The organism is Bradyrhizobium sp. DOA1 (assembly GCF_001593325.1).
Lineage (GTDB): Bacteria > Pseudomonadota > Alphaproteobacteria > Rhizobiales > Xanthobacteraceae > Bradyrhizobium.
On the sequence record NZ_JXJM01000001.1, the window covers coordinates 3,468,554 to 3,513,356 of the forward strand.

Genomic DNA, 44,803 nt, shown 5'->3' on the forward strand with positions numbered 1-44,803 from the left:
TGGATATCCTGGCTAAGCTCGATCGAAAGGCATAGCGCCGCATCGGCGAAGCGCCCAGCGTAAACCCGGGATTAATCCGGCGCGCCTACTTTTCCGAGAAATATCTTTCTCCTCCCGCGCCAATTGCCGGATAGATCATGAAAATCGGTACGCTCCTGACCACCGCCATCGTCTCGCTGTCGACCGTGGGCGGCGGCGTCGCCGTCTATGTCGCCGTGACGAAATACCAGACGATGGAACGGATCAGTGAGGCGCAAGGCCGCCTGGCGATCGTCCGCGCCGCCAGCGACATCCCGCGCTACCTCAACCCCGAGCGTGGCTTCGCCACCAACATCCTCTACGGGCCTGCCACCGTCGATCCTGCGCAGCTTTCCGAGCACGACAAGCTGCGCAAGCAGACCGATGCCGCCCGCGACAGGATGAATGCACTACGCAAGGAGCTGCCCGGCGCGTTCGATGACGGTAATGCCATCGGGATCGAGATCGACGCCATCAATTCGAAATTCACGGCTCTGCGCGAAGCCATCGACAAGGCCATTGCGGGACCCGCGGAGGCGCGCAAGGACGCGGCCAGGAAGGTCGTCGCCGACAACGCTCTGCTCAACGCCGGCGTCACCGCTTTGCTCAATGAGCAGGTGCGCCGCATGGCGATCCTCAATGGCGATGCCTTCCGTCAGGCCAACTATGCCAACATCGCCATGACGCTGCGCGACATCGGCGGCCTCAATGCCAGCGTCCACAAGAACCTTGTTGGCGGCAAGAAGGTCGCAACCGACGCCGAGAAGGCCGACGTCGCCCGCATGCAGGGCCGAAGCGACCAGATCGTGATGGCGCTGATGGAGCTGCGCGGCCACCCGGCAACCCCGGCCAATGTCGGCGCCGCGCTGGAGACGATGAATTCGCGTTACGTCGAGGAATTCGGCCGCGAGCTCAAGATGGTCAAGGAGGGCGCGGTCAGCGGCAAGTACGAGCACGACGTCGACACCTATTATGCGGCCTCGCAAAAGGGCCTCGGCTCCATCATCGGCGTTCGCGATGCGCTCTATGACAATGCCGAGCACATCCTTGCCGGCGCTTCCTCGGCCGCACGCACCAGCTTTGCCATCGCGCTCGCCGGCCTTCTCGCCGTGCTGGTCGCCAGCGCCGGCCTGATCGTGATGGTCCGCCGCCGTGTCTGCGCGCCGATCGTCGGCTTGACCAGTCGGATGTCGGGCCTTGCCGATGGTGACCTTGCCGCAGAGATTCCCGGTGCCGAGCGCTCCGACGAGATCGGCGCGATGGCCGCCGCCGTTCAGGTGTTCAAGGACAACATGATCCGGGCCGACCGGCTCGCCGCGGAAAAGCAGGCCGAGAACGACGGCAAGATGCGCCGCGCCCAGGCGCTCGACGACCTCACGCGCGCCTTCGAAGCCAAGGTCACCGAGCTCGTCGGCGGCCTGTCCCGCGCTTCCTCCACGATGGAAGGCACGGCGCAGTCGATGACGTCGACCGCGGCCCAGACCAACAGCCAGGCCGCAGTCGTCGCCGCCGCCTCCGAACAGACCTCGACCAACGTGCAGACCGTCGCCAGCGCCACCGAGGAGCTGACCTCATCGATCGCCGAGATCGGCCGTCAGGTCGCGCAATCGACCGAGATTGCGGCTCGCGCCGTCGACAATGCCCGCCGCACCGGCGATACCGCCCGCACGCTCGCCGAGGGTGCCCAGAAGATCGGCGACGTCGTGACACTGATCCAGAGCATCGCCGAGCAGACCAACCTCTTGGCGCTGAACGCCACCATCGAGGCCGCCCGCGCCGGCGAAGCCGGCCGCGGCTTTGCCGTGGTTGCTTCCGAAGTGAAGTCGTTGGCCGGCCAGACCGCCAAGGCCACCACCGAGATCTCCGAGCAGATCACCGCGATTCAGACTGCGAGTGACGAGACCGTGGCCGCGATCCGCAACGTTGCCGAGGTCATCGGCGAGATCGACCAGATCGGCACCGCGATTGCCGCCGCGATCGAGGAACAGGGCTCGGCGACCAAAGAGATCGCCCGCAGCGTCCAGGAGGCCGCCCGCGGCACCCAGGAGGTCAACAGCAATATCTCCGGCGTGCAGCGCGCCGCCGACGACACGGGCGCTGCCGCCAGGGAGGTGCTGGGCGCCGCCCAGCAGCTCTCCACCCAGTCGCGCGATCTCGCCGGACAGGTCGACCGCTTCCTCGGCGAGGTCAGGGCCGCCTAAAGCGAGTCAATAAGGCGGCGCCTTGCGTGCGCGCTGGGCCTTGGCCGCCTCGATCCACCAATTGAGATCGTCGGCGAAGCGCGGGAACGCGCGCTCCAGCGCCTTGCCGCCATCGCCGATCGGCTCGCCGGCTTCAGACAGCGTCTGCGCGATCGGGCCGACGCCGATGGTGCTCGACACCACCACCATGCCCATCTCCGACAGCGTCCCGTGCCAGGCGGTCGCCGCGCGCGCGCCCGAGAGCCGGCCGGCCGAGTAGCTGACGATCGCGGCCGGGCGCCAGAACCATTCTTCGAGGAAATGGTCGGTGAGATTCTTCAGGCCGGGCTGCATGCCCCAATTGTATTCGCCGGTGACGAACACGAAACCGTCGGCTCCGCGGATCTGTCCGGCCAGCTTCTCCAGCGCCTCCGGCGCCGAGCCCTTGAGATACTCCTTGTACATGCGGTCGAGCATCGGCAGGCCGACCGCCTTGGCGTCGATGAACTCGACGTCCTCGCCGCGGCTGCGCAGACCATTGATAACGAAATTCGCAAGGCGGATGCCCATGCGGTCGGAACGGTAAGAACCGTAAAGGACGAGAATGCGGTTGCTCATGGCCGGACGGTAGCACAAAACCGGCGAGAAGCCCTACGCGATATGTCACTGTCGTCCGCGACTGCGGTCCAGCGTCTGCGAAGGCGTCTCGCCGAACTGGTCGCGGTAGCTTCTGGAGAAGTCGCTGAGATGCCAAAAGCCATAGGCCAGCGCGACCGTCTTGACTCTGTCAGCCCCGGCAAGGAGCTGCCGCCGCACCAGCCACAGCCGGCGCAGGCGCAAATAGCGGTGCAGGCTCATGCCACGATAGCGGCGGACGACGTCGTGCATGGTGCGCACGGACAGCCCGAGCTTGCGCGCGATCTCGTCGCTGTAGATCGGCTGTGACAGGTCGTCGGTGAGTAGCGCATTGATATCTCGAAATACCCTGAAACTCCGTCCGTCATTGGGACGCAGGGTCCAGCGGGACGAAACGGCGCTTTCGAAGGCGTCGTCAACGGCTCCGAGCAGCGACTCCTTCATGGCCGCGCCCCTTAACGGAAGCTCCGAGGCCGCGATGGGATTGGCCGCCTCGGACAGCACCTCACGAACCACGCTGCGCAGCCGGTGCAAGCCAGCCGCGGAGATCTCGAAAATCTTGAAGCTTGTGTGCGTGGGAGGCCAGCCGCGATCCCTCACCTCCGGCCGGAAGATCACTGAGGCGATTTGCCGCTGCACTTCCTCAATGGTGGTATAGGCCGCCCCCCCGCTGCCAATGACCACCACCGGTCGCGCACGTTGCGAGCCATTGAAGCGAATAGGAACATTGAGGTCGTCCATCGTGATGCCGATCGCGGTGCAATCCCCGACGAGCTGTGCATCGACGACCCGAGGAAATGCGCGCGTCAAATTCACGTCGCAGCCGGGCAACGACAGGATCGTCTGTTCAGCCGAAATCTTCCGTACGAAAGGCGTAAATTCGAAATTCAGCCCGCGTATGGCGCTTCGAAACTCGTCGACGTCCGAAAAACGAAATGTGTTGAGTGCCGACCTGGGCACATCATCAATGCTGTTCATGAAAATATAGAACGCGGCGTAGCGTTAAACTTGCGTCCGGCCTCAGCGCCGATCGCTTCCCCCCTCGGCGTTGTCTCGCACCGATAGAATCAATTCTCGTGTGTCCCGATCAATTGGCGAGCGTCCCGCCGAAAGAACAAGCCTGGACGCTCTGCCCCGCCGAATTTCGATAACGTTTCTCACCCGGTCGGCGGTGCGAGAATACCCGAAACGCCAAAACCTAAAAGCGAAATTAACGTCCTTGAGGCGGAATAGCGACGTTTAATCGTCAGATTTATTTTATTTTCAGGCTCCTGCCATGAAGGCACATTCGCCTGCTGATATTCTGGTCGAATTGGAAGACGCGGTTGCGATCTGCCCGCTGGATCGCTGCACTCGCATCCTCTCCGGCATTTTGCAACTGCTCACAAGCAATCGGAACCGGCCTCAGGACTTGCTTGCCCATGTGACCGACGGCGTTCTGCTGCGCCTGATGGAGCGCGTCCAGGCCGACGCGCTGATTCAACTCAGCACGGCGCTGGCCGATCTCGAAATTGCTCCACCCAAGACTGTGCGACGCCTCGCCACACACCGCGATCCGGCTGTGGCGTGCCCTGTCTTGCTCCGATCACGGTCACTCTCGACCCACGACCTCCAGCGGATCGTGGCTTCGAGCGGTGAACGGCAGCAAGATGCGATCGCCGCCCGCGCGCCTATCGATCCACCGGTCATCGAGGCACTAATCAAGGACGGCGGCCGCAGCGCTTGTCTCGTGCTGATCGGGAATACAGCGGCGCACTTCTCTGATGCCGCCTTCTTTGCGCTCGCTGAAAAGTACCTCACCGATGATGAACTCACCAAGGCGCTGGCGCTCCGGCAGGACACGCCCGACGTCGTCATGCGCAAATTGCTGTCGGCAGCGCCTGCGCCGGGATCCGGCGTAGCGTCGAAGCCCACTAGCTCGCATCCAGCTGCAACGGCCGCTCCAATGGCCCCCAAGCTTCCCTGCGCGGCGGCCTATGCGAGCGCACGGCCGGAGATCGTTGCGCTCAACCGCACCGGCAAGCTCAACGATTCCACGATGAACCGCTTTGCCATCCGTGGCGAGACCGCCAATCTCCTCACCGCGCTATCGGTGCTTTCGGGAGCCCCCATCGAAGTCGTCGAGCGCGTCATGACCGACGACGATTGCGAAGGTCTCGTCATGGCATGCCGTGCCTCGCGGCTGAACTGGCAGACCACGTTTGCCATCTTGAGCAACCGCAGCGGCACGACGCTTTCCTTCGCCGAACGCGAACGCGCGCAGCACATTTTCGAGACGCTCCTTCTGTCGACCAGCCAGTGGACGGTGCGTTGGGGAGAAATTGCCGCGAACAAGGAGAGCAGTCGGGGAAGTCGCGGCGCAAAGATGGGGGTTAACCGATGAAGTTCGACGGTCGCAAAGCGTCTCGCGTGAAAATGGACCACAGGCAGCCGGTCAACCTCATGGGTTCTGACGGTACCTGGCGACGCAGTTGCGTCCTGCTGGACGTGTCGCAAAGCGGTGCCAAAATCGAGGTCGAGGGCACGCTGGATGTGCTCCAGGCCAAGGAGTTCTTCATGCTGTTGTCGTCGACTGGCCTCGCCTATCGGCGCTGCGAACTGGTCTGGATCGACGGCACCATGGCCGGCGTTCATTTCATCACCGCGGAAGGCAAGAAGAAATCCGCAAGCGCTTCGGCGCCAACGCAGAACGCAGTCCAGCGCAAGTAGATTCCAACACCTCTGTTTGAAATCCCTTGAATCGTAACGTTGGATTAAACCGTGCAGCACGCGCGAAGCAAATCTGGTCCCATCGATGGTGACGGCGGCATCACAGAGATAGCGGCGGATCGTCCCTTCCTGCATGTGCTGGCTGACAGGTCCGACAAGCTCGCGGGAATCTGTTCGATCCTCCAAGAGAAATTTACCATTTCAGGGGAGCGATTGGATGCCGATTCCAGGCTGTCGCAAGCGCCAGTCGCTATCGTCATCCGCGCGGAGCTGCGCGACGTCGACAATATCGCCGCCATCAAGAAACGGGCGAGCAAGCTGGCGAAGGCCAGCAAGCGCATCTTCCTGCTCGACCACACCTCCCACGTCTGCATTTCGCAAGCCTATGCGCTCGGGGCGACGCTGGTGCTTCCCGGCACGGTCGGCCGGGCCAAACTGCTGGCGGCATTGATCGATCGGGCTGACGAGGCCCCAGCTTCATCAACCGACGCGCGGCAATCGGACAATGCCGTGGAGACCGCGGCGACCGCCATTGCATCGATGTTCACGGCGGTGACCCTGGGCCAACCCCTTGACGTCGACGGGACCAAGAAAGCTGGTCGCCAGATTGCCGATCGTATTACCCGGCACGGCCTGACCGAGTGGCTCACGACGGTTCGGCGCCATCACGAGGGAACCTATCAGCACTGCCTGCTCGTGACCGGGGTCGCCATCGACTTCGGACTGAGCCTCGGGGTCGGCAAGGCCGACCTGGAACGTCTCTACTCGGCCGCCATGTTCCACGATATCGGCAAGGCGCAGATTCCACTCGCCATCCTCGACAAGCCGGGCCGCCTTGATGCGGCGGAACGCGCTTTGATCGAGACGCATCCCACAGCCGGCTACGACTTTCTCAAGGGACAGGACGGGGTATCACCCGAGGTACTCGATGCGGCCCGTCATCATCACGAGTATCTCGACGGCAGCGGCTATCCCGATGCGCTTTGCGCGGAGAGCATCGGCGATATCGTACGGATCCTGACGATCTCGGACATTTTCGCAGCGCTGATCGAGCACCGGCACTACAAGCCGACGATGCCGCGCGCCGAGGCCTACAACATAATTTGCGGGATGGACGGGAAGCTGGAAAAGGCTCTGGTTCGCTCGTTCAAGCAGGTCGCGCTTACGCGGTGAGCGTAGCAGACAACAATTCGATCACCCTTAATGCGTCGCGCGAAATCTGGCGCGGCGCGGAATGGAGCGACAGGCCAACCCTTCGGCCAGCAGCTTCATGTCCTCGCGCCTGCCGCTGCGGATCAGCCGGCCGAACTCCTCGGGTGTGAATGGAAGACTTGGATCATCATCGATCGGGCGCCGCATCCGCGGGCCGAAGAACCGCCGAACCAGGCTAGCCAGCCGCCGCATGTCAATTCCCTCGCGCCAGCAACAAACCTCTTAGTCTGCATATTGTTCCTCCTGCATGTTCGAGATTGCAAGAGGCCACTGACGACTCGGCACCAAAAAAAATTCCGCAGAGAATAATCTCCCTCGTCGTGCTCATCGGCAAAGCCGACGTAGGGTACAAACTCCTGATTGTGCTCGCGGCCCGAGCGCACCGCATTGGCGGCAAGCCATCGTCCGGATAGCCCATCGTGACACAAGTCATCATGACCTCGTCCGCCGGAATCGTGGCGACCTCGCGCACGATGTGGAGCGCATGACGATGCGGTTGCCGATGCGCCGCGCAAAATCTATGCTGCCCCGCAAGCAAGACCAAGAACCTCGCGAGGAGACACGCCATGGCCGCGCCGCTCGATCCCGTCATCGCCCAGATCATTCCGCTGATGCCGATGCGTGATCCCACGGTCATGACGCCACAGAGCGCCCGCGATTCCTTGCGCGCACTGGCCGCCTCGCGCGCCGCCATCCCGCCTCCGCGCGTCGATAGCGTGCAGGATATCAAGGTGAAAGGTGGCGCCGGCCCGCTCGATGCGCGCGTCTACCGGGTCGGCACCACGCCGGCACCGACCGTGGTGTTCTTCCATGGCGGCGGCTGGGTTGCGGGCGATCTCGAAACCCACGACCGGCAGGCGCGCAACCTTGCGATCGAGACCGGCGCGGTCGTCATCTCCGTCGATTATCGCCGCCCGCCCGAGACGCCCTTTCCCGGCGCCTTCGAGGACGCCTTCGCCGCGGTGAGCGACATCTTCAACCGCGTCGCGGAATTTGGCGGCGACGCAAAGCGCATTGGTGTTGCCGGCGATAGCGCCGGTGGCAATCTCGCGGCGACAACCGCGATCGCCTGCCGCGATGCCGGCATCAAGCTCGCCGCGCAATTGCTGGTCTATCCCGTGACCGACGTTCTCGGCGGTTATGCCGATGCGCGCGAGAACGCGCGCTATCCCTCACGCGCCGAGAATGCCGACGGCTACTTCCTGACGCGGGCCACCATGGAATGGTTCTGCGGCCATTACCTCGCCGATCCCGGTCATGCTTCCGACTGGCGCGTCTCACCACTGCGCGCGACATCGCTCGCCGGAGTCGCGCCCGCGATCGTCACCACCGCCTGGTTCGACCCGCTGCGCGATGAAGGCGCCGCCTATGCGCGGGCGTTGGAAGCTGCCGGCGTCCGGGTCAAGCACCACGAGGGCCCCGGCCTGATCCACGGCTATTTCGGCATGGGCGATGCCTCGGACGTCGCCCGCGCCGAAGCCCAGCGCGCACGCGCCGACTTCAAGGCCCTGCTGATGCGCGGCGTCTGAGGAGGGTCAAACGCTCCGCGCCCGCTGGGCATCCGTGTGCCCCCAGGTCTCATCCCAGTCCTGGCCGGCGGCATCGACCACGCGGCCGTCGGCCTCAAAGAACTTGTTCGGCACCTGGAAGATCGCCAGGATCAAGGCGCCCTCCGGGCACCAGGCGGCATGCCGGCTGCCGGCCTCGCGCCAGATGAATTCGCCGGCCTTGCAGGCGATCCCCTTGGCCGGCCCCTCCTTGTCGACGAGCGCGCCTTCGATGACGTAGCTCTGCTCGATGCCGACATGCTCGTGATCGGGCAGCACGGATCCCGGCGCAAAGCGCATCAAGGCGGTCATCAGGCCCGTGCGGCGATCGAACAGCAACGTCTTGGCTTCGCAGCCGGGAAAGCGCGTCTTCTGCCATTCCATGCTTTGCGGCTGAACCAGGTGAGAATGCCGGTCAGTGACTTCCTCGGTCTTCGGGGTCGCGGCGTCCATCACGATACTCCCTCCATGTCGATGGCATGACGCTAGCAGGATCGCGCAGCCGGGTCAGCGAGCGGTGCAACAGAGGGGATTGCCGATCGCGCGCGAAAAATCGGCCGGCAACCGGAGGGCACGACCTCGATCCTGCTTGATTGCGCCATGATTCCCGGTTCCAATCCACCGAGCCATTTCTGGTTTAGGGAGACACCCATGATGAAGCGGATTTTCCTCGCTGCGATCGTTGCCACCTTCGCGGCGGGCTCGGCCTTCGCGCAAGAGACCTGCGAGAGCAAGGCCGTCGGCAAGGACGGCAAGCCGCTGGCCGGCGCCGCCAAGACCTCGTTCCTGAAGAAGTGCAAGGCGGATGCCTGCACACCCAAGGCCGTCAGCGCCGACGGCAAGCCGCTCGCCGGCGCCGCCAAGAACAGCTTCATGAAGAAGTGCGAGACCGGCGCGTAAGGCGCCGCGTATTTGGCGGCCGATTGCCGAACGAACTCCGTCATGGCCGGGCTTGTCCCGGCCTTCTACGTTCTGCGCACTCAGAAGCAAGAGCGTGGATGCCCGGGACAAGCCCGGGCATGACGATGAGGCGCCCCTTACTCCCGTTTGAATCTGTAATCGAACGCTTCGCCCAACGGCTTGATCAGCCCCACCGTGAGCGCCGGGAAATGCACCGGCAGGATCAGCGTGTCCGTATCCGCAACTGACGCGAAGAATTTTCGTCGCGATACCGCCGACTGCTGCGGATCCCAATCCGGCTTCGCCGACCAGTCCGGCTCGCGGCACTGGATCTGGTGATGCATGAGATCGCCGGCCACCACCGCGCGCTGGCCTTTGGAGACAATATTCACGCAGCAATGGCAGGGCGAATGCCCCGGCGTGGGCGTCAGCGTCACGGTATCGTCGAGCGCATAGTTGTCATCCACCAATAGCGCCTGACCCGCTTCGACGATCGGCAGGCAATTGTCGCGAAACACGGTCCCCGGCGGATTGTTGCCCTTGGCATGCTCGGCCTCCCAGGCCGCATACTCGCCTTTGTGAAAAACATACTTCGCGTTCGGGAATGTCGGCACCCAGCGCCCGTCGCGCAAGGTCGTGTTCCAGCCGGTATGATCGATGTGCAGGTGCGTGCAGAACACGTAATCGATCTGCTCGAATCCGATGCCGAGCGCGAACAATTCGTTGCGCCAGCGCGCCTTGCCAGGGAAATCGAACGGCGGTGGATGGCCCTTGTCCTCGCCGGTGCAGGTGTCGACCAGGATGGTGTAGCGCGGCGTCCGCACCACGAAGGTCTGGTAGGTGATCACCATCATGCCGCGCGCGGCGTCGAACACCTCCGGCTCCATTGTCGGCAGATGGCGCTTGAATATCCCCTCATCATAGGTTGGGAAAAAGTCCTGCGGCCGCCGCCACGGCCCCTCCCGCTCGATCACCGCATCGATGGTGATGTCGCCGATCCGCAGTTGCTTCATGGCTGTTCACTCCCGTTTTTGGAGGGAGCGTAGCGCGAGGCATCAACGCGTCAAGGCAGAGAGACTGGAACGCTAGCTCCGCAGCCCCGGCGCCTCCTGCCCGGTCCGCGCCACATATTCCGTGTAGCCGCCGCCATATTGATGAATGCCGTCCGGCGTCAGCTCCAGCACGCGGTTCGACAGGACGCTGAGGAAATGCCGGTCGTGCGAGACGAACAGCATGGTGCCCTCGAAATCCGACAGCGCGGTGATCAGCATCTCCTTGGTGGCGAGATCGAGATGGTTGGTCGGCTCGTCCAGCACCAGGAAGTTCGGCGGATCGAACAGCATCTTGGCCATCACGAGCCGCGCCTTCTCGCCGCCCGAGAGCACGCGGCAGCGCTTCTCGACATCGTCGCCGGAGAAGCCGAAGCAGCCGGCGAGCGCGCGCAAAGAGCCCTGCCCCGCGGTCGGAAACGCGTCCTCCAGCGACTGGAACACGGTGCGCTCGCCCTCGAGCAGGTCCATCGCGTGCTGGGCGAAATAGCCCATCTTGACGCTGCCTCCGACCGCCACCGTGCCCTCGTCGGGCTCGCTCGCACCGGCGACGAGCTTGAGCAGCGTCGATTTGCCGGCGCCGTTGACGCCCATCACGCACCAGCGCTCCCTCCGGCGGATCATGAAATCGAGCCCGTCATAGATGCGCTTTGAACCATACCCCTTGTGCACGTTCTTCAGCGCCACGACATCCTCGCCCGAGCGCGGCGCCGGCGGAAAGTCGAACGCGACGCTCTGGCGCCGGCGCGGCGGCTCGACCCGCTCGATCTTGTCGAGCTTCTTGACCCGGCTCTGCACCTGCGCCGCGTGCGAGGCGCGCGCCTTGAAGCGCTCGATGAACTTGATCTCCTTGGCCAGCATGGCTTGCTGCCGCTCGAACTGCGCCTGCTGCTGCTTCTCATTCTGCGCCCGCTGCTGCTCGTAGAACTCGTAATCGCCCGTGTAGGTGGTGAGCGAGCCTGAATCGATCTCGATCACCTTGGAGATCACGCGGTTGATGAACTCGCGGTCGTGCGAGGTCATCAGCAGCGTGCCTTCGTAATCGTGCAGGAACTTTTCCAGCCAGATCAGGCTTTCGAGATCGAGATGGTTGCTCGGCTCGTCGAGCAGCATCACGTCGGGACGCATCAGGAGAATGCGCGCCAGCGCCACGCGCATCTTCCAGCCGCCGGAGAGTTTGCCGACATCGCCGTCCATCATCTCCTGGCTGAAGCCGAGGCCGGACAGTGCCTCGCGCGCCCGGCCGTCGAGCGCGTAGCCGTCAAGCTCCTCGAAGCGGTGCTGCACCTCGCCGTAACGGGCGATGATCTCGTCCATCTCGTCGGCCTTGTCAGGGTCCGCCATGGCGGCCTCGAGCTCGCGCAGCTCGGCGGCGACCTCGCTGACGGGCCCCGCGCCGTTCATCACTTCGGCCACGGCGCTGTGGCCGGACATCTCGCCGACGTCCTGGTTGAAATAGCCGATGGTGATGCCGCGATCGGTCGAGACCTGCCCCTCGTCGGGCAGCTCCTCGCCGGCGATCATCCGGAACAGAGTGGTCTTGCCGGCGCCGTTCGGGCCGACGAGGCCGATCTTCTCGCCCTTGTTGAGGGCCGCGGAGGCTTCGATGAACAGGATCTGGTGGCCGGCTTGCTTGCTGACGTTGTCGAGGCGGATCATTGGGTCATTTTGGGGGATTTTTGCGTTGCAGCGTCATAGGCCATGCCGGCCGTCAGGGGAAGCCCGGCGGGACACGGATTCCGGATCGTCATCGCGCGACGATCACGGCACAGCCGTTCAGACAGATGCCCGCATCTTTGCTGCGCCGCGACAGCGCATGGATATCCGGCTGCGCAGAGCCCGAACGGGATCGCCGAAGACCAACAATGCGACACCGGGCCCGCTTGCCGGTTGGCGGCAATGTGTCCAAACTGCGATCAAAGTCGCTGGAATGCGGCCTACCTCCAGCGGTTATCAACGAAAAACGCAGCGAAACGCGTTCGAACAACAAAGCCGCCAGGAGGACGTCCATGACTGCGAAGTCTGAAAAGACCAGAACCACGCGTCGCAAATTCTTGCTGACCGCCGGCGCGGCCGGCGCTGCCACCATCGCCATGCCGCAAGTCAGCCGGGCGCAAACGGTAGCCCTGAGGATGCAGGGCTCATGGGGCAAGGCCGATGTCTTCAACGAGATGGCCGAAGATTATGTGAAGCGCGTCAACGATATGGCCGGAGGCCGGTTGCGCATCGACTATCTCGTCGGCGGCTCGGTCGTGCATCCCTTCCAGGTGTTCGATGGCGTTCATGGCGGCCAGCTCGACGCAGCACACACGGTCACGGTCTACTGGTACGGCAAGCACAAGGCCGCCTCGCTGTTCGGTACGGGCCCGGTGTTCGGCTTCAACGCCAACGAAGGCCTCGGCTGGATTCACAACGGCGGCGGCAAGGAGCTGTTCGAGGAGCTCCAGACCAAGATCATGAACGTCAACATCAAGAGCTTCTTCGCCATGCCGATGCCGACCCAGCCGCTCGGCTGGTTCAAGAAGCCGATCACCAGTGACGCCGATCTCAAGGGCCTGAAGTATCGCACGGTGGGTCTGGCCGCCGATCTCTTCCAGGCGATGGGCGCATCCGTCGCACAGCTGCCCGGCGGCGAGATCGTGCCCGCGATGGAGCGCGGCGTGATCGATGGGTTCGAGTTCAACAATCCGACCTCGGACCGGCGCTTCGGCGCGCAGGATGTCGCCAAGAACTACATGATGGGCAGCCATCATCAGGCGACGGAATATTTCGAGATCATGTTCAACCGGACCAAATTCAACGCACTGCCGAAGGAACAGCAGGCGATCCTGCAATACGCCGCCGAAGCCGTGTCCTCCGCCAACGAATGGAAAGCGATGGATTATTATTCGAAGGATCTGCAGGAGCTGATCGAAAAGAACAAGGTCAACGTCGTGCGGACGCCGAAATCGGTGTTCGACGCGCAGATCAAGGCCTGGGACGGCCTGATCGCCCAGCTCGGCTCGGATCCGTTCATGAAGAAGGTCATGGACTCCCAGAAGGAATGGGTGCGCCGCGTGGTTTACTACAACATGAACAACGCGACGGACTACCGCGGCGCCTTCGAGCATCACTTTCCGGGCGTGCTCAAGGTGTGACGGCCATCGCCGCGGACCGCGGAAGACGACGTCGGGAAGGGCGGCGCAATTGAAGGCGCCGTCCACGAATTAAGAGGGGACATCCACATGTGCTGCTCGCAGCGGGCTCAGCTCGCATGACGAAATTCCTGTTCTTCATCGATGAGCTCAGCACGTGGGTCGGCAAGGCGTTCGCCTGGTTGATTCTCGTCCTCACACTGGGTGTCAGCTACGAGGTATTCGTGCGCTACGTGCTGCGAGCGCCGACCACCTGGGCTTTCGACATCAGCTACATCACCTATGGTGCGATGTTCCTGATGGCCGGCGCTTATACGCTCTCGCGCAATGGCCATGTGCGCGCTGACGTGGTTTACCGCCTCTGGTCGCCGCGCACCCAGGCGACGATGGACCTCGTCCTGTACATCCTGTTCTTCCTGCCGGCGATCGCGGCGCTGATGTATTCGGGCTGGAACTACGCACAGATGTCGATTCGATTCCGCGAAGTCAGCATCTTCAGTCCGGCCGGCGTGCCGGTGTTTCCGCTGAAGGCGCTGATCCCGCTCACCGGCTTCCTTCTGTTTCTGCAAGGGATCGCGGAAATCATTCGCTGTGTGCTGTGCATCCGCACCGGCCGATGGCCGCAGCGCCCCCACGACGTGGAGGAGACCGAGAGCGTCGTCATCCGCGAACATCAGCAACACGCGGCTGAGCTGCAGAACGAGAAAGGACCAGGCGCATGACCGATCCTCAAATCGGCATGCTGATGCTGGGCCTCTTCATCTTCATCATCATGCTCGGCTTCCCGATCGCCTTCACGCTGATGGCGATGGGCGTCTCGTTCGGCTACTACGCCTACTACACCCCCGGTCAGGACTTCTTCCAGAACCGCATCTTCACGCTGCTGGTGCAGAAGACGTTCGAGGTCACATCCAGTGACGTGCTGGTCGCGGTCCCGCTCTTCCTGTTCATGGGCTATTTGGTCGAGCGCGCGAACATTCTCGACCGACTGTTCTACTCGCTGCAATTGTCGATGAAAAACGTGCCGGGCGCGCTCGCGGTGGCCACGCTGATCACCTGCGCGATGTTCGCGACCGCCACCGGCATCGTCGGCGCCGTTGTCACGCTGATGGGGCTGTTGGCATTGCCGGCGATGCTGCGAGCCGGCTACGACACCAAGCTGTCGGCGGGCGTTGTCTGTGCCGGTGGCTGCCTCGGCATTCTGATTCCGCCGAGCATTCTCCTGATCGTCTATGCGGCGACCGCCGGCGTTTCGGCGGTCAAGCTTTATGCGGCCGCATTCTTCCCGGGATTCATGCTGGCTGGCCTCTACGTCCTCTATGCAATGACACGCGCGATCATCAATCCCGCGCTGGCGCCGAAGCTGCCGCGCGAGCAGACCGACGTGCCGATCTCCACGGTCGTCTGGGCGGTTGCCACGTCATTCCTGCCACTTGCGCTGCTTATCGTTTCGGTGCTCGGCGCGATCCTGTTTGGTCTGGCAACGCCATCCGAGGCGGCCGCGGTGGGTGCCCTCATGAGCATGGTTCTGGCCGCCGCCTATCGCTCGCTCAACTACGAGATGCTGCGCGAATCGGTCTATCTGACCGTGCGCGCGACCGCGATGGTTTGCTACCTGTTCATCGGGTCGTGGACGTTTTCAGCGGTGTTTGCAGTGCTTGGCGGACAGTCGGTGGTGGAGCAGTTCTTCACCTCGATGGACCTTTCGCCGATCCAATTCCTGCTGCTGACGCAGGTGATCATCTTCCTGCTCGGCTGGCCGCTGGAATGGACCGAGATCATCATCATCTTCGTGCCGATCTTCCTGCCGCTGCTTCCCCAGTACGGCATCGATCCGATCTTCTTCGGCATCCTGGTGGCGCTGAACACGCAGACGGCTTTCAATACGCCGCCGGTCGCGATGGCGGCCTTCTATCTGAAGGGCGTGGCGCCGCCTCAGGTGAAGCTGACCGACATCTTCTCAGGCGCGCTTCCCTTTGTCGGCCTGGTCTTCCTCACCATGGGGCTGGTCTACATCTTCCCGGAGATCGCATTGTGGCTGCCCACCTATCTCTATGGATCGCGATGAGCGAACCCGGCAAACCGCAGAAAGTCGGCGAATGAGTCTCAACGCGCTCGGCCTCACGGAAGCCGCGACCAGCATCCGCGACGGCCGCCTCAGTTCGACCGAACTTGTCGCCGACTGCCTCAGGCGCATCGACGAGGTCGATCCCGATATCCAGGCGTGGGCGTTCCTCGACCGCGACCACGCGATGCGGCAGGCCGAGGCCGCCGACGATCATCGCAAGCATGGCAAGGCTGTGGGCCCGCTGCATGGCGTGCCCGTGGGCATCAAGGATATCTTCGACACCGGCGACATGCCGACGGAATTCGGATCAGATCTGTGGGCCGGACGCACGCCGCGGCGCGATGCGGCGGCCGTGGCGCGTCTGCGGGCGGCAGGCGCCGTGATCCTCGGCAAGACGGTGACCACCGAGTACGCGTACTACAATCCCGGGAAGACCCGAAATCCGCACGACACGGCTCGCACGCCCGGCGGATCGTCCTCGGGCTCCGCTGCGGCGGTTGCGGGGCTGATGGTGCCGGGTGCCATCGGCTCGCAGACCAACGGCTCGGTGATCCGTCCCGCCGCCTTCTGCGGCGTGGTCGGCTTCAAGCCCACGCATGGCCTCATTCCGCGCAGCGGGGCGCTCGAATTGTCCCGCACGCTCGATCATGTCGGCATGTTCGGGCGCAGCGTCGAGGACGTGGCCCTGCTCGCCGACGTCCTGGTCGGCTTCGACGACGAGGATCCGGACACAAGGCCAGTTGCGTGTCCGCCCTTCACCGCCGTAGCGGCGAGCGACCCGCCGTTGCCACCGCGATTTGCCTTCGTGCGCTCTCCTGTCTGGGATCAGGCCGAGCCGATGACGCGTGATGCCTTTGCCGAGCTCGTCGATGTTCTGCGTGACGCGCCGAGCGAAGTCGAACTCGGGGCCCGGTTCGACAAAGCCGTCGATATGCACCGCATCATCATGGAAGTTGATATGGCGCACAATCTGCGCCGCGACTACGAACGAGGCGGCGACAGACTGAGCACACCGCTGCGGCAGGCGATCGAGCGCGGCCGAACGCATCTCGCCCTGGATTATCGCAGCGCACTGTCCGGGATCGAGCCGCTCAACCAGGCGCTGGACCATATCTTCGACGAATACGACGCCATCCTGACGCCCGCAGCGCCGGGCGAGGCGCCCGGAATCGAGACAACCGGCAACCCGGTTTTCTGCACGCTTTGGACCTATCTCGGCGTACCCGCCATCAGCCTGCCCTTGATGAGCTCCGAAACGGGCCTTCCGCTGGGCGTTCAGCTTGTCGGTCGCCGCGGCAACGATGCCCGCCTGTTGCGCACGGCGCACTGGCTTGTCAGGACGATCGGCCGCACCGGTCGTGGCACCCGGCGCAAAGTCCCGAGTGCCGGGCCGAAATCGGCTCCCGGTGCGGAGGAAAGGAACCTGCGATGACCAATGTGATCACCGGACTCATCGGCCTCGCGCTCGTGCTGACATTTCTTGGAATCCTGGTGGTTTGGATCAAGGCCATCCCGCTCATCATCATTGTTGTGAGTGTCATGATGCTGGCCGTGATCGATTTCGTGCGATCGCTGCGGACGAACGGCGGGCTCCGCTGACTACCGGGCGCCGGCCTTCTTAATATCGGCGATGCCTCAGCGCCGGTGTCTCTTCTGCTGGAGCAAACGAAAAGACCTCAGCTCTCGGGGCAATGGGAACGAGCTGAGGTCTTCCTGCGTCAAAAATGGCCCCAGCTCTCAGGGGGGCGGTGAGCTGGGGCCTCACTTGGGGTACCCTTTGGGGAAGGGTACCGGGACAACGTGGCAATCGCGCGAACGTTCCAAACATTCTCGAGATATTCGGAAGACGCACCGACACTGCTCGCTGCGCGCTACAGGGTTCTGGAGTCAGATGGCAGAGTCCAATTGAGTTAGCAGGAGCTGGACGAGACCCGCTGCAGCGGACCGCAGCTCAGGGACTTGATTTTTCCGGCAGAGTCGAACGCCAAGACCGCGTTCACGACATTGTTCCCGGTGATGTACGAGATCATTGTCCCGCCTTGCGAAGGCTGCAGATCATCCAGCTCGGTTGCGGGCTTTTTTAGCAGACGATCAGCCCAATAGGCTCGGAGGCCTTCCCTGCCGGTGATCGTCAGATCGTCACAACCGCAGTGAACCACTGCATCTTCGGCGTACATTGCGAGTATCGCTTCGATATCGCAGGCACGGTAGGCGTCGAGCCAGTCGACGGCAACGGCCATCGGATCAAAGGACATACAAGCACCTCCATGCGCCAAGAAACCGAGATTTGGCCGGGGTACCAGCTAAGTCTCTTCGCCAACCGATCCTTGAATTTTGATGTTCTCGCTCGGCTACGGCCATATGTCGAAAGTCATAGGGCGGATGCTTGCCGGCGGGTCTGTGACGTTGCCCTACCCCGGAACCAGCATGGTGGTTTAATTTGTCCCGGACAGGCTCGGCTGTTCTGCTCTTCGCGCATGAGCCAATCTCGACGCCGTAGCGCGGCAGGGAAAAACATGCAAAATTTTAGACCTCGCTGACGCTAAACCGGGAAACGTCATGAAGGACATGCAAGCGCAGGCGGAAAAGCTGAGGACGGAGGCCGCCGAGTGCGCGCTCATTCGGGATCTCGCTACCGCACCTCACAAGCGCGAGCTATTCAACCGATTGGCCGAACATCTCAATACTCTCGCCGGGGAAGTTGAGAAGGCGATTGCGAATGGAACCGAAACGCGTGCTTGAGATGATCTTGTTGATCGCAGTCATTGGTTGCGCGATAATCGGAGCAGTGATTTTTCTCTTTGAGCTCAAGGCGGCGAAGCGCCGCACGCAGACGCCTCAATCGTAAGTGGCCGCCACCCCGTGTCGGACTGCGCCGAGGCCTGCCTCCAGCAGCACGTAGCTTTGCCACGCTCCCAGGGCGCACGCAAGGCGACGGCCGAGGCCGGCAGCCGCCCCGAAGAGATCGCTACGGCGCTCAGACGTAGCGAAGCAGCCGTCCGTGTCCGCGCTCGGCAACATGGCATCACGCTGTGGCCAACGACGAAAACGAAACAGATCGCCCGCCGACCGGAGGATCGTGGCTCCCTGCAAAATCCTCTCCAGCATGTGGAAAAGCGCCATCTCGCGAGTCAAAGTCGAGAGCGACCAAGGCCGCTCAATTGTAGCGTAGGATAGCGCCGGTGGCCGCCCCGTGCCACTCGCGGTCAGCGGTCCTTAGCCGCTTCGCCATACCGTCTGCTCTGGTGCTCTTCATGAATTGCTCAGCTATACGCACTCGCATCCTCAATTCTTCCAGCTCAGCGAGTTGAGAGGTGAGCACTTCGAATCGTTCATGGAGGAGTGCAACGTCATGTGCGCAGCGGAAGGCATACATCATCGGCCCCGTTTTTATTTTTGAAGATGGCCCGGCTCTAGACTACCGGGATATTTTGGCAAATCCGGCAGGAGTACGCACTTACATTCAGCACGTTGCGCCGCACTAATTGATGACAATTGGCGACAATGGAACCAAATAATATTAATTGATTTGATTCCGATCGCGGAGTTAAATGCCCAGGGCCAGCAGTTAAATACCTCAAAACCGGGAGTAGATGCGATGCAGAGATCGACGGATGATGATCGTCGCGAGTTCTTGAAGACTTGCGGACGGTTCGCCGCTGTGACGCCTCCAGCCATGACGCTCCTGCTATCGACGTCCCTCACGTCAGATGCGATTGCGAAGTCGGGCGGCGGACGAGCCGGCAACAATGGCAAGGGCAATGGCGGCGGCGACGGCACCCCTAATTGGAAGACAGATATAGGCCGCTGAGCGCTGTAGCGCGAAAAGCGTGGAACGCTTACCGGATCTCCAAGTTTCTCTGTTGCCCTGTCTCCTGGGCCAATAGTTGCCTTCCCCCCAAAGGCAGCTTGAACGGGCCCCAGCTTCGCCGCCACGTGAAGCTGGGGCCTTTTTGCTGCAACCGCTGACTTGCTTTGAGATCAGCCATGACAGAGACGATTGCGAAAAAGGTCATTTACGCCTGCGCGAAGTGCGGTGAGGCCTACGTAGCCCTTCAATCTCGAGCTTTCGTCAAACAGGCAAAATCATTTCGTTGCAGCCTGTGCGACGACATCGTGCTGCGTTGGATTGGCGACTACGACTTCAGCGATTGGGAGCGGGCTCGGAGCCGGCAACACACGAACGCACAGACCTGAATGGAATGAGCAGAGGTCAATTTGACGACGTCATCATTTCAGCCCCACCGTTACCTCTAGAGATTTCACAACCGCTCGCGTCACGCGGCCCTGCGAACGTTGCGAGCAGATCTCCTCTCTTCGTCTAAGATCGGGAAAAACCGGAAACTTTCGGGAGTGCCATGAGTTGCCAGCAACTGAGTTCGTCCCCGGAGAGTGAGCATGGTCGATGAAGCCGTCTTGAAGAACGCCACGGAGACCGCGTGGACGGTGTATCGGGCATGGCACCCCGATGTCGATGCTCATGACAGCCGGCGCGGCCTGCTGGAGTGGCATCTGCAGAGGAGATGCGAAGAGCGCGAGAGCGATACCGAAGAGCTCGCCAGCTTCGGGATTGCTTACTTGAAGCGGCTTCCCCGCGACGAATGCTGACGAGCATGAAATCGCTCGTCGCACGCGTAGCCAGCCAAAGCACAAGGCCGAGTTGGACGCTGCTCGCGATTTCTTTTCTCATCTCCGCGGTCATCGTGATCAGCTTGCGCATCGCATTCGGGGCCTAGTTCGATGCGGATTGCCCAGCTTGCTCCGTTGGCCGAATGCGTTCCCCCAAAGCTCTACGGCGGAACGGAACGGGTGATTGCCTGGCTGGTGGACGAGCTGGTCGACCTCGGACACGACGTTACCCTGTTCGCAAGCGGCGACTCAAGCACGAGGGCCAAGCTTCACGCGGTGTGGCCGCGCGCACTGCGGCTGGGACGGAGGGGCGTCGATCCGAACGCCGCCAGCGCAATGATGATCGAGGCCATTGCCCAGCGCGCGCGCGACTTCGACGTCATTCATTCCCATGTCGACTGGTTGCCACTGCCGGTGCTGAGCCGGACCGGCGTGCCGTTTCTAACGACCATGCACGGCCGCCTCGACCTTCAAGGCTTGTCCGACGTGATCGGGACTTTCGCCCAGGCCCCTTTCGTCTCCATCTCCGCCAACCAGCGCCGTCCGCTTCCCGATGCGAACTGGATCGCGACCATTCCGCACGGGCTGCCAAGGGACCTGTTTCGCCCCTCTTACGAAAACGGTTCGTACCTGGCGTTCCTCGGCCGGCTCACCGCTGAGAAAGGGCCGGAAGCTGCGATACGCATCGCGCGCGCCGTCCGGATGCCGTTGCGGATCGCGGCCAAGATACCTCGCGGGGAGACAGCGTACTTCAAGAAGAAGCTCGAGCCGGAGATCGACGGCGACAAGATCCAGCTCGTCGGCGAGGTAGACGAGGTCCAGAAGCAGCCTTTCCTCGACGGTGCCGCCGCCTTGCTGTTTCCGATCGATTGGCCCGAGCCCTTTGGTCTCGTCATGATCGAGGCGATGGCGTGCGGGACGCCTGTGATCGCCTACCGCTCCGGATCAGTGCCGGAAGTCATCGAGGACGACGTCACGGGCTTCATCGTGGATGGCGAGGAGCAGGCGATCGAAGCCGTCAAGGAAGTGGTCCGGCTGGATAGAAGAAAGGTGCGCGCCCGTTTCGAGGAGCGCTTCCTCGCGAGTCGGATGGCAACGCAGTATGAAAGCCAGTATCGCGATCTGGTCGTTCGCGGCGGGCGTTGCCCGTGAGGGACTTCATGAATTGCCGTTATGAATGCCAAGATGCAATCGGAGGTCCGCGTTCAAAGGAATAGTGACTTCGAATTTTCAGTAGCTACGCCCGTCGCATCAGCTTGAGCGACGCCGCAAGCCGTAAGCTCCGCTTCCCGGCGAGCGCGATGCCTTCGAGCTCGCCGCTATCGGCCGTGCAGGTCCCGGAGAAGCCGATTCCGACCTCGAAGCCGCCGAACACGGGGTTCTCGCCTTTCGCAGGCGTGTGCTCCTGATTCAGCATCTCACCCTTCCAGCGGCCGTCCGCGGAGGAGTACGAGCCGAGATAATAGAAGAACGCATCGCCGCCGAGAATGCGGCCATCGATCAGCAGCATGACGCCGGAGAGGCCGGCATCGACGCCATCGAGCGCGCGCAGGCCCATTCCGTAAAGTCCGTTGGCGATGCCGCCCTGCCCGATCGTGCCGCGTGGCGGCAGCGCTCCGTCATCGAGCCGCGTGAAATTGGCCCAGAAAGGCGCGCCCGGCATCGTGTTCGCGCCGCCCTGGAGACGTATCTCGTTGCCCACCAGCCGGCCGCGCGCCCCGATCGTGGCGACGTCCGCCCCCATCAGCGGCTTGTAGTTGGGGTCGAGGTTGTGCCGCTCGGTGATCACCTCGGCGACGACCTCGCCGTCACGTTCGACATAGGTGCCAAGGTGGGCAAAACCCGAATTGCCGCCGAGCATCTTGCCGTCATGCAGGCACATGATGCTGCGGCCGACCGCATCGTTGACGCCGTATTCAACCTTGTAGAGCCCGTCCAGCAACGTCTTGAACCCGCAAAACCGAAAACTATCGCGGGCTACCTAGCATCGCCGCCGCATGGACACCACCGACTTTTCAGCGCAGGACGGCTCGCGCGACGCTTGCCGCAATGATGCCACTCTACCCCCGTTTTGCCCGACGGATCAAGTCGATTTCGCAAAATCAGCATTTTCTGGGAAGGTTTGCGAGCGGCAAGAATTCACGCTTGGCACCCTAGCTATTTCAAGCACTTGGCTACTGTGCATGGGGTTGTTTTCGACCTTCGCGTCCAGCTCGCACAAGAGGCCTGCCCCGATCGGCCTGCTCGAACCCGCCTGCGCGGGGGCGCGACCAAGCAGCATGGACAAGCCGCAACCATCAGCCGAAGACGAGGTCAGCGCGATCATCGCAAAGGCCGCCAAGCAGCCTCTGCTCGATGCCGCCTACGAGCTGTGGCGTCAGCGCTACCGCCTCGAGACGATCGCGGGCCGCCCCACCGCCGAAGAGGTCCGCGTCAACCGCACCTTCTCGCCGGAGCAGTTCGCCATCCAGTATCGCTACGAACGTGACCACGCCCATGAAGGGCCGATGTTCGGCTATCTAAAGCGCGCTCATCCCCGCGCCGACGATCAGGCGATCAGAGAGGCCATCATCACAGCGGTCAAATTCGAAGACGCCTACAACAAGCACTTCGACTGGAACGGCGATTTCTGGGATTGCGTGGTGCGCGCGGTGGCGCAGGCTGCGCGGAAGTATCCGCACTATGTCGAGACCACCTATCGCGACGCCCGCAACGATCTCGCCTACTACATGAAGTAAATCAAAAGCACAGCGTGGTGACGAGCTTGCCCTGCTTGTCCTTGATCGCATATGGACAGCGAATGCGCTCCAGCGCCTTCTTGGCGTCCTCGTCGCCGAGCGCCGCGGCGCGCTCGTAATAGGCCTTCGCCGCGTCCTTGTCCTTCGGCCCGCCGCGGCCTTCTTGTGCAAAGGCGCCCATCCGCTCCAGCGCTCCGGGATGGTTTTGCGCCGCCGCCTTCTCGAACAGCGCGCGCGCCGCGGCATCGTCCTTCGTACCGTCCGTGCCCTCGGAGAGCATCAGGCCAAGCTGGTACTGCGCCTCCGCATTGGTCTCGGCGGCCTTGCCCAGCAGCGCGCGTGCCTGCGCGGGATCGGCGGGCGCGCTGCCGCCTGCGCCGCCGAGCGCCGCGAGATTGCTGACGCCGCGGGGATTGCCGGCCTGCGCCGCCTTCTCGAACAGCTTTCGCGCCTGCGCGTCGTCCTTGGCGACACCCGCGCCTGTGGCATAAGCGACGCCGAGCTCGACCATCGCCGCGCTCGACCCCTTATCGGCCGCCTTGCGCCAGGCCGCCATCGCCTCGCCTGTTTGCCGGTTGGCCGCATAGGCGCGGCCGAGCGCGAACATCGCCCGCCGCGAGGATGCTGCGGCCTGCTTGCAGAACTTGATCGCCGTCGCAACGTCGGAGGAAGCGATGTCGGTCACGCCCTTCACGTCCGCCGGCTTGTCGGGATCGCTGGGATCAGCAGCCACCCGGTCGCACAGGACGAGGTCGGCCGATTGCGCCCGTGCGGCCAGCGGCGCGGCAAGCGCGAAGACGATGACGAGGAGATAAGTCCACATGGGTGCCACGTTGCGTCGCCGCCCCGCAAATTCAAGGCTCGAGTCCCGATTGGCGCAGCACGGGCACAACATCAGGCGATGCCAGATAGCGCAGCAGCCGCTCAGCGGCTTCGGGGTGTTTCGCATTCGCCATGCGGCCAGCGGAGAACACGGCCGGTGTCTGCAGATCGTGCGGGATCGGGCCGACCACCTCGATGCCGCCGACCTGCTTCAGCTCGCTGATCTGCTGCACGGCGAGATCGGCCTCGTCGCTCACGAGCCGCTCCGCCGTGAAGCCCTGCTCCACGATGGTGGCCTTGGCATTGACCTCGGCCGCAATCCCCATCCGCACGATCAACTGGGCGAAGTAGACGCCGCTGGCGCCGAGCCGCGAATAGGCGACCGACCGCGCCGCGAGCAGCGTCTTGCGCAGCGCGGCCTCGCTGGCGATATCAGGGGGCGCCTGCCCCGCCCGCACGGCGATGCCGACATAGGAGCGCGCGAGATCAGCCGCACCGTCGGCGACAACACGGCCCTCTCCAAGCATCTCGTCGAGCCCCTCGCGCGTGAGGATCACGAGATCGGCGGCCTCACCGTCGCGCAGCCGCTTGAGCAGCGCCAGGGTCGGCGCGAAATCGGCCTCGACACGGATGCCGCTCCTGGCCTCGAAGGCCAAGGACAGGCTGCGCATCGCGCCCATCAGGCCGAGCGTCGAGAGCATGCGCACGCTTTCCATTTCCGATTCCTGTCGCGATCAGGCGCGGTGCATCAGCTTGAGCGCGGCGGTCAGGCGCAGGCTGCGCTTGCCGGTGAACGCCGCCGCCTCCAGCACCGCCTGTTCGCTGTCATAGCTGCCGGAGAAGCCGATGCCCACCTCGTGGCCGCCGAAGATCGGATCGTCCTTGGCCGGCGTGTGCTCCAGATTGAGGATCTGTCCTTTCCAGCGTCCCTTCGCGGCGGTGTAGCTGCCGAGATAATAGAACGCGGCATCGCCGCCGAGGATGCGGCCTTGATTGAGCAGCATCACGCCGGTGAGCCCGGCGTCGAGGCCGTCGAGCATACGCAGATGGATCGAGTAGAGACCGTCGACGATTCCGGCCTCGCCGACGCCGCCGGCGATCGCCACTTCATCCTCCGTGATCCGAGTCATGAGCGATTGAAACGGCACCCCGGGCAGCTCCTTGAGCTCACCTTTGAAGCGATAGAGATCGCCGTCGGGCCAGCCCTTCGCGATCAAGGTCGCATCGTCGGTGCCGGCCATGGCGCGGTAGTTCGGATCGGGGTTGTGGCGGACGGTCTTGATCACGACGTCGACGCCGCTGTCGGTCTTCTCGTAGGTGCCGATATGAGCAAAGGCCGAATTGCCGCCGAGCAGCTTGCCGTTGCCGGCATGCATCACGGCCCGGCCGACAGTGTCGCCGAGCTGAAATCTCACCTTGTAGAAGCCTTCAATCACCAGCCGTGTCCCCGGCCTGCGCGCATCCGAAGGCAGTCTATCCCGCATTCGGCGGTAATGGACAAGTTTCGCGCGCCCCGCCGACAGGCCGCAGGTGCAGCCGTCGTCAGAATACAAAAATCCGCCGGAGCGTCGCCGCTCCGGCGGATTGAGACAACCCGGGCCAGCCCCCCAGCCCGGGCCGGGAGGATCTTAAGCCGCGGCCTTCTTGTCGGTCGGCACGGACGAGATCGTCTTCAAGATCTGCGAAGCGATCTGGTAGGGGTCGCCTTGCGAGTTCGGACGACGGTCTTCCAGATAGCCCTTGTAGCCGTTGTTGACGAAGGAGTGCGGAACGCGGATCGAAGCGCCGCGGTCGGCAACGCCGTAGCTGAACTTGTTCCAGGGCGCGGTCTCGTGCTTGCCGGTCAGACGCTTGTCGTTATCCGGGCCGTAGACGGCGATGTGGTCCATCAGGTTCTTCTCGAAGGCACCCATCAGCGCCTCGAAATACTCCTTGCCGCCGACTTCGCGCATATAGGCGGTCGAGAAGTTGGCGTGCATGCCGGAGCCGTTCCAGTCGGTGTCGCCGAGCGGCTTGCAGTGGAACTCGATGTCGATGCCGTACTTTTCGGTGAGGCGCAGCATCAGGTAACGGGCCATCCACATCTGGTCGGCAGCGGTCTTGGAACCCTTGCCGAAGATCTGGAATTCCCACTGGCCCTTGGCGACTTCCGCGTTGATGCCTTCATGGTTGATGCCGGCCGCGAGGCAGAGGTCGAGATGCTCTTCGACGATCTGGCGGGCGACGTCGCCGACGTTCGAATAGCCGACGCCGGTGTAGTACGGACCTTGCGGAGCCGGATAGCCCGAGGTCGGGAAGCCGAGCGGACGGCCGTCCTTGTAGAAGAAGTACTCCTGCTCGAAACCGAACCAGGCGCCGGAATCGTCGAGGATGGTGGCGCGCTTGTTGGACGGATGCGGGGTCTTGCCATCGGGCATCATGACTTCGCACATCACCAGCACGCCATTGGTGCGCGCGGCGTCCGGGAACACGGCGACCGGCTTCAGCACGCAATCGGAGCTGTGACCTTCGGCCTGCTGGGTGGAGGAGCCATCGAAGCCCCAGAGCGGAAGCTGCTCGAGCGTCGGGAACGACGCGAATTCCTTGATCTGAGTTTTGCCGCGCAAATTCGGAGTCGGCGTATATCCGTCGAGCCAGATGTACTCGAGCTTATACTTGGTCATTGAGCCTCTCTGTAGATGATGCGAAAGGTTGGAGGCTTGGGAGCCCCCGAACGTTTTGTACCCGGCCATCATCGGCCGGCGCTCTACAAGCATTTGTCGTGCCAAAAGGCCGCAGTGCGGGCGGTTTTCCACCACGGTCGGTTGCTCCGCGCTGGTGGCGTGTCGCCTGAACCGGCGTGCGTCATAGCCGCGCACCTTCGTGTGAAGCTTCACCGCAAAAATCCCGGGGAAACCGCTCGATTCTGAAGCAGATGGCGCAGTGCGGGAAGTTGCCGATGAAACGCGCATCAACGTCCAGCAATTTTCGCAAAGTCAGGGGCCCCTGCCTAGCAACCTTTGGAATAGCCCATGCGTTGGTCACTAACACGGTGCCTTGGGAGATGCAGCAGGCGTGCTGCCTACAAATTGAGCGGCAACTGATCTCCTTTTCAGCACTTTTCAAATCGGGGGGCGCGGCCGATATGGGGATTCCAGTAACCACAATCGAACGAGTCGGGCGCACCATGGAGGCCAAGGCGCTTCGACCAAGGAGAATCGCAATGATGAACAATGGTCTGAGTCACGGATCTGCAAAGATCTACCAATTCCCCGTCGGGGGCCGCGCGGCTCTCGCCGGACGCCGCTATGGCGAGACCCGTCTTCCTGCTGATCACGGCTCGCTTCCCGCGAACGTCTCGATCTGCAGCGAAAGTTGGTATCACCAGGAAGCCATCGACGAAGCCAAGCCGAAATGGGATCGCTGATGCCTATGGCCGGTTTGATGTCGCCGAGCCTCGCAGGAAACAGGCGGCAGCTCGAAAAAGGGTCGAAACAACGGTGTTTCGGCCCTTTTTGATTCCGGCGGTCCTCGCGGCTAGATCGTGGGCTTTTCGGTCACCGCGCACGCCGTGACCGGCCGCTTCAGATGTTTCACCGTGGTGGGGCCGGTCTTGGGAATCCTCAGTGTGACCCCCGCCCCCGAATAACGCGCGCCCGACGCCGCGAGGCGCTTGGCGAGCGTGACCGGCTCGCCGTCGATCTGCAGGAAGGCGCGCTTGTCGCGGTCATAAAACCCGACGATGAACTGCGTACCATCGGCGCAGCGATAGGTCTGAAACGTCTGTGCATCGGCCGGCCGGGTCTCCAAAATTCCGGCCAACAGCATGGTGACGGCCAAAACAATGGCCTTGTATCGGTCCACGATCACCCCCTGTAATGGACTTCAAGGACGCCGCAGCGCATCCAGTGGAACCATAACCCAAGCCGATCCCAAGTTCATTCCCATGTCCGACTCCCCTGCCCGTCATCTCGCCCTGCAAGGCGCCAGCAATTTTCGCGATCTCGGCGGCTATCCGACCGCCGACGGCCGTACCACACGCTGGCGGCACATCTTCCGCTCCAACCACCTCGGCCAGCTCACCGCAGCCGATATCGAGATCGTCCGAGCGCTGGGAGTGCGAAGCGCGTTCGACTTTCGTGGACGCGAGGAGCGCGCGGCCGGCATCTGCGTCGTCAACGAGATCACGGTTCACTCGCTGCCGATCGAGCCGACCGTGGTCGCCGCGCTACGCACCGAGCTCGCGAAGGGTACGCTGACGGCGCCGGTCGCGCTGGAGCTGATGCGCGAATCCTATCGCAACTACGTTCGCCACAACACGGACAGCTTTCGCAGCCTGTTCGGCCACCTCCTGGAAGATCACGCGCCGCTCGTGATCCATTGTACGGCAGGCAAGGACCGCACCGGGTTCGCCAGCGCGCTGATCCTGCATGCGCTCGGCGTGCCCGACGACGTCATTGCCGAGGACTATCTGCTCACCAATCAACACTACAAGCGCGATGCCACGGCGGCCATCGACCTGCCTGAGGACGTCCGCAATGCCATCGGCGCCGTCGAGGCCTCTTACCTCGCAGCTGCGTTCGAAGCCGTCGGCCAGGACTATGGCGATATCGAAACCTATTTGCGTGACGGCCTCAAGCTCGGCAGGGTCGAGCGGACCGCGCTGAAGGAGCGCTATCTGCAGGCGTGATCAGGATTTCCATTCGGCGGGTAACCAGCTCGCCGCTACAGTGGCATCAACAATCGAATTGCACAGCGCCTTGGAGATCTGGAGCGTGCTCCAGTCGCTTTGATGGAGCTTGTCGCCATCCGTGGGATCGAGCAATTGCTCAAATGAGACGCCGTTGCTCACGTGCCAATGTCGCATCAGAGCCCAGCGCTGAAACACATTTATCTTCGCATCAGCGGCGATCCTGCGGATCTCCGAAACCATCTTCTCTGAAAGCTCCGCCTTGTCGTCGCGAAGCATGGCTGTGACATATTGCGGGTCGATCAACACGACGTCCATCGGATGCTTGCCGAGTAGACACACGCCCTCGGCAATCTTGTCGACGACCCCATTGAAGTCGAAGTCCTGCTTGCGAAAGACGGCGTTGGTGCCGATCTGCCAAAGCACCACGGTCGGCTCGTCTTTGAAAATGTCTGCATCAAAGCGCTTGAGCTCTTTCGGCGCTTCTTCTCCGCCTTTGCCTCTATTCAAAACGTCGATCCGAACTTTCGGCAGGTGGTCGGAGTAGTTCTGCCGCAGATACATCTCCAACCGAGAGGGATAGGGTACGACGTCTGCGCGACCGGCGGTCGAAGATGACCCCATCGCGACGATACGAACCGGACCTTCCCCGCGCAGCGCTTCGACGAAATTTCGTAGTGGGTATTGCAGTTTGATGATGTCTCGGGGGAAGTCGACCGCAGGCAGACTCTCGGACATATCAATCCCCTCCCGCCATCCAAGGTTGTAGCATCCATTCAGCCTTGAAGCCGCCGCCATTGCAAGTCCAATTCAAGCGGAGCAATAGTCCGCGCGAACTGAAACGACGGAGAGTTTCGTGCAGGGAAAAGTCATTGTCGTCACCGGTGCGCTCGGCGCGCTTGGCAAGGTCGTCGCCGAGACCGCGCAGTCACGCGGCGCGCGCGTGGCCGGCATCGATCATGTCCCCTCGCAAGTTCCCCCAACCGCTGACAGCATCGAGATCGGCGGCGTCGACCTCTCCGACGCGGCGCAGGCGAAGGCCGCGGTCGAGGCGGCGGCAAAGCACTTTGGCAAGCTCGATGCGCTGATCAACATCGCGGGCGGCTTCGCCTTCGAGACCGTTGGCGAGGGCGACATCGCGACGTGGCAGCGCATGCATGCGCTGAACGTCCTGACCGCGCTCAACACCTCGCGCGCGGCGCTGCCGCACCTCGCCGCGTCCAAGGCCGGCCGCATCGTCAATATCGGCGCCATGGGCGCGCTGCAGGCCGGCAGCGGCATGGGAGCCTATGCAGCCTCGAAGGCAGGTGTGCATCGCCTCACCGAGGCACTCGCCAATGAGTGGAAAGGCAAGGTGACCGTGAACGCGGTGCTGCCCTCGATCATCGACACCAAGGCCAACCGCGCGGACATGCCCAAAGCCGACGTCTCCAAATGGGTGACGCCGCAGGAGCTCGCCGACGTCATCCTGTTCCTCGCCAGCGACGCCGCAAGCGGCGTCACCGGCGCGCTGATTCCAGTGGGCGGACGGGTGTAGATAAGCTGGGCCGGCAGCACCGCGCGGCGGCTCCGATTCAATCTGAGCCGAGAAGGCTCTAGACTGCTCCCAACTGATTCTCCGACCGGATATTTCCTTGGAAACCGCGCTTTACCTGCCCGTCAAACGCTTCCTCGAAGAGCTCGGCTTCACGGTCAAGGGGGAGATCGGCGGCTGCGATCTCGTCGGCCTCAGCGCCGGCGACCCACCTGTCGTGGTGATCGGCGAGCTCAAGCTCGCCTTCAATCTCGAGCTGATCCTGCAGGCGGTTGACCGCGCGCCGGCCGGCGACGAGGTCTGGATCGCCGCGAAGATGTCGGCCCGCGGCAAGGGGCGCGAGAGCGATGCACGCTACCGCAATCTCTGCCGCCGCCTCGGCTTCGGCATGCTCGGGGTCACCGATCGCGGCCAGGTCGAGGTGCTGGTGAAACCGCCGACGGGGGCGCCCCGCCGCGAGCCGAAGGTGCGCTCGCGCCTCGTCGCCGAACACCAAAGGCGTCAGGGCGATCCCGTGCTCGGCGGCAGCACCCGCTCGCCGATCATGACGGCCTATCGGCAGCAGGCGCTGGCCTGTGCCTCGGCACTCGCCGACGGCCCGAGGCGCGTGAGCGAGCTGCGCGAGCGCTGCCCCGATGCAGGCAAGATCTTGCTTAATAATGTGTATGGCTGGTTCGCGCGGGCCGAACGGGGAATCTACGGCCTGACCGAGGCAGGACAGGCGGCCTTGAAACGCTGGCCGCAGCAACGGGTTGAGGCCGGTGCAGGTGTCGCGTCACCGCCGTGACACTTGACCGGTGCATAGCTGAGATGCCACACCGATTTCATATTGCAATGCACCATTCGCGGCACTAGGTATCCCGGCATCGAAACGAGGCCGTCTATGAACGCAGACTGGAATACCAAATATGGCACGCGGCGCGTGCGCCACGATCCGCCCACCCTGGACGAGGCGATCTTCGCGGCCGTCGGCATCACCGACGATCAGGAGCAGCAGGCCGAGATCGCCGCCGCCTTGATGGGGATGCCGCTCGATGTCGTCCAGGCCGAAGTGAAGAAGCAGGCGCGTACCAACAGCCGCATCACCGCGACCCGCGTGATCGCCGGCGAACAGGGCGCGCAGCGCTCCGTGGTGGTCGAGCGCCGTGTCGTCCGCCGCTTCGGCAACGACAAGCGCACCGGGACCTGAGCGGTCCCTTATCATTACCTGGAATACGAAAGCGGACCGGCCATGCCGGTCCGCTTTTTGATTCACGCGGCGCGACTGCCATACATGCTGGAGATGATCTTCCAGCAGGTCGAATTGAGGCTGAGCAAGGCCCGGCCCGCCGTGAACGGCGAGGCCGCGAGGTCGGCGAGCTCTGCCTCGGGTGTCTTGGCGAGATCGATCGTGCCGGTCGATTCGCCATGGCGGAATTGCAGATGCGCACCGAACTTCCTGGCGAGCGCCCGCATAGCGTGATTCTCAGCGCCCGTGGTGATGCGCAGGCGCTTATAGCCCTTCCAGCGCGCCTCCGCGATTAGGCGGCGGAACAGCACGGTGCCGACGCCTTGGCGGCGCGCGGAGGCCTCCACGCTGAAGGCGACCTCGGGCAGCGAATCGTCCTCCGGCGGATGCAGCTCAGCAGCACCGCGGACCACACCATCGACGATGTAGGCGACGATCACGGTGCCATCTTCGGCGCAGCGGGCGGCGTAACGCTCGATGAAGCTGTCGTCGAGAAAACCGTTGAAACGGTCGTGCCGGCTGCCGGCATCGAGCCTCAGCAGGTGATCGCGCAAAAGCGGCAATTCTTCCTGCTGGCTCAGGGTCCGCACGTAGCCGGGGGCGGTGCGGACGGTCTCTTCAAGTACCACGTCAAAACTCCTCTTGGTGTCCCTCGAGGAGGCGTTCGAATCCCTAGGCGCCCAATATTGTGCATCGCACCATCATTTTCAAGACGGGAACCTGCTCAACTTAGCGGCATCGTGAACGACTAATTCGTTAACAAATTCAAAGCCCAGTAGCCTTACAGGACCAGTTGGGTCTGGGTCACCAATGCGACCAGCTTGCCGTCCTCAGTTTCCAGTCGGGTGGTCCAGACTTGGGTCCGCCGACCCCGGTGAACCGGGGTCGCAGTGGCGATGATAGTGGTTCCTTCCTTGGCCCCGCCGATGAAGTTGGTCTTGCTCTCCAGCGTCGTGGTTCCCTTGGCGTCCTCAGGCAGATTGAGCACGGTCGCAGCCGCCCCGACGGAATCGGCCAGCGCCATCACCGCGCCGCCATGGATGGTGTGATGAAGCGTGCAGAGGTCCGGCCGGACCGTCATCCGTGCCACCACACGGTCCTTGCCGGCCTCGACGAACTCGACGCCCTTGAGCTCGGCGAACGGCATCTTCATCGCTTGAAGTTTTTCGAGCGGCGTCATCGGATCTCCTCCCAATTCGTTGTTGTCTCAGCGTGAATTGCTTCGCGCGGCAAAGCAATGACGTCCGAGGTAATGGACGGGCTGACATCGGCGCTCCCACGGCGCATATGCTGCTCTCCCATGCGCCACTTCCCGCCCCGCCGCATCGTTTGCCTGACCGAAGAGACGGTCGAGACGCTCTATCTGCTCGGCGAGCAGGACCGTATCGTCGGCGTCTCCGGCTACGCCGTCCGGCCGCCCCAGGTGCGGCGGGAGAAGCCGCGGGTGTCGGCCTTCGTCTCGGCGGACATCCCGAAGATCCTGGCGCTGGAACCCGAGCTGGTGCTGGCCTTTTCCGACCTTCAGGCCGGCATCGTCGCCGACCTCGTCCGTGCCGGCATTGATGTTCACGTCTTCAATCAGCGCGACCTCGCCGGAATCATGGCCATGATCCGCACGCTCGGTGCGCTGGTCGGCGCGGCTCAGCGCGCGGAGGACCTCGCTCGGAGTCTCGAGCAGCGCCTCGCCGCGATCACTGCAACGCCCCGCCCCTCGCCGCGCCCAAGAGTCTATTTCGAGGAATGGGACGATCCGTTGATCTCGGGCATCGGCTGGGTGTCCGAGCTGATCGAGATCGCCGGCGGCACGGATGTGTTTCCGGAGCTGCGATCACGACAGGCCGCGAAAGACCGCATCGTCTCGGAGAACGCTGTGCGCGAGGCCGCGCCCGATGTGATCCTCGCGTCATGGTGCGGCAAGAAGGTCGTCCCAGTCCGCATCAAGCAGCGCGATGGCTGGAGCGACATTCCGGCCGTGCGCGACGATCGTATCGTCGAGATCAAGTCGCCGATCATCCTGCAGCCAGGACCGGCGGCGCTCACGGACGGGCTCGACGCGATCGTGAGGGCGTTGTGGGGTGAGCATCCCTGATCTCTCCGCCGTCATTGCGAGCGAAGCGAAGCAATCCAGAGCATCTCTGCGGAGAGATTCTGGATTGCTTCGTCGCAAGGGCTCCTCGCAATGACGTGGAAAGGCCTTCCTCACGTCACCGCGTGCACGACCTGATATTCCGGCCGTCGCCACACTTCGCCCGTGATCACCTCCTCGATGATCTCGGCGGCGCGGACGATCTCGTCCTCGCCGACATACAGTGGCGTGATGCCGAAGCGCATGATGTCCGGTGCGCGAAAGTCGCCGATGACGCCGCGGGCGATCAGCGCCTGCATGGCGGCGTAGCCGCCGTCGAAGCTGAAGGAGACTTGCGAGCCGCGACATTCATGCGCGCGCGGCGTCACCAGCCTCAGAGCTGGACAACGGCGCTCGACCTCGGCGATCAGGAGATCGCCGAGCGCTAGCGAACGCGCACGGACCTCGGCAATATCAACCCTGTCCCAGATGTCGAGCGAGGCCTCCAGCGCCGCCATCGCCAACACCGGCGGCGTGCCGACACGCATGCGCTCGACGCCGCCGGCCGCCGCATAAGCGAGCTCGAATGCGAACGGCTTTGCGTGCCCCATCCAACCGGACAGAGCGGCACGCGCGCTGTCGGCATGGCGGGGCGCGACGTAGAGGAACGCCGGCGCGCCGGGACCGGCGTTGAGATATTTGTAGGTGCAGCCGGCGGCGAAATCGGCGCCGCAGCCGGAGAGATCGACGGGCAGAGCGCCGGCGGAGTGCGCGAGATCCCAGACCGTGACGATGCCGAGTGTGTGCGCTTTGGCCTTGAGCTTCGCCATGTCGTGGCGGCGGCCGGTGCGATAGTCGACCTCGGTGATGTACAGGACGGCGATCTCCTCCGAGAGCGCGACCTCGATCTCCTCCGGCGCCACCAGGCGCAATTGATGGCCGCGCCCGAGCGTTTGAATCAGGCCTTCGGCCATGTAGAGGTCCGTCGGAAAATTGCCGGTGTCTGACAGGATCACCTTCCGCGACGCATTCATGTCGAGCGCGGCCGCGAGCGCCTGATAGACCTTGAGCGACAGTGTGTCCCCGACCATCACGGAGCCGGATTCCGCGCCGATCAGCCGCGCGATGCGATCGCCGACATGGCGCGGCTGGGCATACCAGCCCGCGGTGTTCCAGGCGCGGATCAGCTCATTGCCCCATTCGTCGGTGATGACGCGGCTAACGCGCTCGCCCACGCCTGATGGCAGCGCACCGAGCGAATTGCCGTCGAGATAGATCACGCCGTCGGGCAGATGGAACAACGCCCTGGTGTCGTCATAGACGCGAAGCTGGGGCATGAAGATCTCTCAGAGAATGGTGCGCACGCGCCAGAGCTCGGGAAACAGCTCGACCTCCAGCATCCGCTTGAGATAGCTGACCCCGCCAGTGCCGCCGGTGCCGCGCTTGAAGCCGATCACGCGCTCGACCGTCGTCACATGGTTGAAGCGCCAGCGCCGGAAATAGTCCTCGAAATCGACCAGCTTCTCGGCAAGCTCATAGAGCATCCAATGCGTCTCCGGCGCCTCGTAGACGATACGCCAGGCCTGCAGCACACCCTCGTTGAAGCCATGGGTCTCGCGGACGTCGCGCGACAGCACGGCCGCAGGCATCTTGAGCCCATGGCGGTCCGCGAGCCGCAGCACCTCGTCATAGAGGCTGGGCGTCGCGAGCTCGGCTTCGAGCAATTTTGTCGTCTCCACATCGTGGGCGTGCGGCTTGAGCATGGCATGGTTGCGGTTGCCGAGCAGAAATTCGATCAGCCGGTACTGGCGCGACTGAAACCCCGAGGACTGGCCGAGCTGCGAACGGAAGCGGGTATATTCGCTCGGCGTCATGGTGCGCAGCACGTCCCAAGCGCCGTTGAGCTGCTCGAAGATGCGCGACACCCGCGCCAGCATCTTCATCGCGGGCTGCACTTCGTCACGCGCGATGGCGCGGCGCGCGGCACTGAGCTCGTGGATGGCAAGGCGCATCCACAGCTCCGTGGTCTGATGCTGGATGATGAACAGCATCTCGTCATGCGCTTCCGAGAGCGGATGCTGCGCTCCAAGGATTGCATCAAGCGCCAGATAGTCGCCATAGGACATGCGCCGGGCGAAATCCGTCTCGGCACCTTCTCTTGCAGGATCGTAATCGCTGGACGTCATGACGGGTCCTTTCGATCGATCATCCCTGCCGCGTCAATCGAGGCCGATCAGGCGCGCAGTGATCGGCGACGATGGATCCTTGAGTCCATCGATCACCGTAAAATGGTTGAGCCCGGGATCGACGACGAGGCGCGTCGGCACGTCGAAACCGGTCCAGATATTGGCCATCAGGTCGGACTGGCGGATGAACTCCGGACGCTCGCTTCCGCCGACCCAGGCGGTCACAGGCGCATGTCCGCGCGGCAGATGCAGCGCCGCGCTCTCCAGCGTCGCCTCCTCCATGGTCATGCGCAGCGTCTCGTTCATTTTGGTCTTGAGCAGCGGCCGCAGATCATGCAGGCCGCTGATCGAGAGCGTTCCGGCGATGCGATTGTAGACGGCGGGCTCGAGCCGGCTGTCGTTGCACAGCATGCGTGTGACGAGATGTCCGCCGGCGGAATGGCCGGCGAGCCGGATCGGCCCCGCGACCAGCGAAGCCGCCTTGGCAATCGCAGTTGTGATCTCGGCGGTGATGTCGGAGATGCGCGCGGCCGGTGTCAGCGTGTAGCTCGGTAACGCCACCGTCCAGCCATGGTGACGCGCGCCTTCGGCGAGATCTGTCCAGGTCGATTTGTCGAAGCGCATCCAATAGCCGCCATGCACGAAGACGACGAGGCCCTTGCTGTCACCGTCCGGCAGGACCAGGTCGAGGCGCTGGCGCTCGCCGGTGCCATAGGCGATGTCCGCACGAAAATCCTTCAGCCCGGCACGATAGGCCGCCGCCCGCTCCGCCCACAGCGCCGGCATCTTGTCCGAGCCCGGGATATGGGCCGAATTGGCATAAGCATCATCCCAATCGCGCATGGTCACTCCCTGGGACTCGTTCAGCGAACTGAACACCAGTCTGCCACCGGACAGACCGCCATCCTAGTCTTTCTTTTAAGCTTAAAGGAATTTGACAGCCCGTGTTTCGGGCACACGGCGCTGCCGCCGAGGCCGCATGGCGCAGGAGCGCCTTTGCCCACCCTTGCCACCCCTCCAGAACTATCATCCGTCATTGCGAGCGCAGCGAAGCAATCCAGCCTGCCTCCGCGGCAACAGCCTGGATTGCTTCGTCGCAATGACCGCGGAGAGAGGCCTACGCCTTCTCCACGCCGCACCATTCGGCGATGAACAGCGCCATCGCCTTGGTCGTCTTCTTCAGCGAATCCAGGTCGACATATTCGTTGAAGCCGTGCATCTCGCCGCCGCTGGCGCCGAAGCACAGGCTTGGGATGCCGTGGTTGAGGCCGTAGAAGCGGGTGTCGGTGAGCGCGGTGAAGACGAGGTCTTCGACCGCGCCACCATAGACGTTGTTGAAGGCCTTGCCGAAGGCAGCCTCGGGCGCGGCGGCGTCAGTCAGTTCGTAGCCCTCCGACAGGAAGCCCGACCATTCGACTTCCGGCGGGTTATTGGCGAGGAAGCGGTGATTACGCGCAGCAGCCGCAACGCACGCCATGATCTCCTTCTGGTGATCCGCAATCGACCAGCCCGGCAACACGGCAATCCGGCAATCGACGTCGCACCAGGCCGGGACGCTGGAGGCCCAGTCGCCGCCCTTGATGATGCCGGGATTGAAGTTGATGGGATGGTTGAGCGTCTTGAAGTGCCGATCAGCTTTCGCGCGCTCGTTCCATTCGATCTCGAGCTTTTGCAGGGCCTGGATCAGGTGATAGGCCGCCATGATCGCATTCGCGCCTGAACCTGCGAAGGCCACGTGGGTCGGGTGTCCCTTCACGCGCAGGCGGAACCAGATCACCCCGACCTGCGATCGCACCATCTTGCCGCCGGTCGGCTCGGGAATGAAGCAGGCGTCGGCGCGATAACCGCGCTGTAGCGTCGAGAGTGCGCCGACGCCGGTGCTCTCCTCCTCGATCACGGATTGGAAGTGGATCCGCGCCGTCGGCTTCAAGCCCGCCGCCTTGATCGCATCGAGCGCATAAAGCGCGCCGATCGTGCCCGACTTCATGTCGCAGGCGCCGCGACCGAACATCTTGCCGTTCTTGATCACGGGCGAGAACGGTGGCGTCTCCCACAAATCCAGCGGACCTGCCGGCACCACGTCGCAGTGGCCCTGGAGGATCAGCGATTTGCCGGCGCTGGTTTGCGGACGGTAGGTACCCACCACGGAACGCGCCTTGGAGAAATCGTGCTCGATCGGGCCAAAGCCGCGCAGGTCCTTGAGGTCGTCGACATTGATGTGCCAGTCGTCGACCTCATAGCCGCGCTCGCGCAGGAGATCGCCGATCATGTCCTGGCACGGTCCCTCGGCGCCGCGGGTCGAGGGGATCGCGACGAAATCGCGCGTGGTCGCCAGCTGGGCTTCGAAGCCGGCGTCGACGGCGTCGAGAATCCTCTGCTGCATTTCGGCATTCATCAAGCAACTCCAGGCATTCGCATCGTTCGAGGAATGCGCAAGCTAGCCGATTTCAGCCGTTCGGGTACTCCACATAATACGCATCCCGCAATGCATCTTCGAGCAGCCGGCCTTCCGAATAGCCATCCAGCGTCGCAGGACGGCTGACGCCGTCGAGCAGGCGCGGACACGGCTCGGGCGCGCCGAGCACGGTGCGCACCGGAATGCGCTCGGCGTAAACAGGCAATTCGTAGTCCTCGTCGTCGTCGGCCACGCCCTTGGCACGGACCTTGGCCGAGGCCTCCTCGATCTCCATCGCAATGAACGAGGTCGCCTTGATCTCCTGCGTGTTGCTTTGGCGCAGGCTGGCGGTGCGGCCCGGGAAAAAGCGGTCGACCATCGCGATCACCGCACGCGCCTTCTCGGCGGGATCGGTGACGAGATAGGCGGTGCCGAACGCCATCACCGCGCGGTAGTCGGCGGAATGGTTGAAGCCACAGCGGGCCAGCACGAGACTGTCGAGATGGGCGACGGTCAGGCAGACGCGCTCGCCTCTGGTCTGGTTGCGCAGCATGCGGCTGGCGCTACTCCCGTGCCAATACAGCTTCGTGCCTTCGCGCCAGAAGAATGTCGGCGTGCAATAGGGCTGGCCGTCGATCACGTAGGACACATGGCACAGCATCGAGGAATCCAGGATGCGGTGAACGGTCGCGTGATCGTAGAAGCCGCGGTCGTGACGGCGCTTCACCTGGTTGCGCGCTGACGTCGGATAGGAATTCGAAATCTCAACCTGGCTCACGGCCGGCTCCTCGGAAATGAAACAATCCCGGAGAGTTGTAGCCGCGGATTTGGTCTGCGATAGTGCCAATTCCATGCGAAAAATTCCGACCAATTCGTCCGCGGCGGCCAAGGCCCCTGCTCTGTCAAAGCCCGAGCTGCCGCTCAACCTCACTGGTCCGCACATCACGGCGGGCGCATCCGCCGCGCACCGGATCTACCAGGCGCTGTGCGAGATGATCGTCGCGGGTCTCGTCCTGCCCGGTGAGCCGCTGCCGCCCTCGCGGACGCTGGCCAAGCAAACGGGCTTCCGCCGCAACGCCGTCGTCGCCGCCTATGAACGGCTGATTGCGGACGGCTTTGCCGAGGCGACCGTCGGCTCCGGCACCTTCGTCGCAGCCCGGATTCCGGCGCGCGCGGCCGAGGCGAAGACGCCCAAGGCCGTGATCGAAGCACCGCGGCAGGGCGCATTCGCGCTCGGCTGCACCCATATCGACGAGCGCGCCGTGCAGCGGTTCCGCGCTTTCGTCGGCCGCCGCATGCGCGCATTCGGACCCGAGCATCTGCACTATGGCGATCCCCGCGGCAGCCGCGAGCTGCGCGCGGCGATCGCCGATCACCTGCTGTCGGCGCGAGGCCTGCGCTGCGATCCCGACCAGATCATGCTCACATCAGGCACGCTGCACGCGCTGCGCATCGTGCTGAGCGCGATCCTGAAAGCCGGCGACCGGATCTGGTGCGAGGATCCCGGTTATCCCATCGTCCGCCGGACGATCGCCCAATGCGGATATCGCATCGTGCCCATCCCCGTCGACGCGCACGGCTTACAGGTAGCCAAAGGTCGCGCGGCGGCGCCGTCTGCACGCGCGGCCTATGTCACGCCGTCGCACCAGTTTCCGCTGGGCGTCCAGATGTCGATGCCGCGGCGGCTCGCACTGCTGGAATGGGCCAAGCAGGCCGGCGCCTTCGTGCTCGAAGACGATTACGACAGCGAGTTCCGCTATGACGGCGCGCCCCTGATGTCGCTCGCCGGCATCGATCACCTCCAGCGCGTCATCTACATGGGCACCTTCGCCAAGACGCTGTTTCCGGGCCTGCGCATCGGCTATTGCGCCCTGCCCGAGCGGCTGATCGCGGACGTGACCGCGGCCCGCGCCACGCTCGACCGCTTTCCCGGCACGCTGATGGAAGGTGCCGTGGCCGACATGCTCAATTCCGGCGCCTTCGTTGCGAACCTCAAGCGCGTGCGCAAGCTCTATCGCGAGGCGCGCGATGCCCTGGCCGCGACGCTGGATGCCAGATCCGACGGCGCATTATCCGTGCCGGTGCCGTCGCAAGGGTTGCACCTCGTCGCCCGGTTCGATCCCGCAGTCGATCCGCGGGTGGCGGCAGAGGCAAAGCAGGCGGCTGGTGCAGAGGGCTGGCTCCTGGCCGACACCTATTCACGCGCACGCCCCCTGCCCGGCTTCGTGCTGGGATTTTCGGGGCACGCGGTTCCGCAATTGATCGCCTCGGCTGAACGGCTGGCGCGGGAATCGCGCTCGGCCCTGCGCGCCAGGAGCAAATCGCTTCGACGGGCGTGACGAAGCTTCACTATGAGAATCGGCTGCCGCTTCCTAGATTGCGGCTATCGATCCGGGATCTCATATCATGCAGCTGCGCCGCGCGACTTGCCTGTCTCTCCTGATATCCCTCGCGCTCGCCTCGACGGCGCACGCAGCAACGGTCGGCCGCGAGCAGGACATCGTCGACCTCAAGCTTGGCCAGCGCGTGCTCGTAGATGACGGAACCTGCCCCGCAGGTCAGGTCAAGGAAGTGCGCGGCGCGAAGATGACCGACAAGGGCGTGTCGCGGACCAGCGCCTGCGTGCCGCGCTACGGTCCGAAAACCAAATGAAGACCTGAGAGCTACTTCGCCGGGTCGAACATGCACTGCAGGGTCGGCTTGGCGATCCTGGTGAAGGTCGGGCCGATTTCGCCCTGCTTGGACGTCGGTACCCAGTCGGTCTCGATCGTCGGCACGCCGGTTTCGCTGATGCCCCGCAGCAGGGCCTCGCGCAAATCGCGATTCTCGACCATGGCAGCCGCATGGTCGTGCAGGCAGGTGCAAACCGCCTCGGGATGCTCCCAGCGCCCGAGCATACGTGGCGCACACTGACGCACGAATTCGCCGCGCGGATCCGGCAGCCTAGAGGGAGCGCGGACCTGTGCCTGAGCGGCACTGATCGTCAGGAGGGAGATGAATGCTGCGGCGCAGAAACGAACGAGCATGATGGCCCTTGCCGGCTGATTTGCGTGTTGGCGATCAGAGGCGCGCGGCGAGCACGATCGGCTGCGGTGCGGTGATCGTCAGCGGCGAGCCGCTGTACTGGAAGGTGCCGACACCGGGCAGGCTGCCATCAGGCGTGCCTGCGAAGGAGGAGCCGGCGAGCACGAAACCGAAGGCAAGGATGAAGCTGAGCGCGCGCATGATCTTGTGTCCCAATTCGTGGCCGGCGGCGTGCCGTCGTCGTTGTGAAGCTGATAACCATGGGCGGTTTCCCCCGTGATGCGCCAAAAGCGGAAAATGGTTTCATCTTTCGCGTGCATTGTTTCGTCGCCTCCGGGACGACGAAACATTAGGCAGGAAACCCCAATCATTTCAGACGGGTCGCGCCAAGCCCCCAAGCCGCCCGGCAAGTTCCCATTCGAGCCCAAGCGAATCCGGAAGGCCGGCACCGTCACGCCCCAGCCTTACGCGCTTCACATGCGTTTTACGTTTTTCTGCTGAAGAGAAGCCGAACGAAGGCTGGGCCTGTCGAACCGGGGGCGCTTCGGCTGCGACCCAAGCCATCGAAACCGAGACGCCCGGAATCACCGGGCGCGTTCATTTGAGGATGGCCATCATGATGGCGACAGATCGCGCAACGACGCGCGAGGCGGACCAACGGACGGGCCGCGGATATCAAGGAGCCGATTGCGGCCGCGCCAAATCCGCGGGGGAAATGGCGCTGCAATCGAGCCGCGGCTTTGAAGCCGCGCCGCAGACATTCGTGCGGCTGACCGGTTCGCATCTTGCGAGGCTGCGCGCCAGCCGCGCCGTCGTCAGTGAGTGAAGAACTCGCCGCACTTCTGCACGTTTGCGTCCGAAGGTCCCCACGGCATGATCGGTACCGTCGAGGTCGAGTTCTTCGGCGAGCCCTCGATCAGCCTGTCCGAATAGACCATGTAGACCAGCACGTTGCGCTTGGTGTCGCAGCCGCGCACGATCTGCATCTTCTTGAAGAACAGCGAGCGGCGCTGGCGGAACATGTCGTCGCCCTGCTCCATCTTGTTCTTGAACTTGATCGGGCCGACCTGGCGACAGGCGAGCGAGATGTCGGAGACCTCCTCGGCAAGGCCCAGCCAGCCCTTGAAGCCGCCCTTCTCCGGGACCGTGAAATGACAGGCCACGCCCTCGACCTCGGGATCGTCGAGACCATAGGTCGCGAGCTTGTCATTCGGGCTCATCCATTTGAACACGGTCGAGCGGCGGAAGATCAGATCCGGCTCGTCGGCAGCTTGGGCGGATGCCGCCGGCGCAGCCAGGGCCAGAAGCAATAAGGCGAGGCGTTTCAAGCGGATGCCGGCAAGACCAGGGAATCGAGATGACATGAAGTTCTCCGGTAACAAGTGCCCGCAATGTAGGAACGCGACAGCCCGACAGGAAGACGACGCGCCAACGGACGCGGCCGCCGTTTACCGCTCCGTGAGGCTTTTTTGCTACGCCTTGGACAAATTGTAGCTGACGGCAGAACCGCGCTGCTGGTGAACGCGTATCCCCTTTGCGAGACTAACGTCTGATTTGGATGATGGATTCGAGGATGAATAGCGTGAACGGGGCCGCTTCTTCTACCAAGCCGGCGCGGCTGTGGCAGGTCGCCTTGCTGACGGCGGCAGGTGCGATCGGTACGGCAAGTCAGGCGGACGCAGCGTATTATTATTGGACGGATTATTCCGACGGATCCTATTACGCCCGGCAGGATCGGCGCCTCGAGATACCGACCCAGAAGCCTCAGAAGCGCGCCACCGCGGCCAAGAAGGACAGCGTCGTCCAAAAGGAAGCAGGCACCAAGCCGCAAGGACCGCTGGTCGTCGTCGTCTCGATCGAGCGGCAGAAGGTCGCGGTCTACGACAGCAACGGCCTGTTCGCGGAATCTCCGGTGTCGACGGGCATGAAGGGCCATTCGACGCCGATGGGTGTGTTCAGCATCATCCAGAAGCACAAATTCCACCACTCCAACATCTATAGCGGCGCGCCGATGCCGTACATGCAGCGGATCACCTGGTCCGGTGTTGCCATGCATGCCGGGGCGCTGCCGGGCTATCCGGCCTCGCACGGCTGTATCCGCATGCCGATGGCGTTCGCGATGAAGATGTGGAACTGGACCCGGATGGGCGCGCGGGTGATCGTGGCGCCCGGCCAGATGTCGCCGCAAAACTTCTCGCATCCGCTGCTCGCCTCGGTGCGCGTGCCGCCACAGCCCGCCGTCAGCCTCGCGCCGCAGATCAATGGCGACGACAAGGCCGATAAGGGTGCGGCGCAAACCAAGGCTGCCGAAGCCAAGCTCGCTGAAGCCAAGCCGGTCGAAACGAAGACCGCCAGTGCGGACAGCGTGCTCGACTTGCGCACCTCGGTCGGCCACACCGTGATGTCGGATGTGACGACCGGCAATGCGCCCGCCCGCGAGGACGCAGCGGCTCCAGCCGACAAGGTCGAAACCAAAACCGCCGAGGCATCCGACGCGGCCCAACCAGCAGCCACGGACGCGAAGGCCGTTGACGCCGCGGAAGCGCCGAAGGCTTCAACGACGACCGACAAGCCGGACGCCGCCAAGACCGACGCGCCGCCGCTTGCTGCCTCGCCCGACGTGAAGAAGGACGAGACGCGCATGGCCGACCCCGCGCCGGCGGCAAAGCCGGACGCGCCGAAGCGCGCCGGCCAGATCGCCGTCTTCATCAGCCGCAAGGATTCCAAGCTCTACGTGCGGCAGAATTTTGCGCCGCTGTTCGAGGTGCCCGTCACCATCGCCCCGAGCGACCGGCCGCTCGGCACGCACGTCTTCACGGCCGAAGTCGACAAGGCCGATTCAAATTCGCTGCGCTGGTCGGTGGTGTCGCTGCCGGTCTCCGTCCGCGCGGCTACGCGCGATGACGGACGCGTGTCGCGCCGCAAGGGTGACGCTGCCGTGATCCCCGTTGCCGCAAAGCCGGTGGTCACACCGGACGGCCCGGCCCAAGCCCTCGACCGCATCACGATCCCCGCCGACACCATGGCCAAGATCAACGAGATGCTGACCACGGGTGGCTCGATCATCGTCTCCGACCAGGGCATCAACCAGGGCGAAACGGGCGAAGGCACCGACTTCATCGTCCGCCTGTACTGAGCTTTCATCGCTCCCGATAACGCGGTGTTGACGCGCGAGGTCGCGGCGGCGGAGTAACATCCGCCCCGGGTCATTTCGGGGGACGCCGTCATGATGAATCGCAGGACCTTGCTCACCGTGGCGCTTGCCGGCACCTTCATGCCAGCGACCCGCACACTTGCCGATGGCGGCATGAGCCGGATTTCGGCTTATGCCTTCTCCTTCCGGGCATTGTCCGGCGACGACATCCGCCTTGCCGCTTTCACCGGCAAGCCGCTGCTGGTCGTGAACACCGCTTCGCTCTGCGGCTACACCCCGCAATATGCGGGTCTTCAGGAGCTCTGGGGCGAGTTTCGCGAGCGCGGGCTGACCGTCATCGGCGTGCCCTCCAACGATTTCGGCGCACAAGAGCCCGGCGGCCCCAGCGAGATTTCAGAGACCGCGCACCACCAATATGGCGTTACCTTCCCGGTCACGGCCAAGTCGGCCGTGATCGGATCGAAGGCGCACTCATTCTACAAATGGGCTGCCGACGCACGGCCAAGGGAGGTTCCAAAGTGGAACTTCCACAAATACCTGATCGGCCGTGACGGCTATATCGCGGAGGTCTTTCCGTCCGCTGTTGCACCGACCGATACGCGGGTCAAAACGGCCATCGCCAAGGCGTTGGCCGACAGCTGACGCCAGTTGGCCCCATCCGGCTGGGCACAATTGTGGCGCGGCATCAAACAGCCGTTGCAATGACGCGGGCCCACCATCTAGGCTAGGATCGTTTGGGCAGGACGTTTTGCCGCGAGCGAAAAGCCGCGGCGGAACAACGGGATCAATCTCGAGGACAACACAATGCGCGTGGCAGCAGGACTGATTTTGGCAGGCGCGATGTCTCTGGCCATGACGGGCGCGGCATGGTCGCAAGCCCCGGCCGCCAAGCCCGCGGCCGCGACG

Annotated in this window: 50 protein-coding genes and 1 pseudogene (1 of these 51 only partly in view); 28 read left to right on the plus strand and 23 right to left on the minus strand. The window is 63.5% G+C overall.

Going from position 1 to position 44,803, the window contains the following annotated elements:
* Positions 1 to 35: the end of a DUF1810 domain-containing protein gene (locus SE91_RS16490; RefSeq protein ID WP_061848315.1), read on the plus strand. 403 nt of this gene lie to the left of the window's left edge; only the last 35 of its 438 coding nucleotides appear in the window; its start codon lies off the left edge, out of view; it ends in the stop codon at positions 33 to 35.
* Positions 36 to 137: 102 nt separating this feature from the next.
* On the plus strand, positions 138 to 2,219 hold the full coding sequence (locus SE91_RS16495) for a methyl-accepting chemotaxis protein (RefSeq protein ID WP_061848316.1): 2,082 nt from the start codon (positions 138 to 140) through the stop codon (positions 2,217 to 2,219).
* Positions 2,220 to 2,225: 6 nt separating this feature from the next.
* Here the strand turns inward: SE91_RS16495 and SE91_RS16500 are convergent, their stop codons facing one another.
* On the minus strand, positions 2,226 to 2,816 hold the full coding sequence (locus SE91_RS16500) for an NADPH-dependent FMN reductase (protein WP_008563297.1): 591 nt from the start codon (positions 2,814 to 2,816) through the stop codon (positions 2,226 to 2,228).
* Between the two features lie 45 nt (positions 2,817 to 2,861).
* Entirely contained in the window at positions 2,862 to 3,812 is a 951-nt protein-coding gene (locus SE91_RS16505) for a helix-turn-helix domain-containing protein (RefSeq protein ID WP_008563298.1), read from the minus strand.
* 298 nt (positions 3,813 to 4,110) lie between these two features.
* Between SE91_RS16505 and SE91_RS16510 the strand changes: the two genes are divergently transcribed.
* The 4 genes from SE91_RS16510 to SE91_RS16535 all read left to right on the plus strand — a co-directional run bounded on the left by SE91_RS16510 (position 4,111) and on the right by SE91_RS16535 (position 8,284).
* The gene (locus SE91_RS16510; RefSeq protein WP_061848317.1) at positions 4,111 to 5,217 is read left to right on the plus strand and encodes a DUF2336 domain-containing protein; all 1,107 of its coding nucleotides are present in this window, start codon (positions 4,111 to 4,113) and stop codon (positions 5,215 to 5,217) included.
* Positions 5,214 to 5,543: a PilZ domain-containing protein gene (locus SE91_RS16515; RefSeq protein WP_061848318.1), complete on the plus strand. Its 330-nt coding sequence runs from the start codon at positions 5,214 to 5,216 to the stop codon at positions 5,541 to 5,543. The genes SE91_RS16510 and SE91_RS16515 overlap by 4 nt, the downstream gene beginning before the upstream one ends.
* Before the next feature lie 51 nt (positions 5,544 to 5,594).
* Positions 5,595 to 6,716, plus strand: coding sequence for an HD-GYP domain-containing protein (locus SE91_RS16520; RefSeq protein ID WP_061848319.1), 1,122 nt, complete (start codon positions 5,595 to 5,597; stop codon positions 6,714 to 6,716).
* Positions 6,717 to 7,321: 605 nt separating this feature from the next.
* Positions 7,322 to 8,284: an alpha/beta hydrolase gene (locus tag SE91_RS16535; RefSeq protein ID WP_061848321.1), complete on the plus strand. Its 963-nt coding sequence runs from the start codon at positions 7,322 to 7,324 to the stop codon at positions 8,282 to 8,284.
* A 6-nt stretch (positions 8,285 to 8,290) separates the two neighbouring features.
* Here SE91_RS16535 and SE91_RS16540 read toward each other — a convergent pair whose 3' ends face one another.
* The gene (locus SE91_RS16540) at positions 8,291 to 8,755 is read right to left on the minus strand and encodes a cupin domain-containing protein (RefSeq protein WP_061848322.1); all 465 of its coding nucleotides are present in this window, start codon (positions 8,753 to 8,755) and stop codon (positions 8,291 to 8,293) included.
* A 198-nt stretch (positions 8,756 to 8,953) separates the two neighbouring features.
* Between SE91_RS16540 and SE91_RS16545 the strand changes: the two genes are divergently transcribed.
* Complete coding sequence (locus SE91_RS16545; protein ID WP_060735899.1) at positions 8,954 to 9,202, plus strand: hypothetical protein; 249 nt, start codon at positions 8,954 to 8,956, stop codon at positions 9,200 to 9,202.
* A 137-nt stretch (positions 9,203 to 9,339) separates the two neighbouring features.
* Here SE91_RS16545 and SE91_RS16550 read toward each other — a convergent pair whose 3' ends face one another.
* Positions 9,340 to 10,215, minus strand: a complete 876-nt coding sequence (locus SE91_RS16550; protein WP_061848323.1) for an MBL fold metallo-hydrolase — start codon at positions 10,213 to 10,215, stop codon at positions 9,340 to 9,342.
* Between the two features lie 72 nt (positions 10,216 to 10,287).
* Positions 10,288 to 11,910 (minus strand): ABC-F family ATP-binding cassette domain-containing protein, encoded by a 1,623-nt coding sequence (locus SE91_RS16555; RefSeq protein WP_061848324.1) that lies wholly within the window; start codon positions 11,908 to 11,910, stop codon positions 10,288 to 10,290.
* 350 nt (positions 11,911 to 12,260) lie between these two features.
* On the opposite strand from SE91_RS16555, the gene SE91_RS16560 reads away from it, so the two are divergent.
* The 5 genes from SE91_RS16560 (at position 12,261) to SE91_RS36325 (ending at position 17,052) form a co-directional block, all read left to right on the plus strand.
* Entirely contained in the window at positions 12,261 to 13,388 is a 1,128-nt protein-coding gene (locus tag SE91_RS16560) for a TRAP transporter substrate-binding protein (RefSeq protein WP_060735898.1), read from the plus strand.
* A 116-nt stretch (positions 13,389 to 13,504) separates the two neighbouring features.
* Positions 13,505 to 14,107: a TRAP transporter small permease subunit gene (locus SE91_RS16565; protein ID WP_061848325.1), complete on the plus strand. Its 603-nt coding sequence runs from the start codon at positions 13,505 to 13,507 to the stop codon at positions 14,105 to 14,107.
* Complete coding sequence (locus SE91_RS16570) at positions 14,104 to 15,453, plus strand: TRAP transporter large permease (protein ID WP_008563309.1); 1,350 nt, start codon at positions 14,104 to 14,106, stop codon at positions 15,451 to 15,453. Before SE91_RS16565 ends, SE91_RS16570 begins: the two co-directional genes overlap by 4 nt.
* A 31-nt stretch (positions 15,454 to 15,484) precedes the next feature.
* Entirely contained in the window at positions 15,485 to 16,885 is a 1,401-nt protein-coding gene (locus tag SE91_RS16575; protein ID WP_061848326.1) for an amidase, read from the plus strand.
* On the plus strand, positions 16,882 to 17,052 hold the full coding sequence (locus tag SE91_RS36325; RefSeq protein ID WP_156489644.1) for a hypothetical protein: 171 nt from the start codon (positions 16,882 to 16,884) through the stop codon (positions 17,050 to 17,052). The genes SE91_RS16575 and SE91_RS36325 overlap by 4 nt, the downstream gene beginning before the upstream one ends.
* 311 nt (positions 17,053 to 17,363) lie before the next feature.
* Here SE91_RS36325 and SE91_RS16580 read toward each other — a convergent pair whose 3' ends face one another.
* Complete coding sequence (locus SE91_RS16580; protein WP_061848327.1) at positions 17,364 to 17,708, minus strand: nuclear transport factor 2 family protein; 345 nt, start codon at positions 17,706 to 17,708, stop codon at positions 17,364 to 17,366.
* Positions 17,709 to 18,012: 304 nt separating this feature from the next.
* On the opposite strand from SE91_RS16580, the gene SE91_RS16585 reads away from it, so the two are divergent.
* The 4 genes from SE91_RS16585 (at position 18,013) to SE91_RS16610 (ending at position 21,234) form a co-directional block, all read left to right on the plus strand.
* Entirely contained in the window at positions 18,013 to 18,195 is a 183-nt protein-coding gene (locus SE91_RS16585) for a hypothetical protein (RefSeq protein ID WP_008563312.1), read from the plus strand.
* A gap of 1,245 nt (positions 18,196 to 19,440) precedes the next feature.
* Positions 19,441 to 19,650 carry a hypothetical protein gene (locus tag SE91_RS16600; protein WP_008563315.1) on the plus strand — a complete coding sequence of 70 codons (210 nt, stop codon included), beginning with the start codon at positions 19,441 to 19,443 and terminating at the stop codon, positions 19,648 to 19,650.
* A gap of 201 nt (positions 19,651 to 19,851) precedes the next feature.
* Positions 19,852 to 20,061, plus strand: coding sequence for a hypothetical protein (locus SE91_RS16605; protein WP_008563316.1), 210 nt, complete (start codon positions 19,852 to 19,854; stop codon positions 20,059 to 20,061).
* 132 nt (positions 20,062 to 20,193) lie between these two features.
* Complete coding sequence (locus tag SE91_RS16610) at positions 20,194 to 21,234, plus strand: glycosyltransferase family 4 protein (RefSeq protein WP_061848329.1); 1,041 nt, start codon at positions 20,194 to 20,196, stop codon at positions 21,232 to 21,234.
* A gap of 85 nt (positions 21,235 to 21,319) precedes the next feature.
* On the opposite strand, the gene SE91_RS16615 is transcribed toward SE91_RS16610, so the two are convergent.
* Positions 21,320 to 22,024: a hypothetical protein gene (locus SE91_RS16615; RefSeq protein WP_008563318.1), complete on the minus strand. Its 705-nt coding sequence runs from the start codon at positions 22,022 to 22,024 to the stop codon at positions 21,320 to 21,322.
* A gap of 55 nt (positions 22,025 to 22,079) precedes the next feature.
* Between SE91_RS16615 and SE91_RS37680 the strand changes: the two genes are divergently transcribed.
* On the plus strand, positions 22,080 to 22,820 hold the full coding sequence (locus SE91_RS37680; protein WP_245318469.1) for a hypothetical protein: 741 nt from the start codon (positions 22,080 to 22,082) through the stop codon (positions 22,818 to 22,820).
* Between the two features lies 1 nt (position 22,821).
* Here SE91_RS37680 and SE91_RS16625 read toward each other — a convergent pair whose 3' ends face one another.
* From SE91_RS16625 to SE91_RS16640, 4 genes are all read right to left on the minus strand, one after another.
* The gene (locus SE91_RS16625; protein ID WP_061848330.1) at positions 22,822 to 23,643 is read right to left on the minus strand and encodes a tetratricopeptide repeat protein; all 822 of its coding nucleotides are present in this window, start codon (positions 23,641 to 23,643) and stop codon (positions 22,822 to 22,824) included.
* 31 nt (positions 23,644 to 23,674) lie between these two features.
* Positions 23,675 to 24,358 carry a substrate-binding domain-containing protein gene (locus SE91_RS16630; protein WP_061848331.1) on the minus strand — a complete coding sequence of 228 codons (684 nt, stop codon included), beginning with the start codon at positions 24,356 to 24,358 and terminating at the stop codon, positions 23,675 to 23,677.
* An 18-nt stretch (positions 24,359 to 24,376) separates the two neighbouring features.
* Entirely contained in the window at positions 24,377 to 25,078 is a 702-nt protein-coding gene (locus tag SE91_RS16635; RefSeq protein ID WP_061848333.1) for a GrlR family regulatory protein, read from the minus strand.
* Between the two features lie 192 nt (positions 25,079 to 25,270).
* Positions 25,271 to 26,305, minus strand: a complete 1,035-nt coding sequence (locus SE91_RS16640) for a glutamine synthetase beta-grasp domain-containing protein (protein ID WP_061848335.1) — start codon at positions 26,303 to 26,305, stop codon at positions 25,271 to 25,273.
* A 539-nt stretch (positions 26,306 to 26,844) separates the two neighbouring features.
* Here SE91_RS16640 and SE91_RS16645 point away from each other — a divergent pair.
* Positions 26,845 to 27,048, plus strand: coding sequence for a DUF2735 domain-containing protein (locus SE91_RS16645; RefSeq protein ID WP_061848337.1), 204 nt, complete (start codon positions 26,845 to 26,847; stop codon positions 27,046 to 27,048).
* A 110-nt stretch (positions 27,049 to 27,158) separates the two neighbouring features.
* Here the strand turns inward: SE91_RS16645 and SE91_RS16650 are convergent, their stop codons facing one another.
* Positions 27,159 to 27,485 (minus strand): MliC family protein, encoded by a 327-nt coding sequence (locus tag SE91_RS16650; protein ID WP_061851159.1) that lies wholly within the window; start codon positions 27,483 to 27,485, stop codon positions 27,159 to 27,161.
* Between the two features lie 82 nt (positions 27,486 to 27,567).
* On the opposite strand from SE91_RS16650, the gene SE91_RS16655 reads away from it, so the two are divergent.
* On the plus strand, positions 27,568 to 28,311 hold the full coding sequence (locus SE91_RS16655) for a tyrosine-protein phosphatase (RefSeq protein WP_061848339.1): 744 nt from the start codon (positions 27,568 to 27,570) through the stop codon (positions 28,309 to 28,311).
* Here SE91_RS16655 and SE91_RS16660 read toward each other — a convergent pair whose 3' ends face one another.
* A complete protein-coding gene (locus tag SE91_RS16660) occupies positions 28,312 to 29,049 on the minus strand; it encodes an SGNH/GDSL hydrolase family protein (RefSeq protein ID WP_061848341.1) in 738 nt (245 codons plus the stop codon).
* 118 nt (positions 29,050 to 29,167) lie between these two features.
* Between SE91_RS16660 and SE91_RS16665 the strand changes: the two genes are divergently transcribed.
* The 3 genes from SE91_RS16665 to SE91_RS16675 all read left to right on the plus strand — a co-directional run bounded on the left by SE91_RS16665 (position 29,168) and on the right by SE91_RS16675 (position 31,034).
* Positions 29,168 to 29,848 (plus strand): SDR family oxidoreductase, encoded by a 681-nt coding sequence (locus SE91_RS16665; protein ID WP_008563330.1) that lies wholly within the window; start codon positions 29,168 to 29,170, stop codon positions 29,846 to 29,848.
* A 97-nt stretch (positions 29,849 to 29,945) separates the two neighbouring features.
* Positions 29,946 to 30,632, plus strand: coding sequence for a DUF2161 domain-containing phosphodiesterase (locus SE91_RS16670; protein ID WP_061848343.1), 687 nt, complete (start codon positions 29,946 to 29,948; stop codon positions 30,630 to 30,632).
* Between the two features lie 96 nt (positions 30,633 to 30,728).
* The gene (locus SE91_RS16675; RefSeq protein ID WP_008129897.1) at positions 30,729 to 31,034 is read left to right on the plus strand and encodes a hypothetical protein; all 306 of its coding nucleotides are present in this window, start codon (positions 30,729 to 30,731) and stop codon (positions 31,032 to 31,034) included.
* Positions 31,035 to 31,096: 62 nt separating this feature from the next.
* Here SE91_RS16675 and SE91_RS16680 read toward each other — a convergent pair whose 3' ends face one another.
* Positions 31,097 to 31,702 (minus strand): GNAT family N-acetyltransferase, encoded by a 606-nt coding sequence (locus tag SE91_RS16680; protein WP_061848345.1) that lies wholly within the window; start codon positions 31,700 to 31,702, stop codon positions 31,097 to 31,099.
* A gap of 152 nt (positions 31,703 to 31,854) precedes the next feature.
* A complete protein-coding gene (locus tag SE91_RS16685) occupies positions 31,855 to 32,253 on the minus strand; it encodes a PaaI family thioesterase (RefSeq protein ID WP_061848347.1) in 399 nt (132 codons plus the stop codon).
* Positions 32,254 to 32,373: 120 nt separating this feature from the next.
* Here SE91_RS16685 and SE91_RS16690 point away from each other — a divergent pair, with 120 nt between their 5' ends.
* Entirely contained in the window at positions 32,374 to 33,162 is a 789-nt protein-coding gene (locus SE91_RS16690) for a cobalamin-binding protein (protein WP_061848349.1), read from the plus strand.
* Between the two features lie 110 nt (positions 33,163 to 33,272).
* On the opposite strand, the gene kynU is transcribed toward SE91_RS16690, so the two are convergent.
* The 5 genes from kynU to SE91_RS16715 form a co-directional block, all read right to left on the minus strand.
* A complete protein-coding gene (gene kynU / locus SE91_RS16695) occupies positions 33,273 to 34,475 on the minus strand; it encodes a kynureninase (protein WP_061848351.1) in 1,203 nt (400 codons plus the stop codon).
* 9 nt (positions 34,476 to 34,484) lie between these two features.
* Positions 34,485 to 35,324: a tryptophan 2,3-dioxygenase gene (gene kynA / locus SE91_RS16700; protein ID WP_060735886.1), complete on the minus strand. Its 840-nt coding sequence runs from the start codon at positions 35,322 to 35,324 to the stop codon at positions 34,485 to 34,487.
* A gap of 33 nt (positions 35,325 to 35,357) precedes the next feature.
* On the minus strand, positions 35,358 to 36,167 hold the full coding sequence (locus SE91_RS16705; protein WP_061848352.1) for a hormone-sensitive lipase: 810 nt from the start codon (positions 36,165 to 36,167) through the stop codon (positions 35,358 to 35,360).
* A 274-nt stretch (positions 36,168 to 36,441) separates the two neighbouring features.
* Entirely contained in the window at positions 36,442 to 37,719 is a 1,278-nt protein-coding gene (locus SE91_RS16710; RefSeq protein WP_061848354.1) for an ArgE/DapE family deacylase, read from the minus strand.
* Positions 37,720 to 37,771: 52 nt separating this feature from the next.
* A complete protein-coding gene (locus tag SE91_RS16715) occupies positions 37,772 to 38,497 on the minus strand; it encodes a pyridoxamine 5'-phosphate oxidase family protein (RefSeq protein WP_061848357.1) in 726 nt (241 codons plus the stop codon).
* A gap of 73 nt (positions 38,498 to 38,570) precedes the next feature.
* Between SE91_RS16715 and pdxR the strand changes: the two genes are divergently transcribed.
* The gene (gene pdxR, locus SE91_RS16720) at positions 38,571 to 40,058 is read left to right on the plus strand and encodes a MocR-like pyridoxine biosynthesis transcription factor PdxR (RefSeq protein ID WP_061848359.1); all 1,488 of its coding nucleotides are present in this window, start codon (positions 38,571 to 38,573) and stop codon (positions 40,056 to 40,058) included.
* 67 nt (positions 40,059 to 40,125) lie between these two features.
* A complete protein-coding gene (locus SE91_RS16725) occupies positions 40,126 to 40,371 on the plus strand; it encodes a DUF6719 family protein (protein WP_061848361.1) in 246 nt (81 codons plus the stop codon).
* An 11-nt stretch (positions 40,372 to 40,382) separates the two neighbouring features.
* Here SE91_RS16725 and SE91_RS16730 read toward each other — a convergent pair whose 3' ends face one another.
* From SE91_RS16730 to SE91_RS16740, 3 genes are all read right to left on the minus strand, one after another.
* Complete coding sequence (locus tag SE91_RS16730; protein ID WP_061848363.1) at positions 40,383 to 40,745, minus strand: hypothetical protein; 363 nt, start codon at positions 40,743 to 40,745, stop codon at positions 40,383 to 40,385.
* A gap of 34 nt (positions 40,746 to 40,779) precedes the next feature.
* The gene (locus SE91_RS37110) at positions 40,780 to 40,944 is read right to left on the minus strand and encodes a hypothetical protein (RefSeq protein ID WP_197489474.1); all 165 of its coding nucleotides are present in this window, start codon (positions 40,942 to 40,944) and stop codon (positions 40,780 to 40,782) included.
* Positions 40,945 to 41,558: 614 nt separating this feature from the next.
* A complete protein-coding gene (locus SE91_RS16740) occupies positions 41,559 to 42,107 on the minus strand; it encodes a CreA family protein (RefSeq protein ID WP_060735880.1) in 549 nt (182 codons plus the stop codon).
* Positions 42,108 to 42,316: 209 nt separating this feature from the next.
* Here SE91_RS16740 and SE91_RS16745 point away from each other — a divergent pair, with 209 nt between their 5' ends.
* From SE91_RS16745 to SE91_RS38150, 3 genes and pseudogenes are all read left to right on the plus strand, one after another.
* Positions 42,317 to 43,879 carry a L,D-transpeptidase gene (locus SE91_RS16745; RefSeq protein WP_061851161.1) on the plus strand — a complete coding sequence of 521 codons (1,563 nt, stop codon included), beginning with the start codon at positions 42,317 to 42,319 and terminating at the stop codon, positions 43,877 to 43,879.
* Positions 43,880 to 43,969: 90 nt separating this feature from the next.
* Positions 43,970 to 44,539: a glutathione peroxidase gene (locus SE91_RS16750; protein ID WP_061848365.1), complete on the plus strand. Its 570-nt coding sequence runs from the start codon at positions 43,970 to 43,972 to the stop codon at positions 44,537 to 44,539.
* A gap of 141 nt (positions 44,540 to 44,680) precedes the next feature.
* A pseudogene (locus tag SE91_RS38150) lies at positions 44,681 to 44,803 on the plus strand (polysaccharide deacetylase family protein); the annotation flags it as partial.

Bases quoted from the DNA above. Each gene is read 5' to 3' on its own strand.
- SE91_RS16575 (WP_061848326.1), top strand. From the start codon at position 15,485: ATGAGTCTCAACGCGCTCGGCCTCACGGAAGCCGCGACCAGCATCCGC.
- SE91_RS16510 (WP_061848317.1), top strand. From the start codon at position 4,111: ATGAAGGCACATTCGCCTGCTGATATTCTGGTCGAATTGGAAGACGCG.
- SE91_RS16585 (WP_008563312.1), top strand. From the start codon at position 18,013: ATGAAGGACATGCAAGCGCAGGCGGAAAAGCTGAGGACGGAGGCCGCC.
- SE91_RS16640 (WP_061848335.1), bottom strand. From the start codon at position 26,305: ATGACCAAGTATAAGCTCGAGTACATCTGGCTCGACGGATATACGCCG.
- SE91_RS16605 (WP_008563316.1), top strand. From the start codon at position 19,852: ATGGTCGATGAAGCCGTCTTGAAGAACGCCACGGAGACCGCGTGGACG.
- SE91_RS16535 (WP_061848321.1), top strand. From the start codon at position 7,322: ATGGCCGCGCCGCTCGATCCCGTCATCGCCCAGATCATTCCGCTGATG.
- SE91_RS37680 (WP_245318469.1), top strand. From the start codon at position 22,080: ATGGACACCACCGACTTTTCAGCGCAGGACGGCTCGCGCGACGCTTGC.
- SE91_RS16740 (WP_060735880.1), bottom strand. From the start codon at position 42,107: ATGTCATCTCGATTCCCTGGTCTTGCCGGCATCCGCTTGAAACGCCTC.
- SE91_RS16705 (WP_061848352.1), bottom strand. From the start codon at position 36,167: ATGCGCGATTGGGATGATGCTTATGCCAATTCGGCCCATATCCCGGGC.
- SE91_RS16570 (WP_008563309.1), top strand. From the start codon at position 14,104: ATGACCGATCCTCAAATCGGCATGCTGATGCTGGGCCTCTTCATCTTC.
- SE91_RS16685 (WP_061848347.1), bottom strand. From the start codon at position 32,253: ATGACGCCGCTCGAAAAACTTCAAGCGATGAAGATGCCGTTCGCCGAG.
- kynU (WP_061848351.1), bottom strand. From the start codon at position 34,475: ATGCCCCAGCTTCGCGTCTATGACGACACCAGGGCGTTGTTCCATCTG.
- SE91_RS16690 (WP_061848349.1), top strand. From the start codon at position 32,374: ATGCGCCACTTCCCGCCCCGCCGCATCGTTTGCCTGACCGAAGAGACG.
- pdxR (WP_061848359.1), top strand. From the start codon at position 38,571: ATGCGAAAAATTCCGACCAATTCGTCCGCGGCGGCCAAGGCCCCTGCT.
- SE91_RS16580 (WP_061848327.1), bottom strand. From the start codon at position 17,708: ATGTCCTTTGATCCGATGGCCGTTGCCGTCGACTGGCTCGACGCCTAC.
- SE91_RS16625 (WP_061848330.1), bottom strand. From the start codon at position 23,643: ATGTGGACTTATCTCCTCGTCATCGTCTTCGCGCTTGCCGCGCCGCTG.
- SE91_RS37110 (WP_197489474.1), bottom strand. From the start codon at position 40,944: ATGCGCGCGCTCAGCTTCATCCTTGCCTTCGGTTTCGTGCTCGCCGGC.
- SE91_RS16725 (WP_061848361.1), top strand. From the start codon at position 40,126: ATGCAGCTGCGCCGCGCGACTTGCCTGTCTCTCCTGATATCCCTCGCG.
- SE91_RS16505 (WP_008563298.1), bottom strand. From the start codon at position 3,812: ATGAACAGCATTGATGATGTGCCCAGGTCGGCACTCAACACATTTCGT.
- SE91_RS16630 (WP_061848331.1), bottom strand. From the start codon at position 24,358: ATGGAAAGCGTGCGCATGCTCTCGACGCTCGGCCTGATGGGCGCGATG.
- SE91_RS16710 (WP_061848354.1), bottom strand. From the start codon at position 37,719: ATGAATGCCGAAATGCAGCAGAGGATTCTCGACGCCGTCGACGCCGGC.
- SE91_RS16560 (WP_060735898.1), top strand. From the start codon at position 12,261: ATGACTGCGAAGTCTGAAAAGACCAGAACCACGCGTCGCAAATTCTTG.
- SE91_RS36325 (WP_156489644.1), top strand. From the start codon at position 16,882: ATGACCAATGTGATCACCGGACTCATCGGCCTCGCGCTCGTGCTGACA.
- SE91_RS16495 (WP_061848316.1), top strand. From the start codon at position 138: ATGAAAATCGGTACGCTCCTGACCACCGCCATCGTCTCGCTGTCGACC.
- SE91_RS16655 (WP_061848339.1), top strand. From the start codon at position 27,568: ATGTCCGACTCCCCTGCCCGTCATCTCGCCCTGCAAGGCGCCAGCAAT.
- SE91_RS16545 (WP_060735899.1), top strand. From the start codon at position 8,954: ATGATGAAGCGGATTTTCCTCGCTGCGATCGTTGCCACCTTCGCGGCG.
- SE91_RS16730 (WP_061848363.1), bottom strand. From the start codon at position 40,745: ATGCTCGTTCGTTTCTGCGCCGCAGCATTCATCTCCCTCCTGACGATC.
- SE91_RS16750 (WP_061848365.1), top strand. From the start codon at position 43,970: ATGATGAATCGCAGGACCTTGCTCACCGTGGCGCTTGCCGGCACCTTC.
- SE91_RS16610 (WP_061848329.1), top strand. From the start codon at position 20,194: ATGCGGATTGCCCAGCTTGCTCCGTTGGCCGAATGCGTTCCCCCAAAG.
- kynA (WP_060735886.1), bottom strand. From the start codon at position 35,324: ATGACGTCCAGCGATTACGATCCTGCAAGAGAAGGTGCCGAGACGGAT.
- SE91_RS16515 (WP_061848318.1), top strand. From the start codon at position 5,214: ATGAAGTTCGACGGTCGCAAAGCGTCTCGCGTGAAAATGGACCACAGG.
- SE91_RS16500 (WP_008563297.1), bottom strand. From the start codon at position 2,816: ATGAGCAACCGCATTCTCGTCCTTTACGGTTCTTACCGTTCCGACCGC.
- SE91_RS16645 (WP_061848337.1), top strand. From the start codon at position 26,845: ATGATGAACAATGGTCTGAGTCACGGATCTGCAAAGATCTACCAATTC.
- SE91_RS16745 (WP_061851161.1), top strand. From the start codon at position 42,317: ATGAATAGCGTGAACGGGGCCGCTTCTTCTACCAAGCCGGCGCGGCTG.
- SE91_RS16540 (WP_061848322.1), bottom strand. From the start codon at position 8,755: ATGGACGCCGCGACCCCGAAGACCGAGGAAGTCACTGACCGGCATTCT.
- SE91_RS16660 (WP_061848341.1), bottom strand. From the start codon at position 29,049: ATGTCCGAGAGTCTGCCTGCGGTCGACTTCCCCCGAGACATCATCAAA.
- SE91_RS16555 (WP_061848324.1), bottom strand. From the start codon at position 11,910: ATGATCCGCCTCGACAACGTCAGCAAGCAAGCCGGCCACCAGATCCTG.
- SE91_RS16550 (WP_061848323.1), bottom strand. From the start codon at position 10,215: ATGAAGCAACTGCGGATCGGCGACATCACCATCGATGCGGTGATCGAG.
- SE91_RS16600 (WP_008563315.1), top strand. From the start codon at position 19,441: ATGACAGAGACGATTGCGAAAAAGGTCATTTACGCCTGCGCGAAGTGC.
- SE91_RS16565 (WP_061848325.1), top strand. From the start codon at position 13,505: ATGACGAAATTCCTGTTCTTCATCGATGAGCTCAGCACGTGGGTCGGC.
- SE91_RS16675 (WP_008129897.1), top strand. From the start codon at position 30,729: ATGAACGCAGACTGGAATACCAAATATGGCACGCGGCGCGTGCGCCAC.